The sequence below is a fragment of the Arcicella gelida genome (assembly GCF_034931025.1).
Classification (GTDB): Bacteria; Bacteroidota; Bacteroidia; order Cytophagales; family Spirosomataceae; genus Arcicella; species Arcicella gelida.
Genome location: NZ_JAYGIL010000010.1, coordinates 57,672 through 115,342 on the forward strand (window position 1 = coordinate 57,672; position 57,671 = coordinate 115,342).

The window sequence follows — 57,671 nt, forward strand, 5'->3', positions numbered from 1 at the left end:
ATTTACCTCATTTCCTATTTTATATATTAAAGTCATTTTATTTTGATAATTTCTTAAATCAACTTGTTGCAGGCTCAACTATTCAACATTTGTATCAAAAGGATTTTGTTACATTCAACTTTGTAATACCTCCTTTAGCCGAACAAACAGCCATAGCAACAGCCTTATCTGATGCAGATGCTTTGATAGGTAGCTTAGAAACGCTAATTGCTAAAAAGCGAAATATCAAACAAGGTGCTATGCAACAATTACTTCAACCTAAAGAGAGTTGGGAAGTGAAGACTTTGGGGGAGATTGCAAATGTTGTGGGCGGTGGAACACCAAGTACTTTTGTTTCAAGCTATTGGAATGGAACAATAAACTGGTTTACCCCAACAGAAATAGGGGATAAAAAATATATTTATGAAAGTTTAAGGAAAATCACAAAAGAAGGATTTATAAATTGTTCAGGCAAAATGTTACCTAAAGGAACTGTTTTGCTAACAGCAAGAGCAAGTATAGGAGACATAGGAATTTTAATGAATGAAGCGTGTACAAATCAAGGTTTTCAATCTTTAATTGCAAAAGATGGATATAACAATGAATTTATATATTATTTACTCACAACTTTAAAAAATGTTTTATTGCAAAATGCAAGTGGAAGTACATTTTTAGAGATAAGTCCTAATAAAATAAAACAAATTGAAGTTAGCGTGCCAAATATCAATGAGCAAATTTACATAGCTAAAATATTAGGTGATATGGATTCACAAATCCAATCATTGGAAACTAAATTAGAGAAATATAGGAATATCAAGCAAGGAATGATGCAGAATTTACTTACTGGAAAGATAAGATTGATTTAAGCCTTTTTGCATACCATTAATAGTGATACAAACCATTAAAAACCTTTTTAACAATGAAAGTCGGAAGCAATGAACGCAGTACCCAAAACAGAATCGTTCGCTTATTTCAAGAACAATTGGGCTATGCTTATTTAGGTAATTGGGAAGAGCGAGAAAACAATAGCAATATTGAAGAAAGCGAACTCAGGAAGTATCTACAAACACAGTATAGCGATGAATTGCTTAGTAAAGCCCTATTTGCTCTTAAAAAAGAAGCCAATATGAATTCTTCCGACGACCTCTATACTATCAATAAAGCTGTTTATTCAATGCTCAGGTATGGCACTGCCCAAAAAGTGGAAGCCCTGAGCAAGCCCGAAACAGTGCATTTTATTGATTGGGAAAACCCCGAGAAAAATCATTTTTCCATAGCCGAAGAAGTAACTATCAGAGGCGAAAAAACAAAAAGACCAGACATCGTACTCTATATCAATGGTATCGCCATTGGTGTATTAGAATTAAAAAGGGCAAGTATTCCTGTGAGTGATGCCATCCGTCAAAATTTAGCCAATCATAGCCATCTTTTTATCAAACCTTTTTTCTCTACCATTCAGTTAGTCTTAGCGGGTAATGATAGTAATGGTTTGTATTATGGCACCAGCCTTACCCAAGAAAAATACTTTTTGAAATGGAAAGAAGATAATGATGGTTATCGTTCGGATGAAATAATTTTAGACAAGCACATCCTTCAATTTTGTAATAAAAAGCGATTATTGGAAGTTGTAAACAATTTTATCATTTTTGATGGAGGCGTTAAAAAGTTGTGTCGCCCAAACCAATATTTTGGTATCAAGGAAGCACAGAAATATATCAACCGACAAGAAGGCGGTATTATTTGGCATACACAAGGCAGTGGCAAGAGTTTAACAATGGTTTGGTTAGCCAAATGGATATTAGAAAACAAACCAATGGGAACAGACCAAAGGTTGCTAATTGTAACCGACCGCACAGAATTAGACGAGCAGATTGAAGGTGTATTTGTGGGCGTAGGCGAAAGCATTGTACGAACTAAAAGCGGAGCCGATTTAATTAGTAAACTCAATGCCCCTTCTCCACGTCTATTGTGTAGTCTGGTTCATAAATTTGGAAATAAAGACGAAAGTACAGCCAATCAATTTGTAAAAGAGCTTCAATATGCTACTGATTGCCGACCAGTGGGTCAGTTTATTGTTTTTATTGATGAATGTCATCGTACACAAAGTGGCGACCTACACGATGCCATGAAAAAACTATTGCCAGAAAACACAATTTTCATCGGCTTTACAGGCACGCCACTTCTTAAAAGAGATAAAAAGAAAAGCTTAGAAATTTTTGGGCGATATATTCATACCTACAAATTTGATGAAGCTGTAAAAGATGGAGTTGTATTAGATTTATTATATGAAGCACGTGATGTTGACCAGCACGTATTAGACCAAAAAGGCATTGATGAGTGGTTTGAATTAGTTACTAAAGGCATGAACGACCTCCCCAAGGCTGAACTCAAACAGCAATGGGGAACTATGCAAAAAGTATTGAGTACAAAGAGCCGTTTAGAGCGAATAGTTTTTGATATTAAAAAAGACTTTCTCAGCAAACCACGCTTAAAAAATGGCAGAGGCAACGCTATTTTAGTAGCCAGAAGTATTTATGAAGCTTGTCGTTTCTATGAACTCTTTCAGAGTTTTGGCTTAAAAAAATGTGCCATCATTACCAGTTTTGTGCCTAATGAAAACAGCATTAAATTAGAAGAAACAGGAAACGGAGAAACACAGAAAAGAGAGCAGTTTGAGATTTATCAAAGGATGCTCAGAGATTATAATTTTAAAGAAGCAGATAGTTTTGAGGCATTTGCGAAAGAAAAATTCAAGAAAGAGCCAGCCAATATGCAACTTTTGATAGTAGTTGATAAGCTCTTAACAGGCTTTGATGCCGTACACTGTACGTATTTGTACATTGACAAAAAAATGCAAGACCACGGGCTTTTTCAAGCAATTTGTAGAACCAATCGTTTGGGTAAAGAAGAAGAAAGTGACCCCTATTTTAAAGAATTTGGCTATATCATTGACTATCAAGATTTATTTGACAGTCTAAATCAATCTATACACGATTATACTTCAGATGCCTTTGATGATTTTGAACCCGAAGACATTCAAGGATTATTAACTGACCGTTTGGTAAAAGCTAAAGAACGCCTAGAGGATGCACTGGAATCTTTGTATCAATTATGTTTAGAAGTTGACGTTCCTAAAGAAAATGAACAGTATTATCACTTTTTCTGTGGCGACCCATCAAACAAAGACGACTTAAAATCAAAAGAAGACAAACGACTAACTTTTTATAAATTGGTAGTAGCATTAATTAGAGCTTACAACAATATTGCTGCCGAAATTATTGAGGCTGGTTACTCTGAAAAAGAGGCTCAAGAAATCAAACAACAAGTAAATTATTATACAGAATTACGGAATAGTATCAAGCATTATAGTGGAGATTATATTGACTTAAAGCAATTTGAGCCAGATATGCGTCAGATGTTGGATATGTACCTAACAGCCGACCCCAGTAGAGTATTATCAAATTTAGGCGAGGCAACGCTCTTACAACTAATAGTAGAAAGTGGTATAGATGAGGCAGTTCAACAATTACCGCAAGGTATTCAAGGCAATAGGACATCTATGAGTGAGACCATTGAAAATAATATGCGTAGAACGATTATACAGGAAATGCCTGTCAATCCAGCCTATTATGAAAAGATGAGTCTTTTACTCTTAGAACTTGTTAGACTCCGAAAGGAAGGAGCAATTAATTACGAAGAGTTATTAAAACATTATGAAGATTTAGCTCAACAGTTTTATCCAAACGCAAAAAAGACATACCCTGAAAAGTTAGACACTAAACCTAAGCAAGCATTATATGACAACTTAGATAAGAATGAGGATTTAGCCATTTTACTTGATGATAAAATACGTAAAACAAAAGATGATGATTGGAGAGGTACACATATCAAAAAAAGGAAAGTAGAAATCATCATCAAACAAACATTGCATAGTGCTGGAATAACAGATGATACAGAGGTAAAAAGAATTTTTGAGTTAGTGTTAAATCAAAGAGAATACTAAAATGTACCAGATAAATTTAAGTGATTTCACAATTGATGTTGTTCGGAAAAACATTAAGAATATGCACCTGTCTGTTTATCCACCAACAGGTAGAGTAAGAATAGCCGCACCACTTAATATAGATGACGAAGCTGTAAGGCTTTTTGCTATCTCAAAATTGGGATGGATAAAACGTCACCAACGCAATTTCGCCAAGCAAGAAAGACAAAGTCCCAGAATATATAAAACTCGTGAAAGTCACTATTATCAAGGGAAAAGGTATTTATTGAAAGTAATAGAACATGAAGCCCCCAACAAAGTTCTTTTAAAGAATAGAACTTACTTAGAATTATATGTACGACCTGATACGAGTATTCAGCAACGTCAAGCCATATTGAATGAATGGTATAGAACAGAATTAAAAAAACTGGTTCAGCCCATTATTGACATCTGGGAAAAACGTATGGGCGTGCAAGTAGAAGATTGGCAAGTAAAGCAAATGAAAACAAAATGGGGAACTTGCAATATCGAGAAAAAACGGATATGGTTGAATCTTGAATTAGCCAAGAAACCCATCAATTGTTTAGAGTATATTATTGTTCATGAAATGGTACATTTATTAGAGAGACATCATAACGATAGGTTTCTTTATTATATGGATACCTTTTTACCTAATTGGAAACAACTGAAAAGCGAATTAAATACTTTACCCGTTAGCCACGCAGACTGGGAATATTAATAAATTACACTACTATGGATATTAAGAAAAAAGTAGTTCTCCCCTCTATACAAGGAACTTGTTTGTTCCTATGCTTTCCTCATCTTCCCTGAGTTTCACTCAGGGTTATTTATGTTGTAGGTCAGAATATAGCCAAACAAGTGCTACGTCATTTTGTATCATAAGTACAGACTTTTGTATAAGCCTTAGCGGAAAGGCGTCGCTTAACTTTGTCACATCAAAAAAAAACAAAAATATGACAAAGACGATTTTAATTACAGGTGCTTCTCGTGGATTCGGGAAAATATGGGCAAAAGCATTTTTACAAAATGGCGATAACGTAATTGCTACTGCCAGAAACCTACAAGATTTAGCAGATTTATCTGAAGAATTTGGAAGTCAAATCCTTCCGTTACAATTAGATGTTACCAATCGTGAACAAGTTTTTGAAGTCGTTTCAAAAGCACATGCACATTTCGGACAAATTGATGTATTGATTAATAATGCAGGTTATGGTTTGTTTGGAGCGGTAGAAGAGGCTTCAGAACAAGAAGCTAGACAACAAATGGAAGTAAATTTCTTCGGTTTACTTTGGGTAACGCAAGCCGTTTTACCGTATATGCGTACACAAAAAAGTGGGCATATCATCCAAGTAAGTAGCGTCTTGGGCATCTTTACCTTACCAACTTTAGGACTTTACAATGCTTCAAAATTTGCCGTTGAAGGTTTAACAGAAACTTTAGCGAGCGAAGTAAGTGGTTTCGGGATTAAGGTTACTTTGATTGAACCTAACGGTTACGAAACCGATTGGGCAGGTGCTTCATCAGCACAATCAGCAAGTATTGAGGCTTATGATGAGATGAAAACTGCTTTCCAAAGTACTTATAATCCTGATAATTATGGCGTTCCGAGTGCTACTGTTGATGCTGTTTTGGCATTAGTGAACAGTCCAACGCCTCCATTGCGTCTTTTCTTGGGTAAAATTGGTTATCCTGTTGCCAAAGCAGTTTATGAGCAACGTTTAGCTACATGGGATGCTTGGAAAGAAGTAAGTACTACAGCTCATGGCAAGTAGCTGAACATATCAGCATAAAAATTCGTTAGAATCTTAACATAAGTCTTCCCGAATTTTCTCACAAAATAGTGCGTTTAGTGGATGAATTGATAGGTTATTCTACTTATTATTATTGTATAGTCCTTACTTTTCTTGTCTTGATACAAGAAAAGTAACAAAAGAAAATCAAGAATTCCTAAACTCGCTATCGCTCAAACAGTAGGAATTCGTTGCCCATCAATCATAATAAAGCAATCAAAATTAGTTCTTTGACCGCTTTATTTGAAATTATTGAAAATTCGGAATAACTTATAAGCTATAAGCTCCAAAAAACAGATAACCATGAAAGCAGTTGGATTTAAAAGCTCTCTTCCTATCGTAGAAGAAAATAGTTTTATTGACTTTGAAACAGATAAACCCGTTCCAGTACAACATCAATTATTGGTAAAAATCAGGGCGATTTCGGTGAATCCTGTAGATTTTAAAATCAGACAGAGTGCAGCCAAAGATACGGTTTTAGAACAGCCAAAAATCATTGGTTGGGATGCCGTGGGTACGGTAGAAGCTATCGGTGAAAATGTTAGCTTATTCAAAGTGGGTGATGAAGTTTATTATGCGGGTGACCTCACTAAACAAGGTTCTAATGCTGAATATCAAGTAATTGATGAAAGAATTGTAGGCAAAAAACCAAGTACTTTGAGCGACGAAGCTTCGGCTGTGATTCCATTGACCGCCTTAACTGCATGGGAAATTTTATTTGATAGAATGCGATTGAGTCTTGAAAAAGATAAAGGCAAAAGCATTTTAATCATCGGTGGTGCTGGTGGTGTGGGTTCAATTGCGATACAATTAGCCAAAAAATTACTTGGCTTAACAGTGATTGCAACGGCTTCTCGTCCTGAAAGCATTGCTTGGTGTAAAGAAATGGGTGCAGACGTAGTAGTCAATCATCAAGATTTAGTCAATGAAGTACGCAATGAAGGCTTCCAATTTGTTGATTTTATCCTCGATTTTGTAGATACCAATTTTTATTGGGATAGCATGGCGGAACTCATTAAACCACAAGGACATATTGCTTCTATTACAGGAAGCGCTGTTCCTGTTTTGCTGAATAAACTCAAATCAAAAAGTGTTAGTTTCTCTTGGGAATTAATGTACACTCGTTCAATGTTCCAAACTGAAGATATGATTGAGCAACATCATGTTTTGAATAAAGTAGCTGATTTATTGGATGAAGGCGTATTGGTCGGTACTTTAAAAGAAACACTTCATGGATTATCAGCGGATGTCTTGAAAAAAGCACATACGCAATTAGAATCAGGAAAAACAATTGGTAAATTAGCCATCAAATTTTAACCCTCAAAAGGCATGAACCATTATAAAACGATTTCGGAATTACATCAAAAAAGTGGTTATCCTTTACCAGAACACCCAATGATGAGTCTGCTGACTTGTCAGGAACTCACTACTTGCTCTTGGGGAGGAAATAAATTCACAGGTGATTTTTACATGATTTCATTCAAAAAAATCAAATCTGGTACTTTTAGCTATGGTAAAACCCATTATGACCACGATAATGGTTCAATGTCTTTTGTAAAACCACGACAAGTTGTAGAAATCAATAATGTAGCATTGTCGGAGAAATCTTTTGTAATTTTTATTCATGAAGATTATCTGTTGGGTCATCGACTACACAACGAAATCAAGGAGTATCATTTTTTTGATTACGAAACTAACGAAGCCTTGCATTTATCGCCTTCAGAAGAACAAACGATATGGGAACTCTATCATAAAATAGATGCTGAATATAAAAACAATCAAGATGAATTTAGTAAAGAAATCATTCTGACACATTTTGATTCCATCTTAAAATATGCACAACGTTTTTATAAAAGACAGTTTATCACCCGCACGACATTATCGGGAACGATGGTTTCTAAATTTAATAAAGTATTGAATCATTATTTTGAAAGTGGGCAATTACAAATAACAGGCTTACCTACCGTTAGTTCCATGGCGGCAGAACTAAATACTTCTGCTCGTTATTTAAGTGATTTGTTAAAACAAGAAACTGGCAAAACTGCTTTAGACCATATCCATATTTACTTGATTGATGAAGCTAAAAATCTGCTTTTGAGTAGCGATAATACCATTGCAGAAACAGCCTATCAATTAGGTTTTGAAAACCCTCCCTACTTTACCCGACTATTTAAAAAAGTAGTAGGCGTTACTCCTGTTCAGTTTAAAGATTTAAGTATGAACTGATTTTCAGCTATGGCTCATTACTCTGGTAAATGTCCACGAAACAAATTTCCTTCCAAAACAGTTATTGGCATAACAAGAATAAAGTATTTGCTATAATTGACAGACAATTCTGGTTAATAAGCTGATTATAAATTCAATAGCCGTTAATTAAGAACAGTATCTGCTTAATTATTGAAAAAAAATGATTTTTATCATTCCTTTCTTGTGTAATTTTGTATCATGATTGAAAGACCAATAACTGACTGGTTGCCTCTGACCAAAAAAGAGGTAGAAAAACGTGGATGGGACGAATTGGATGTAATTCTGATTTCGGGAGATGCCTACGTAGATCATCCTGCCTTTGGAACGGCTGTAATTGGGCGTATCATCGAAAGTGAGGGTTTCAAAATTGCGATTGTGGCTCAACCTAACTGGAAAGATGATTTACGTGACTTTAAAAAATTAGGAAAACCAAAATATTTCTTTGGCGTAACGGCTGGCTGTATGGATTCGATGGTGAATCACTATACTGCCAATAAACGTTTGCGTTCAAACGATTCATATACGCCAGGTGGCGAAGCGGGCTATCGTCCTGATTATGCTACTACTGTTTATACCAAAATCTTAAAAGAGCTTTATCCCGATGTTCCAGTATTAATTGGCGGTATTGAGGCTTCACTTCGCCGTGTTACGCATTACGATTACTGGCAAGATAAATTGTTGCCTTCTATCCTATTCGATTCTGGAGCAGATATGTTGGTTTATGGGATGGGCGAACAACCACTCCGTGAGATTTTGCGTTTGGTAAAACAAGGTGTTCCATTAGATACTATTCGTAATGTCAACCAGATTTCTTACTTACAACCTGCTTCTGAACCGCTTGGAGAGTTCAATAATTGGGATACTGTTGAAATTTCAAGTCATGAAATTTGTTTGAAGGATAAACTCAAATACGCTGCCAATTTCAAAGTAGTAGAAGTAGAATCGAATAAATGGCAAGCGAATCGTATTATTCAGAAAGTAGCTGATAAAACATTGGTAATTAATCCTCCTTTCAAAACTATGGAGGAAAAAGAAATGGATATTTCTTTTGATTTACCTTATACTCGAATGCCACATCCGAAGTATAAAAAAAGAGGACCAATTCCATCTTACGAGATGATTAAGTTCTCGATTAATATGCACCGTGGATGTTTTGGTGGATGTAGTTTCTGTACAATTTCGGCACATCAGGGTAAATTTATTGCTTCTCGAAGTGAAAAATCAATCATGAAAGAGGTTGATCAAATTGTGAAACATCCTGAATTCAAAGGTTATATTTCAGATTTGGGCGGTCCTTCGGCAAATATGTACCAAATGAAAGGAAAAGATGAATCGATTTGTAACCGTTGCCAAAGTCCAAGTTGTATTCACCCTGTCATTTGCTCGAATTTAGATACTTCGCATACTCCTTTGACGGAAATCTATAAAAAAGTAGATGCTCACCCAAGTGTCAAAAAAGCGTTTGTAGGTTCAGGTGTTCGTTATGATTTATTGGTGGATGATTTCAATAAAAATAACCAAGATGGCAACCATGATGTTTACATGGAACAATTGGTTACTCGCCACGTTTCTGGTCGTTTGAAAGTTGCTCCAGAACATACTTCAGATGCTACTTTACGAGTAATGCGTAAGCCTTCGTTTAAGTATTTCAGAAAATTCAAGGAAAAATACGATAACATTCAGGCAAAACATAACTTAAAACAGCCTTTGATTCCATACTTTATTTCTTCTCACCCAGGTTGTGAAGAAGCAGATATGGCAAATCTTGCTGCTGAAACGAAGGATTTAGGTTTTCAACTAGAACAAGTACAAGACTTCACTCCTACCCCGATGACGGTTGCCGAAGTAATTTATTATTCTGGCGTGCATCCTTATACTTTATTGCCGATTAAAACAGCCAAAACGAAGGAAGAAAAGCAAAATCAGAACAATTACTTCTTCTGGTACAAACCTGAATTTAAAGATTGGATTCGTAAGCGTTTGCACAAACTCAATCGTCCAGATTTAGCTGACCGATTGTTAAAAAGTCAAAAACAAGCAGCCATCGACAAAATCATCGGTGAAAGCGAATCAGCAAAAGCGAAAAAGAGAAAGAATTATTTTAAGCGATAGACATTGGTAGATATGAATTTTGAGTTATGAATTATGAAATTTCATTACACAAAATTTATTTCTTATAAACCCAAAAGCGGTCGGAAATTCAGTTTCCGACCGCTTTTTGATTTTAAAAATTAGAGATGATTCATGTTTCAAGTATTCGTACAAAATTATTTTAAGAGTTTAAAATCGTTAGCCAATTGATATTCAAAGTTTTAAACTCGTAATTAACCTTGTAATTCTTTCATCAAATCTACCAAGGAAATAGTTTTGACTCCTTCAGCAGAAGGGTAGCTTTCTTTTCCGGGATACACTACGTAGCGTTTTGTAGCTTTTATGTCTTCACAGCCCAAATAAAAACCTTTAGAAACCGTAGGTGCTAAAGACCGTTTTATTTCAATGGCATATCTTTCTTGATTGTTGATTTCAATGACCAAATCTATTTCTGCCCCTGCTGAAGTACGGTAAAACCAGAATGATACGCCTTGAGGTAAGCAAGCAATGATATTTTCTATAACGAAACCTTCCCAACTTGCCCCAACAATTGGATGCCCCAACAAATCCTCTTGCGTAGTAAGATTTAGCAAAGCATGAGTCAGTCCACTATCACGAATATATACTTTGGGCGTTTTGACTAATCTTTTCCCAACATTTCCAGACCACGGCAGAATAGTTCTGACAAGAAATAAATCTTCTAATAATTCAATATATCTTTTTACAGTTGGAATGGTTATTCCCAAACTTGCTCCTAATTGTGCTGTATTTAATTGTCCTCCTTGATGATGTGCCAACATTGTCCATAACCTCCGTAATGTTACAGCAGGAATCCTTGTTCCCAATTGTGGAATATCTCTTTCCAAATAAGTACTGATAAAGTTTTGTCGCCATCTAAAACTGGCAGCGTCTGTTTTTGCAAGAAAACTATCTGGAAAGCCACCTTTAAGCCAAAGCATATCAATACTGGTTTGGCTTAGAGAATTAACTTCTAAAGCTGTCAGACCTGTCAATTCTTTGTAAGCAATCCTTCCAGCCAAAGATTCCGAAGACTGTTTTAAAAGGTCAAGTGATGCAGAACCTAAAATTAGGAATTGAGCAGTTCTGAAACCTTGCCTTCTTCGGCGGTCAATCACTCCTCTTAATATGGCAAATAGTTCTGGTACACGCTGAATTTCATCCAAAATAATAAGTTTCCCCTTGTGTAATTCAAAATAGGCTTCTGGGTCATTTAACTTTGCTTGGTCAATAGGGCTTTCCAAATCAAGATAAATCGGTTCAGGACTTAATGATGATGCTATTTCTTCGGCAAGGGTTGTTTTCCCAACCTGTCTGGGACCCAAAATACTTACTGCTGGAAATTCTTCGAGCAATTCAATGATTTCAACTTGGCTATTTCTCGCAATCATCCTTGTAATTATAATATTGTAATTTATATTTGCAAGGACAAATATATTAAAATAATTATAATCAGTAGCCGAATGAACGAAAAACTACCTAAATATTAAAAGATACAAAGTTTTCCCTAGGTGTTTTTAAAGATGCTGAAATTCAAGTGATTGAACATAAAATATTTGAATCTACGGCTAAAAAAGGAAATACTTTTTACGCTATTGAATGTTTGAAAAGAGGTTCGCCTATTATAAGGTATCGTTTCGCATCCGAGATAAAAAACGCTAATCATTAGGCTCAATTTTTGAAGCAAATTTGTTTCATAAAATTGAGCCTATTTTTTGAACAAGACAATCTTTTATTTAAATTATATATGATAATATATGAAAAATAAAAGAACTTTTGCAATTAATTGAAAATTTAAGATTAAAAGTTTTGTATGATTAGTCAACGTAGATTACCTTAGCCGTCGATGATAAAGGCAGTATTAAAATATCTCTTCTCAATCAGCATTCTCTTGTTGGCACTAAGTAATCAACTAAGTGCTAAAACAAACAGAGAAAGTGCCTTTATTGCCCCTCATAAACACATTATTTTTGGCAATCAACACCAAGGAATTGCCAATATCTTCACCAGTGTTTCATTTGATAATCGTGAAAATTTATTTTATGATTATGAAGAAGAACACGAAGAAGATGAAGAGAAAAGCAGTATTTCTCAGAAAAAAAATACTGTAAATCCTTACGTTGCTGCTGCCCCTTTTTATAATTGGTACGCAAAACTTTTTTTAGTCCTCAATACTTCTCAAGTCTTACATTTCGGTAAGCATTTTTCACATTATCCTCTTTACAAATTATTCATCGTATTCAGTGTATTCAGAATATGATACCAATACTTTAGTGACAATCTGATATTGCACTAACCATCTCCTCATTCAATTTTTGCTCACATTATCACATTAATAGGCTTTCAATTAGCGCTATGCGTTTTTATTGTACCCTATACATTCTAAAATTTCCGTAACTATATATTTTAAGAAAATGATCATGAAAAAAAATCTCATCATCATGAGCTTGGGTGCTTTGTTGTGCTATACAAGCTGTGAATCTAAAAAAGATGAAGAAAAAAAGGAAGAATCTAAGCTATTGGTTACCAGTCCTATCCTAAAAGATACTACTGTTACGAATGATTATGTTTGTCAGATTCATGCTATTCAGCACATCGAACTAAGAGCATTAGAAAAAGGCTATTTAAAACAAATTTTTGTAGATGAAGGTAAGTTTGTTAGAAAAGGTCAGCTTTTATTTCAAATTCTACCTGTACAATACCAAGCAGAAGTACAAAAAGCAGAAGCAGAAGCCAATTTTGTAGAAGTTGAATACAAAAACACAAAATTGTTGGCAGACAGTAACATCGTATCACGCAACGAGTTAGCCTTAGCAAAAGCCAAATTAGATAAAGCAAAAGCTGAGTTAGCTGTCGCTAAAGTACATCTTGGTTTCACCGAAATCAGAGCGCCTTTTGATGGTATCATCGACCATTTTCAAGTAAGATTAGGAAGCCTTTTGAATGAAGGCGATTTACTTACAACGCTTTCAGACAATAGTAAAATGTGGGTTTATTACAACGTTCAAGAAGCTGAATATTTGAATTATAAATCCACCACACAAGGCAATAAACTGATGACGGTAAACCTGTCGATGGCAAATCATCAATTATTCGACCATCAAGGCATAGTGGAAACCATTGAAGCTGATTTCAATAACGAAACAGGTAACATTGCTTTTAGAGCCACATTCCCGAATCCAAAAGGATTATTACGTCATGGTGAAACTGGTAATATACAAATGGTTGTGCCTTTCAAAAATGCTTTGATTATTCCTCAAAAAGCCACTTTTGAAGTATTGGAAAAGAAGTATGTTTTTGTGGTAGGAAAAGACAATATCGTGCATTCAAAAGAAATCACTATCAGTGCTGAAATGCCTGATTTATATGTAGTTGAAAGTGGTATTTCAGCAAATGACAAGATATTACTTGAGGGAATTCGTAAGGTAAAAGACAATACTAAAATAGTATATGACTACGAAGAACCACAAAAAGTTCTTGCCAATTTAAGAGTATATGCTGAGTAGTAATAACGATTCAAAAAACTAATAATATGTTTAATAAATTCATCAAGAGACCAGTATTAGCCATCATATTATCGCTCGTTATTATTTTTATGGGCGTACTGGCGATTAAGACACTGCCTACTTCGCAGTTTCCTTCAATTGCTCCTCCGATGGTCATGGTTTCTGCATCTTATCCAGGTGCAAGTGCCAAATCGCTGGCAGAATCAGTGATTATTCCTTTGGAACAATCCATTAATGGTGCTTGGGGCATGAAATACATGACTTCCGATGCTACCAGTGCGGGCGAAGCAAATATTCAAATTGTATTTAATTTGGGGACAGACCCCGACGAAGCCTTAGTGCAGGTTTCAAACCGTGTACAACAAGTCACAAACAAACTTCCAGCATTAGTACAAAGAGAAGGGGTAGTCATTACGCCTATCATGCCAAGTATGTTGATGTACGTTAACTTGTTCAGTAAGGACAAAAACGCCAACATGAAATTCCTTTTCAATTATGCAGGGATTAACATGATTCCTGAATTACAAAGGATTAATGGTGTGGGACAAGCAAAAATTTTGGGTAGCCGTCAATATGCTATGCGTGTTTGGTTAAACCCAGACCGTATGAGAGCCTACAATATTTCACCAGATGAAGTAATGGAAGCCCTTAACGACCAAAGTGTGATTGGAAAAGCAGGACGTATAGGTAGAGGCGATGGTAGTCGTTCGGAAGCTTTAGAGTACGTTTTAGCTTATTCCGACAGATTTAGCAAGCCCGAAGAATACGAAAATGTGATTATCAGAGCGAATCCAAACGGTGAAATTCTTCGCCTGAAAGATGTAGCAGAAGTAAAATTAGGCAGTGAATATTATGATATTTATTCTAACCTAAACGGAAATCCATCAGCGGCGATTGTCTTGAAACAAACTTATGGCAGTAATGCCAGTGAAGTAATCGGAAAAGTAAAAGCACAGTTGGAGCAACTCAAAAAGTCCTTCCCTCCTGGTATGGACTATGAAATCAGTTATGACGTTTCTAATTTCTTGGATGCTTCTACCGAAAACGTAATTCATACTTTACGAGATGCCTTTATTTTGGTGGCATTGGTGGTATTTATCTTTTTGGGTGACTGGCGTTCAACGTTAATTCCTACGATTGCTGTGCCTGTTTCCTTGATTGGGGCATTTATGTTTATGCAGCTTTTCGGGCTGACTATCAACATGATTACACTTTTTGCCCTTGTGTTAGCGATTGGTATTGTGGTCGATGATGCGATTGTCGTCGTCGAGGCGGTTCATGCCAAGATGGAAGAGGAACATCTCTCCCCTTATAATGCCGTCAGAAAAGTAATTGGAGAAATCAGCGGGGCGGTAATTGCCATTACTTTATTGATGACAGCCGTATTCGTTCCAGTAGCCTTTATGACAGGTCCGGTTGGGATTTTCTATCGACAATTTGCCATTACGATGGCGACTTCAATCGTTATTTCAGGTTTCGTTGCCCTGACGCTTACGCCAGTACTTTGTGCCATGATTTTGAAAAATAATCATGGAAAACCAAGAAAGAAAACGTGGATGAATAGGGCTTTGGATAGTTTCAACAATGGTTTTGAAAAACTGACGGGTAAATATGTTGGATTATTAAGATTAATTGTAAACCGAAGAGTACTTACTTTCGGAATATTATTAGCCTTTAGTGCAGGGATTTTTGGCATAACTACCATTCTTCCATCAGGCTTTATTCCTTCTGAAGACCAAGGGATGATTTACGCCATTATTCAAACACCTCCGGGTTCAACGTTAGAAAGAACAAATGATATTTCAGGAAAACTCCAAGAAATCATTCAGAAAGTAGAAGGTGTACAATCGGTTTCTTCAATCGCTGGTTATGAAGTATTGACAGAAGGTAGAGGCTCGAACGCTGGTACTTGTTTGATTAACCTAAAACCTTGGTCAGAACGCAAGCACTCGGTGAATGAAATTATTTATGAACTCGAAGAAAGAGCCAAAGAAATACCGGGAGCGACCATCGAATTTTTCGATCCGCCAGCAGTGCCTGGTTATGGTGCAGCAGGAGGTTTTGCCCTACAATTGTTAGATAAAACCAATTCTGGAGATTATAAACAGTTGGAAAACGTTAAAAATGATTTCATGAAAGAACTTGGGAAACGTAAAGAACTAACAGGTTTGTTTACTTTCTTTAGTGCTAATTACCCACAGTATGAAATCGAAATAGATAACCAATTGGCGATGCAAAAAGGTGTTTCTATCGGGAATGCCATGAATACTTTGTCGATTTTTATTGGTAGTACTTACGAACTTGGTTTTATCAAATTCCAACGTTTCTTTAAAGTATTCGTGCAATCTGCACCAGAATACAGAAGACTTCCGACGGATATTTTGAAATTGTACGTAAAAAATAATCGTGATGAAATGGTGCCGTTTTCAGCCTTTATGAGAATCAAAAAAGTACAAGGTGCAAACGAAATTAACCACTACAACATGTACAATACCGCCGCCATCAGAGGTGCTCCTGCTAAAGGATACAGTAGTGGTGAAGCAATTAAAGTAATTCAAGAAGTAGCCAAAGAAACATTACCACAAGGATTTGATATCGACTGGGCGGCACTTTCAAAAGACGAAACGCTGCGTGGAAATGAAGCCATTTACATTTTCCTTATCGTAGTAGTGTTTGTTTACTTTGTTTTGGCTGCACAGTATGAAAGTTTCTTGATTCCATTATCAGTAATTTTCTCATTGCCTGCGGGTATTTTTGGTTCGTTTTTGTTGCTCAAATTAATGGGCTTGGCAAATGATATTTATGCACAAGTAGGGCTTGTGATGCTGGTAGGTTTGCTGGGGAAAAATGCAGTTTTGATTGTAGAATTTGCCATGATGAAGCACAAACAAGGTTTTACAGTAATGGAAGCGGCTATCGAAGGAGCAAAAGTACGTTTCCGTCCAATTTTAATGACTTCTTTCGCCTTCATCGCAGGTTTGATTCCGCTGATACTTGCACATGGTGCTGGAGCAATTGGAAACCATACCATTGGTGCATCGGCACTTGGCGGTATGCTTTTCGGAACAATTTTCGGAGTAATTATTGTGCCGGGCTTGTATTATATTTTCGGAACTTTAGCCGAAGGTAGAAAGCTAATCAAAAACGAAGATGAAGATTCATTAACCGAAGATTTTGTCCACTCAATCGACAATTTCCCTCAACCCGAAGAAGAATAATGAAAACAATAAGCAATAAAATCACCCATCAATGCTTGGGATTCTTTGTCTTAGCATTATCGGTTTCGGCTTGTGTCGTACCCGTTAGCATCGTTGAAAAAAAGGAAAGTAAATTCACCCCTGAGCGTTTTAATAACGCTCAGGACTCTACCAATACAGCCAAAACTGCTTGGAAACAGTATTTTACCGATCCTTATTTATCCGCTTTGATTGATACTGCCTTGCACAACAATCAGGAATTAAACATTACGTTACAAGAAATTGAAATTTCTCAGAACGAAATCATGGCAAGAAAAGGAGAATACTTGCCTTTCGTGAAGCTTGGCGGTGGTACTGGCGTTGAAAAAACATCAAGATACACCAGTCAAGGTGCCAGCGATGAGATTTCTGAAATAAAACCTGGCAAGGCCACGCCAGCAATACTCCCAAATAGTTATGTAGGAGCTTTCGCTAGTTGGGAAGTAGATATTTGGCACAAACTTCGTAATGCTAGAAAAGTGGCTGTTTCCAATTACTTAGCTTCTGTTGAAGGAAAAAATTTCCTGGTTACTAATCTTGTTTCTGAAATTGCCAACTCTTATTATGAGTTGATGGCATTGGATAATCAATTGGACATCATCCAAAAAAACATTGATATTCTTAACAATGCTTTAACAATCATCAAATTAGAAAAAGAAGCTGCAAAAGTAAGCGAATTGGCAGTACGTAGGTTTGAAGCCGAAGTATTCAAAACGAAAAGTATGCAGTACAAAATTCAACAAAATATTGTTGAGACTGAAAACCGCATCAATTTCTTGGTAGGAAGATTTCCGCAACATGTACAAAGAAATTCAGAACGTTTTAATGAATTGGTTCCTACAAAAATATATGCGGGAATTCCTTCACAATTGTTAGAAAACCGACCAGATATTCGACAAGCGGAATTCAAATTAGGGGCAGCAAAATTGGATATAAGTGTTGCTAAAGCTAATTTTTATCCCTCTTTAGGACTTTCGGCTTCTTTGGGTTTACGTTCATTCAATCCTATTTATTTGGCAAGTATTCCTCAGACATTAATGTCTTCTTTGGCAGGCGATTTAGCAGGGCCATTGATTAATAAGAATGCCATTACGGCAACTTACAAGAATGCCAATGCCAAGCAAATACAAGCTGTTTACAATTTTGAACGTACCATTTTGAATGCTTATATCGAAGTAGCTAACCAGTTATCGAATATTGATAATTTGGAGAAAAACTATACGATGAAAAACAATCAGGTACAGGCACTTACGCAATCAACAGCCATATCGCTCAAGTTGTTTAAATCTGCCAGAGCTGATTATATGGAAGTATTACTAACTCAGCGTGATGTATTAGAATCAAGAATGGAATTAATTGAAACCAGAATGCAACAAATGAATGCCCTTGTGAATACTTATCGGGCATTGGGTGGCGGATGGAATTAATACTAAAATAACTTTCCATTTTCGTAAATTTTTTCAGTATATTAATTACAAAAGCGGTCGAAATGTTATTTCGACCGCTTTTTTCTTAGCCAAAATTAAGTTCACTCCTATTCTTCCATTATTTCATCAGATTCTTTTCCAAAAAAACACAAATCATTACACATTAAAAATAGTCTTATTTCATTATAATTTAGTACAATTATCATTTAAAAATATACACTTTTATATTTTACTTTTATTTATATATAAATTATTATATATTTGATTATTGTTATCTAAAAGTTAAAATTGAAATATCAAATCGAATGATTACGACTGAAACTGTCCGTAAATTTCTATTTTCACGCCCTTCTATCAATAGAACTCAGCTAGAAAAAGAAGCACAAATACCTGCCACTACCATTTACAAAGCTTTAGAAGGTATTCAGGCATTCTCGAACAAACACTTAGAAAAACTGGAAATTGCCATGAGAAATTATGGTTATAGTGATGCTACTTTCTCTAAAGCACGTAGTATAGCCATTATTAATCACAAAGGAGGTGTTGGGAAAACTACTTCAACTATAAACCTAGGTAAAGCACTTGCTTTGCTGAAATACCGAGTTTTATTGGTTGATATGGATTCTCAGGGGAATTTATCTCAGTGTTTTGGAATACACTCACCTGAAAAACAAGTAATTACTTCGTTAATTTCACGTGACCCTCTCCCACTCATTGAAATTGAACCCAATTTGTTTTTGTCGCCATCAGATATTGAAATGGCTACTTATGAAGTAAAACTGATTACTGAAGTAGGTTCTGAAATGCGTTTGGCTAAAAAGATTCAAGCTTTGAACGACCAATTCGATTTTATACTTTTCGACTGCCCTCCTTCTTTAAGCTTAATGACGATTTCAGCTTTAAATGCTTCTACTGAATGTATTATTCCTATTCAGCCAGAATCTTCTGCTTTTAATGGTGTAAAGAATTTGCTAGAAAAGATTTCGGCTGTTAGAGAATATACGAATGTTTCTTTGAAAGTACGAGGTTTTTTATTCACGATGGTTCATCCAAACCAAACCATTCATCAAGTAATGATGGAAAGTGTTCAAGAAACATATCCTTCTATCCCTGTTTTTAAGAGCGTTATCGAAAATACGACGGTTTTAAAACAAAGCCAGTACATGAATCAGGATATTTTCCAATACGATTCTAAATCAAAAGCAGCAACAGCCTATATGGAACTTGCTCACGAAGTAATTTCAAACGAATAAGCAGATGGGATCAAAAAAAGAAATATTTAAAAAACGTGCAGTAGAAGTAGCCACGATACACAACATTCCAAAGCCCGCTCCTATTGGTGGCTTTAATGACGTTGAACGCATTAAAAGTTCAATCGTCATTCTTGATGAATTAAGAGATTTAATCCGTCCGCTTAGTCAAGAGCAATTTACTCAGCTTGAGCAAAATTTGATTACGCATGGTTGCCAAGATGCGCTAATTCTTTGGGAAACTACTTCTACAGAGCTTCAACAAGATGACCTTGATAGAACGGTTTATGTGTTAGTTGATGGGCATAATCGTTATGCGATTTGCCAGAAAAACAAAATTGAGTTTAAAATCAATCTTAAAATCTTTGAATCAATCGAGAAAGTCAAAGAATTCATGATTGATTTACAATTAGGACGACGAAATATTACTCCTGAAGAAGAATCTTATTTGCGTGGTTTGAAATATAATACTCAAAAAGGCAGTAGAGGAGTCGCTTTGCAAGTACAAGGCGAAGACAGTAAGCCTGTAAATGTTGCCGAGAAATTGGCGGATGAATTTAACGTCAGTGTCCGAACTATTAAAAATGATGGCAAATTTGCGGAAGGTTTATCGAAATTAAGTAAAGTACTTCAAGAACAAGTATTGAGTGGCGGTTCTACTTTAAGCAAAAAACAAATTCAGCTTTTAGCAGACCGTAAAGACATAGACTTGGAATCAATTACTGATTTAAATGAAATCTTCAGCAAAACTGAAAAATCTAATCCAATAATTATTGCCAGTACTATTCCTAAAGAAACATTAAGAAGTCAGATTATTGAATTAGCCAATAACATCGCTAAAGAATCAGATTGCGATTTACTTATCAAAAAAATATATCAATTAAAATCTGTACTATAACAAAATTCCTAAAAGTGCAAGTGTTGCACTTTTAGGAAAGCACAGAAAATAAGAAAATTGCAGTTCAAATTCGAAGTATAACAAAAATACCAAAAGTGCAAGCGTTGCACTTTTCATTCAAAGTAAAAAGGCTTCACTTGTTGTAAATATAACAAAATTCCTAAAAGTGCAAGCGTTGCACTTTTAAAGGATGTTAAAAATCGCTAAAAAATAGCAACTATAACAAAAATACCAGAATTGATAGCCTGCATTTTAGTTATTATAACAGACCTTATCCATTAAACTCAGAAAGTATTTGAAATTGTTGAAAATTATTTTTAAAAACCTAAAAATCCTCTAAAAAATAAGTAGTAATCAAAAGATTTAGGTAAAATTGTTATAGTTGCTTATAAATTTCAACAATTTCAGAGTAAATAAAGGCTATAATTTAAAATAATAGCCATTTAAACAAAGAGAAAAAATAAAAATGGACAACATTCAAAAATAAAATTTTCCTCTTTGTTTGTTTTAATTCTTTTATATGTATTTTAATGTATTTTCGGGCTTCGTAACCAATTGATAAATAGATACTTATGAGCTTAAATATAACAAATTTACCGGTTAATATAACAAATTTACCGAGAAGTATAACAGAATTACCTAGTTACTATAACAGAATTACCTAAAAAAAGGCTATAATTGTTAGATAATATAACAGATTTACCAAAATCGTCCTGTAATATTTCTGTAGAGAATGAAAAAGCACAAAAACGATAAAAATAATAGCAATACAGAGAAAGAAACCAATGTTGTCAGGCTTATTCGCAAGGCAAATCGTTTGGTAGAAGGGAAATATAGATTTGACATTTGGGAAATGCGAGTTTTTACTAAAATGTTAATGAAAATTCATCGAGACGATGAAGATTTTAAAGTATATCGAATTTACCTACACGAAGTAATTCAGGATTTTGAATTACAAGAAGACGGACATTCCTATAAATACCTCAAACAAGGAGCAGAACGCCTTGGAAGACGAGAAATAAGAGTATTGATGGATACTCCAGATGGAAAAATGGAACTCTTCACACATATAGCCACAGGCGTTAAAAGCTTTGTAGAAGAAAAATCAGCCAAATATTTAGATATTTCTTTTCATCCAGACATGAAACCTTTCTTGCTTCAATTGCAAAGCCAGTTTTTGATGTATGATGTAAGAAATATTTTGAAGTTGCAAAGTTCGTTCTCCATCAGAATTTACGAATTGTTGAAACAATACGAAACGATAGGGAAGAGGCAAATTAAAATTCAGGAATTGAAAGAAATGCTGGATGTAGTAGATAAATATCCACTTTATGGCAATTTTAAACAAAGAGTCATAGTAAAAGCACAAGAAGACCTTGAAGAATTTACTGATATAAAATTTACTTTCGACGAAGTAAAGACAGGAAGAGCGGTTACAGCCTTAACTTTTTGGATAACGCCGAATAAAAACAAGCAAGACGTGGGAAAAATGTTATACTTCCCAGAAATTGCCGAAGAAATTAGTACAGATGGTGAATTGGATGATTTACTGAATGTGACCAAAAATTGGGAAGGAATGACCAAATCTTTATTGGAACAATGGATTAATATTTATGGGATGGAAGCTGTAAGACAGGAAATCAGTAAAACCAATAAATTGATTCTTGAAGGTAAGAATATTCATAACCCAATTGGCTTTGTTACTTGGGCTTTACAAAATCCAAATGTATTGAAAGGAACAAATACTGTTCAGATTTCACCAGTTGTTCCAAATACTGAATTGAAATTAAAGAGTAAAGAAATTGAAAAATATTGGAAAGGAGAGTTTAATCAATGGTTTTTAGATTATTTACAACAGCTTGCCATTGCGTCTAAGCATGAAGTATTTCATGGAGTTGTGGAAGAATTAAGAAGTTTATATTCTGAAAAACTATTTTCAAATCTATTTCTTCACAAAGACGGTTCTGTGAATGAAGAAGCATTAAACAGTTCGGTAGGAGTGAAGCTTTTAGAAAAAGAGAATAGAACGAAAGAATCAGTTTTTACAGATTGGTTTTTTGAAAGATTTCAGCAAAAAATTACTTTGCAAAGAAATGGAGCTTGGGAGGTTTTGGTCTGAGACTATAAATGATATTACAAAATGGATTTTAAAGGGACTTTTAAGTCCCTTTTTTATTGCATTATTACCGATGCTCTAACTAAATTATTGATTTAGTTATAATAATTCATGTTTTATTTTTATTTGATAAGATTTTGTACTACTTTCATTCTTTTATTGTATCATTTTGATTCTTTGTAAACATTAGCCCATTACATTGCTCTATTTCAAAATATCCATTAACAATTTCTCTATGAAAAAAATATTTATCACACTGCTACTCATTAGCTCGGTAGCTGTTGCGTTTTTTGCTTTCAAGCCCAAAAAACAGAAGAAACCAAATATTGTTTTTATCATGTCTGATGATCACGCTTATCAAGCTATCTCAGCTTATGATAAACGCCTGACACAAACGCCCAACATTGATAGAATCGCTAATGAGGGAATGCTTTTTACTAATGCTTGCGTTACCAATTCAATTTGTGCTCCTTCTCGTGCAGTAATTCTTACGGGAAAGCACAGCCATATCAATGGAAAAATTGATAATTATTTTCCTTTCGATAGCACCAATATTACTTTCCCGCAAATTCTTCAAGCAAATGGCTATCAGACAGCCATGTTTGGAAAATTACATTTCGGTAATAATCCAAAAGGCTTTGATGAATTTCAGATTTTACCAGACCAAGGCGACTATTACAATCCAGACATTATTACCAAAAAGGAAGGTAAAAAGAAACTATTGGGTTATGTAACCGATATTATTACAGATTTAACAATCAATTGGCTCAAAAATGAAAGAGATGAAGATAAGCCATTTTTTCTTGCGTATCTGCACAAAGCACCACACCGTGAATGGTTGCCTGCTGAACGCCATTTCAAAGAATATTTGAATAAAACTTTTCCTGAACCAGCTACTCTTTTTGATAATTATGAGGGTAGGGGTAGAGCTTCCAAAGAAGCAGAAATGAATTTGCTTACGCACATGAATTGGGCTGGAGATTCGAAAGTATTTCCAGAAAATATGCAAAAGTTGGGCATTAAAGAATCGCATCCTTATGATATTCGTTTTTATAACAGTACTGTTGGGCGTATGAACCCAGAGCAACGAAAAACTTGGGATGAAGCCTACGGGAAAATGAATGAGGAATTTGTTAAAAAGTTTCCTTCAATGAGCGAAAAAGAGAAAATGCAATGGCGCTATCAAAGATACATGCAAGATTATTTGGGATGTATAGCTTCGGTAGATGAAGGTGTAGGACAGGTGCTAGACTTTTTAAAACAAAATAACTTAGAAGAAAACACAATTGTGGTTTATACTTCAGATCAAGGTTTTTATTTGGGTGAACATGGTTGGTTTGATAAGCGTTTTATCTTCGATGAATCGTTCAAAACGCCACTTTTGGTGAAATGGCCAACAGCTATCAAACCAGGCACTAAAAATACACAAATGGTACAGAACCTCGACTTTGCACAAACGTTCCTTGAGGCGGCAGGAATTAAAGCCCCAAGCGATATGCAAGGCGAAAGCTTGATACCGATTTTTAAAGGAAATGGCAAAAACTTCAGAGATGCCGCCTACTATCATTATTACGAATACCCCAGTGTTCATATGGTGAAACGCCATTATGGTATCGTAACCGAAAAATATAAGCTTATTCACTTTTATTATGACATTGATGAATGGGAATTATATGACCGTACCAACGATAAAAACGAAATGAAAAATGTTTATAATGATCCTAAGTATGCAGCAGTAAAGAAAGAATTACATCAAAAATTGGCTCAATTACGTATAAAGTACAAAGATTCGGAAACACTTGATAAGAAGTATATTGAGAAGTATAAAGAGCTAGAAGCGAATGGAAAGATTTTTAGATAGAAATTGACTAAGTGAAATACGGCTAATTAAAATGATTAATTAGCCGTAAAACTATCATATTAGTTTATAAGTACTGAGCTTATTGCCGTTATTATACTTATTCCTTGTCCATGACAGTACATGAATGTTTACAGACAATGATTGTATTTTTTTTGTGTTAAAATAATATTATTTTAACAAGATTAGATTACTTATCTGATGTAAAGCATGGATTCCGAGCAAATAGAAACCAATATATGGGAAGCCTTTAAGAAAGGAGATGAAAAAGCGTACTCATTGATTTATAAGCAAAACGTGGGTGCGATGTATCGTTATGGAATGAGCCTTTCTTCACTTTCTTCGTACTTTGTGTTTGATTGTATTCATGATGTTTTTACTGAAATTTGGGATAAAAGAAACAGTATTGTTACACCCAATAGTATTCGTGCTTATTTGCTAAGAGCCTTAAAAAATAGAATGCAAAATCAACTTCTTCGAAAAGAAAGTAAGTATATGGCTTTGAATGAAGGAGATTTTGATGAATTGTGGGACGAAGCCATTTCTGAAGAAACCACTCTACTTAATAATGTTGATGGTTTTTCGAAAGAAGAATTAGTGAATAAATTAATTAGCGAATTGCCACCACGCCAACAAGAAGCACTTCGATTGAGATTTGTAGAAGATTTAGAATACAACGAAGTGGCTAATGTGATGAGTATCAACCGACAATCAGCACAAAATTTAGTGGTTCGTGCCGTAGAAAAGTTAAGAAAATCATTGCCGATGCTAAAATTATAATTTTTTTAATGTTTTTTTAGATTATAGTGAGTATATAATAATAAAGCCTGTGTCTATTTTGTAAAATAGTAACATAACAGATGGCTAATAATTATATACTATATTCGGTTTCAGATTTTTTAATTGATGATGTTTTCGTGACGCATCAATTAAATCCAAATCAGGAAAGTAAGCTATTTTGGCAAACTTGGCTGGAGAGTAATCCCACAAATAAAAGAGAGTACCTAGAAGCAACAAAAATTATTGGCACAATTCAAATGGGGCTTAAAACCTATGAATCGAATAATATTTCTGTTGAAGCCAAAAACTATATATTTTCTAGAATTCAGGAAACCAATAAGCAAAAAACTTCTTTTGCTAATATTCTGAAATTATCGTCTTCTGTTGTTTGGTCTGGAGCAGCCATCATCATCATGCTCATTGGCTTAGTCTATTTTTCCTTACAAAATACAGCTTATCATAAAAATTTGGCGACTTTACACAAAGCGCATATCGAGCAAGTAAATAAACTTGATAAACCTGTCTTAATTCATCTGCCCGACGGTTCGGCGGTTTTATTGGCACCCAAAAGTAAAATTACGTATCCCGAAAATTTTGAAAAAGATAGAAGGCTAGTCATTCTATCAGGCGAAGCAACCTTCGATATTTCAAAAGACCCTACTAAACCATTTTTAGTCATGGCAAATGAAGTAACGACTAAAGTATTGGGTACGAGATTCAATGTAAAAGCCTTCGACGATATGAAAGATGTGGTAGTTTCTGTTCAAGAAGGAAAAGTAAGTGTTTTTAAAAACCTAAACGAACGTAAAAAAGAAAATACCTTAAAAGGTGTGGTATTACTACCCAATCAGCAAGCCATTTTTGATAGAACTACAGATCAATATGATAAAAAATTAATCACTACGCCCATTATTGTTAATTCCAAAGGGGTTTCTTTTGAATTTAATGAAGCGCCGCTAAACGAAGTATTCAAAAGAATTGAGTTGGCTTATGGAATTGAGATTGTCTATAATGAAGCTCTTTTGGCAGAATGCCAAGTAACGGGAGCGTTTGAAAATGAGAGTCTTTTCCAAAAACTAGACATCATCACCAACATTATTGGAGGGTCGTATGAAGTATTGGAAGGAAAAATTTTAATTAATGCTAAAGGATGTAAGTAATTATGAGTTTTGAATTATGAAATAGTGTACGAGGGATTGTAAAAATTATTGATTTGTGATTTCGGAATTGTGATAAAATAAATTTCCAAAAGTATTTGATAATGTTGAAATCAGACATTCGAAATTACAAATCCAAAATAGCTTTTAAACTTTTGTACAGCACCGATTTTAAATAAAATGCTGATTATCAATGTGCAGATTAATAATTAGCCAATTATTAAAAAACAATTCAAGTAAATAAAGTATCAGTAAAAAGTAAGAGCCAGAAGGTGTGCAGACCTACTGGCTCAGAAAGTCCCCACTTTATACAACATCCTGAAAAGTGTTGATGGGGATTGTTGTGTTCAAAGTTTAGCAAAATCAAACAAAACAGTCAAATGTATGAAAAAAAATCATGATTTATTAATCCAATGTATGAAAATTTCGTTGGTTCAACTTTTTATTACACTATCTTTTATCGGCATTAGCATGGCAAAAGATGTAGAAGCGCAAGAAATACTGAACAAAAAAGTAAGTGTTCAATCCAGCGAAGAGAAGTTAAAGAATGTACTTGTCCAGATAGAGAAATCCGCTAATGTAAGATTCTTCTATAGTCCACAATCAATTAAGTCAGAACAAAGAGTATCTTTTAAAAGCCAAAATGAAATACTTTCATCAGCACTTGACAGGTTACTCAAACCTTTAAATATTGATTATCAACTAAGTGGTAATCAGATTATACTGAAACAAAAAGAGAATAATGCCATTCCCATCGAGTACAAAAAAATAGCAGAGGATATTAATCAAAATAATACTTTACCCGTTAAACAAGTTGTAGAAGGAACGATTGTTAACGAAAAAAACGAGCCACTAACAGGCGTAACCGTCCTGTTAAAAGGAACGCAACAAGGTACGGTCACTGATTCAAAAGGACAATATAGCATTGAAGTGCCCAACGGAAATGCGGTACTTGTTTTTTCGTTCATCGGTTTTTATTCGCAAGAAATAAAAGTTGGTACGCAAGCAAATATTAGCTTGACTTTAAAAGAAAACGTAGCGGCTTTGGAGGAAGTAATCGTAACGGGTGTTTTTGATAAACGTACTCGTATGGAATCTTCAGTAGCTATTTCTACTTTGAGTGCCAAACAATTTGATAAACTAGCCATCAGCAGTGCGGCAGATTTATTGAAAAATATTCCTGGGGTTTTTGTTAACACATCATTGGGAGAAATCCGAAATACTGTTTATTCTCGTGGCGTTTCAGTTGGGTCAAACGATGGGGCTTCTGGTTATTATTACGTTTCTATGCAAGAAGACGGTTTACCAGTAACTAACGCAACTTTTGGTAATTATGGGCCAGACTATTTTCTTCGTACCGATGCTACTTTAGGAAAATTAGAAGCTGTACGTGGTGGAACTGCCTCAATTTTAGGGAATAACGCTCCGGGTGGAATTTTCAATTATGTTTCAAAAACAGGAGGAACAGCATTTGCGGGCGAAGTACGTGCCAAATATGGTTTGGAAGGAAATGGTAAAAATCCTTTCTATCGTACAGATGTTAATTTTGGAGGTCCATTGAATTTTGATAAATCTTTGACGTACAACATCGGGGGTTTTTATCGCCAAGCGGATGGAGCAAGGTATCCGGGTTATCCAATGAACAATGGTGGTCAAGTAAAAGCGAATTTGGTGAAAATTTACAAAAGCGGTACGCTAAAATTTTATGCTAAATACCTAAACGACCACAACGCATGGTTTGAGTTTTTACCTACAATTGGTTTTACAAATCCTACTTTACCAGCAGGCGTAACGCAAACGAATACAGTATTAATTCCGTCGGTACAAGCTGATTTTACGATTAATGATACGGGTCAAAAAGTACATTTTGATTCAAGAGATAAAATTCACTCAACCGATAAATCTATCGGTTTGAACTGGGAGCAAAGTATTGGCGAAGGTTTAACCATTGAAAACAAAGCAAGATATTCTGATAAAAGTTCAGTTTGGAATACCACTGCTGTAGCATATCCATTTGCGGCAGATGGTTTGGTTTTCTATGCTATTCCGGGGCTTTTGGGTCAGTTTGGTACTTATTCTTATAAAGATTTGGCTTCTGGAACACAATTTGGTTCTATCACCCAAGCTCCCAATATTGTTAATGGCAATTTTGCAGGCTTCAATTTTATAGATAACGGTAGCAATTTCCCGGGGGCTTCTATCCAGAAAAACTCATTGTATTTCAATCCATTGTTTTATTCAGAAAATAAAATGAAGGAGTTTATCGACCAGTTTACGATTACTAAAAAATTGAAAGATATGAGTTTTACAGGAGGTTTGTTTTATGCTAATTCAAATTTGGATAGAATGAACTCAACAGATGCTGGTATTGCGTTTTCTCAAATGACTTCGCCACGCCCAACACTTACAGCCATTACTTTGGCGGGTTTTGATGGCAATACTTATCAAATCACTAATCCTAATGGTGTGATTGGTGGTTCAGGAAAAAGCGTTGCTGTAAACGTTATTACAGCAAGCCAGCAACAAACAGCTTTGTTTTTTGGACATAACTGGACGCTTAGTTCTGCTTTAAATTTTGACTGGGGCATTCGTTATGAAAAAGTTGCTTATTCTGGAACAAATCAAATTGCTACATCAACACCTTCAAGTACTGGAGGAACAGATGGAAACCCTTTAACTTTTTATGATAATTCGAGCGGAAAAATTACAGCAAAATATAGTTACGATAACCTAAGTGTGAACACTTTCTCTTTCTCTGGAGGCTTAAATTATAAATTTACTGATGAGCAAGCTGTCTATGGACGCTTTTCACAAGGCAGTAAAGCACCAGATTTAGATATGTTTGTTACGGTGAATACCGCTTTTGGAGCAGCCAATTTAAACCCAATTGCCCAAAAAATTCAGCAATTAGAAATTGGCTATAAAGTAAAATCTGGGAGTACTAATTTATTTGTAACGCCATTTTACAGTATCCTAAGTAATGTTCCTCAACAAGTACAAGGTCAAGAAACCGTAGATTTATCGTCAACATACAACACACCAGTATTGTATAATAAATTTACAACGATGGGAGTGGAGATTGAAGCAAATCATAGTTTCACTAAAAACCTAAGTCTTCGTGCGGTGGCTACTTTCCAATCTTCTAAAGCAACAGAATATAAAACTTGGATTTTGGGTGCAAATGGAAAAGCAGATGACAAAATACAGGATTTTTCTGGTAACGAAACCGATAATAATGCCAGCGTGATTATCAGAATTTCGCCAACTTATACGAAAGGAAACTTCTATTCATCACTTGATTTTTCTTACATGGGCAAACGTGCAGCCAACGTAGCCAATACTTTTTCTTTGCCAGCATTTAGCCAATCGAATTTGAATTTGGGCTATAACCTAAACGCAAAATGGCAATTACAGGCTAATATCAATAATATCTTTAACCAAAATGGCGTAATGGGCTGGTCGGCACCAGGTGGATTCCCTGCCGCTTTAGACAGACAAGGCTTTACAAAAGCACAGTTAGAGGCAAATCCAAATGTTGTTTACTCAACTTTAAGTTTACCTCCAAGAGCATATTTCTTGACGGCTACATTTAAGTTTTAGTTCAGCTTTTCTCTGTTATTGAAGTAAAAAAACATTAGCAGAGAAAAGACCAAAGATGTATTACATTTTTTTAATATATAATCTATGATACGACATTCAGTAATTCTCAAACTCAAAGACGGCATAAGTACTGCTGAAAAACAAGCATTTTTTAAAGCAGTGGACACATTAGTCAACATCGAAGGCGTTCAAAAATTTGAAGTACTCAAGCAAATCAGTCCCAAAAACCATTTTGAATATGGTATTTCAATGGAATTCGATACTACTGAACAGTATAATTTTTATTCAAATCATCCAAGCCATGTACACTTTGTAGAGAATTACTGGATGAAATCAGTTGCTGATTTTTTAGAAATAGATTATGAGATGAATGAATTGTAAATCAATAGTTTATTAATATTCAAAAATAATGAAAAAAAAGTATCAACTGCTCCAGACAGCCATTGCGGCACTGATGGTAGGAGTAATGAATGGTAATGCACAGCAAGCCAATCCTTTACATAAAAATTTCCAAACGCCACCTAATACTGCTAAACCAAGAGTTTGGTGGCATTGGATGAATGGAAACATTACAAAAGACGGAATCCAAAAAGATTTAGAATGGATGAGCCGTGTGGGAATTGGTGGTTTCCAAAACTTTGATGCCAATTTGATGACTCCCGTGGTTGTGCCTAAAAAATTGGTGTTTATGACACCCGAATGGAAGGATGCTTTCAAGTTTGCAACTGAATTTGCTACTAAAAAAGGACTTGAAATGGCGATTGCTGGTTCGCCCGGTTGGAGTGTTACGGGGGGGCCTTGGGTTGAGCCTCAAGATGCCATGAAAAAGTATATCTGGACAGAAGCTATTGTTGAAGGAGGGAAAAAGCAAAGTATTCAATTACCAAAATTGCCCGAAGCAGTAGGTAAATTTCAAGAAATTGGTACAGAATCAGGCGGATTAATGGGCGGTTTTATTGGTAAAATGCCACAATTTGCAGCGGATGCTCTTGTAATTGCCTATAAATTACCATCAAATGAAAAACATTTGATGGATTTGAATCCCAAAATGACCAAAAGTGGGGGCGATTTTGATACAAAATTAATGTTAGACCATGATTTGAGTAAAGTTTATGAGCTACCAGCGATGGAAGTTGGCAAAGATATGTGGGTACAGTACGAATTTGATGCTCCACAAACTTTCAAGGCTTTTGCCGTTGGCGTAGGTGCAGCAGGAGAATTGGCTGAATTTAACGGTGGCCCAACCAATCGTAGTTTAAAAGTAAGTGACGATGGCGTAAATTTCAGAACGATAGCAAAAGTACCTAACAGTACTTTACCATTTATTACGGTGGGTATTCCTGCAACTACGGCTAAATATTGGCGAATTTGTTTCGAAACACTTCCGGGGGTAGCAAATCCGTTTGCGGCTATGATTGGCATACCAACAGGTGAACCCAAACCAGATGGCACTAAAATCTCTGAATTTGTATTGTTTAATACTTCTCGTATCGACCAAACGGAGGAAAAAGCAGGTTTTGCTCCGTGGAAAGAAGATTCAAAAAGCCATTTACCCGAAAATGCTGATATAATTACTGCTGAAAATGTGGTTGATTTGACAAGTAAATTAAAAGCTGACGGCAGTTTAGAATGGGATGTTCCTGCTGGAAACTGGATGGTAGTACGTTTAGGTTATTCATTAACTGGTCGCCAAAATCACCCAGCTTCTCCAGAAGCTACTGGTTTAGAGGTTGATAAACTAGATAAAGATGCTGTAAGAAAATATATCAATACTTATTTGGATATGTACAAAGATGCCACAGGTGGCATGATGGGAGCGAAGGGACTTGAGTACATGATTTTGGATAGTTATGAGGCTGGTCACATGAACTGGACGAAAAATATGCCAGCAGAATTTAAGAAAAGACGTGGCTACGACTTAATCACTTGGATTCCTGTACTAACGGGCAGAGTTGTGAAAAGTGTAGAAGCCAGTGAAAAATTCTTGTGGGATTTCAGAAAAACCATTGGTGAAATGATTGCCGAAAACCATTATGATGTGATTGGTGAAGAATTGCACAAAAGAGGCATGAAACGCTATACAGAATCGCATGAAGGCGGTCGTATTTACTTAGCCGATGGGATGGATGTAAAACGAAATGCGGATATTCCAATGTCTGCGATGTGGACTCCAGGAAGTTTGGCTGGAGGAAGTAACGAAGAAGTACGTAGCGAAGCTGATATTCGTGAAGCAGCTTCAGTAGCTAATATTTACGGACAAAATATTGTAGCGGCAGAGTCGATGACTTCTATTCAAAATGCTTTTAGTTGGAATCCAGAAAAATTAAAACGTACTGCCGACTTAGAATTGGCTTCGGGCTTAAACCGTTTTGTGATTCATACTTCTGTTCACCAACCTTTAGACGATAAAAAGCCCGGTTTTTCACTTGGACCATTTGGTCAGTATTTTACTCGTCACGAAACTTGGTCTGAAACTGGCGGAAAAGCATGGATGGAGTATCTGGGAAGAAGTAGTTATATGCTTCAACAAGGTAAAAACGTAGCTGATATTTTGTATTACTATGGCGAAAACACCAATATTACATGGATTTGTCGTGAAAAATTACCGAATATTCCAGCAGGATTTGAGTTTGATTTTGTCAATTCAACCGCTCTCCAAAATGTGATTGAAGCCAAAGATGGAAAATTAGTAGCAAAAAGCGGAAATACTTATCGTGTTTTGATGTTGGACGAATCGGCTAAAGTAATGACATTATCAGTTTTGAAAAAAATCAAAGCTTTGGTAGAGGCTGGCGTAAAAGTAATTGGCGACAAACCTGTAAAATCGCCAAGTTTGTCGGATAATGATGAGGCTTTCCAAGCTTTGGCCAATGAAATTTGGAAAAATGCGAATGTAACAAGTTTCGATAAGCTTAATATTCAGCCTGATGTGATTATCAAAAATGCTAAAAACAAAATTCTTTTCCGTCATCGCCAAACCGCTGACCAAGATATTTATTGGTTAGATAGCAGAACTGAGGAAGAAAATGAGGCAGAAATCAGTTTCAGAGTAACAGGTAAAGTACCAGAGTTGTGGAATCCGGTTACAGGAAAATCTGAAAAAGTATCATTCCAAATCAAGGACGGAAGAACCATTATTCCTTTGAAATTTGATGCTTGGGGTGCTTTATTTCTTGTTTTCAAAGACAAAGCAACAGCTAATACTTATACCATTCCTTCGAAAAAAGAAATAGTATTAACCAAAATCGACAGTCCGTGGAAAGTAAGTTTTAACAACAAAAATGTGACTTTAGATAAACTTAGCTCTTGGTCTGAAAACACTGATGTTGACATTAAATATTTCTCAGGAACAGCTACTTATAGCAATACTTTCAAAATCAATACTTTAGATGATAAAAAATCTTTTGAAATTGATTTGGGCGAAGTAAAAAATATCGCAGAAGTATTTGTGAATGGTAAAAATATGGGTGTGGCTTGGAAAAAACCATTCAAAGTAGATATTTCAGAAGCGATTAAAACAGGCGAAAATACGATTGAAGTAAAAGTAACCAACCTTTGGGTAAACCGACTTATTGGTGATGCACAGCCGAATGTGAAAAACAAAACAACTTTTACGACGATGCCTTTTTATCAAGCTAATTCAACGGTATTGCCTTCAGGTTTATTGACCGAAGTGAAAGTTTTGCAGAAGTAAGTTGATACTTCATTGTAAATTTTAACCACTGTAAAACATTATTTACCAATGTTTTACAGTGGTTTTTTATTCCTTCAAAAAATAAAATTCAAAATGTTTTTGCACAATAGAAAATAGTTGTAACTTTGAATCGTTGATAATGTCAACTATGTTAAAAATCAACGATATTATGGAAATTACAAAGACTTCATTTCAATTCTTATTCGCCAATACAATAAGAGCACTCTTCAAACAATCGGCTAAAGAGTTTGAAAATCAAGGCATTAAGATAACTCCCGAACAAAATTATTTGCTCAGGATTTTAACTTCACAAGAAGAGTCGATACAGTCGGATTTAGCAGAAATCATGCAAAAAGATAAATCTGCCATTATGCGTCACATCGATCAGCTTGAAAAAATGGGTTATGTTGTCAGAGTAAATGATGCTGTTGACCGTCGTAAAAAACATATTGTCATCACAGAACTAGGTACAGATGTACTCAACAAATGCGAAGAAGTTATCAGTCGTCTTAGTGAAAGAAATATGCAAGATATTTCAGAAAATGAACTAGAAATATTCAAAAAAGTACTTATTAAATTAAAAGAGAACGCTGAAAAGTAGTTTTTTTGCTCAAATAGTTGATAAAATCAACTATCACTAAAGTCAATAATATTTTTATCAACTATCATTATGAAAAAGAATAAGATTTTCTTTTATCTGATATTATTCGTTTTGGGCTATGATGTTCATGCACAAAAGAATATATCCTTAAAAGAGTGTGTAGATTTTGCGTTAAAAAACCATGTGAGCAACAGCGTTTATGATAACGAAATTGCCATTGCCAAGCAAAAATCAACAGAAGCATTAGCAGGTTATTTACCACAAGTAAGTGCCAATGTTACTTTTGACGATAACCTTAAACGTCAGGTTTCTATCATTCCAGCAGGAGCATTTAGTCCGACAGAAATCAAGTTGCAATTTGGTACGCAATATAATACCACAGGTACAGCTCAATTAGACCAAGTATTATATGACAAATCGATGTTGGTAGGCATTAAAGCCGCCGAACCTAATAATCAATTGTCGATTTTGAAAAAAGAGCAAAACCAAGACAATATCATTTACAATACGGTCAGTGCTTATTTTCAAGTATTAGTTTATTTAGAACAAGAAAAAATCACGCTGGAAAATGAGAAAAAATACCGTGAATTATTGGACATTCTAAAATTGCGATTAGAAAAAGGAGTTATCAAAAAAACAGATTACGACCGTACTAAATCAAGCTTGAATAATATCGTTTCGCAGAAATCTATTTTAGAAATGAATAAGCAAGTGGCATTAAACAAGCTAAAACATGCCATGGGGATGTCGTTGGATGAAGAAATTAATGTGATAGAGTTTTCAAATTATGAATCTTTGGCATTGGTTGAAAAAGACAATGATTTTCAAGTAGGTAATTTGTTAGATTACAGAATTCAAAACAACAATGCTCTTTTACAAGAATTTGACGTAAAACGTAAACAAGCCGCTTTTTTGCCAACGGTTTCAATGTATGCACGTTACGGAGCGACCAGTTTGAATAATGAATTTGTAAAATCATTCTCTAATTGGTTCGATTTTTCAACGGTTGGCTTGAAAGTAAGTGTGCCAATTTTCAGTGGTTATCGCAAATTAAGTCAGTTGAAGCAAGCCGAAATTAGTTTATTGAATGCGAAAGCAAACATGCAAATTAGTGCTAATAATTTGCAATTATCTTTCAAAAATTCAAATGCACAATTGCAGAAATCACAATCAGATTTAGTTATCAATCGTGAAAATCTTTATTTCGCTAAACAGGTTTTTGAAAGTAGCGACTTGGAGTATCAAAAGGGAGTTTCAACGCTTTCTGATTTGCTCAATTCAGATTATTCATATAAAGAAGCACAAAGTAATTATATCACTTCTTTGATTAACGTAATGAGTTCAAGACTTGAATACGAAAAATCTAAAGGAAATTTAAAAAGCTATATCAATCAATTCTAATCTTCAGACACATGAAAAAGTCTTTCATCATAACATTATCATTACTTGTTTTGGCAGGAGCAATCGGATTCACGCTTGCTAAAAATAAGAAAAAAATTGAAGCGAATAAAGTCGTGGTTGACCGCACGATTATTCCTGTAGCGGTTTCAACCACTAAAGTAGATTTCCAGCCATTTGATGGAAAAGTAAGTTTACCAGCCAATTTAGAATTGAGCAACGAAGCAACGATTGCGATTGGCGTTCAAGGTAAAATCGAAAAACTTTCGGTTGAAGTTGGTTCAAGAGTTTCAAAAGGACAAGTAATTGGACAATTAGATTCAAAATTGAAAATTATCAATTTGAAAGCTAATGAATTAACGCTTAATAAATTAGAAAAAGAGTATCAACGCAATAACGATTTGTTCAAAGGAAATGCAGGAACGGAATTGAGCGTAATTAATTCTAAATACGATGTTGAAAATACTCGCATTCAAATCGAACAAGTAAAACAACAAATTGCGGATGGAAATATTATCGCACCGATTAGCGGAATTGTTACTTCACGAAAATTGATGGCTGGTGAATATGTAAGTCCGGGAACAGTTATCGCAACGATTGTTGACGATGTCCATTTGAAAGCCGTTGTGTTTGTGAATGAAAAAGATGTGTATCAATTAAAATTAGGACAATCCGCTACGATTTCTTCGGATGTTTTTCCTAATAAGAGCTTTGTTGGAACGGTGAAATTCATTTCGCCAAAAGGTGACGAAAACCATAATTACAGAGTAGAATTACAATTGAATACCAATCAGTTAAGAGCAGGTACTTATGTAATGGTTGGTTTTGATTTAGGTCGTAAAGCAAGTGTTTTGCAAATTCCGAAATTGGCTTTGGTAGAAGGAACGAAAAATCCTTATGTCTATGTGGTTGAAAACAATGTTGCTACGATTCAGAAAATTACTGTTGGACGTGAAATTGGAGAAAATATTGAAGTGATTTCTGGCTTACAAGCAGGACAAGAAGTAGTAACCAGCGGACAAATCAATTTGACTAGCGGAAGTAAAATTAGCAAAACTAAATAGTTAAACCTGCGAGGTTTTCAAAATCCTACAGGTCTAATTTTAAAAAAATACGACTAACAATATGTCAATTACCGAAATATCTATAAAACGACCATTACTGATTACAGTAATTTTCGTAACGCTTATTTTGTTTGGTTTTGTGAGTTATAAACAATTGAATTATAACTTATTACCAAAATTTGAGGCGAATATTATCATGGTTCAGACGACCTACCGTGGTGCGTCTTCCGATGAAATTCAGAACGTTGTAACCAAACCGATTGAAGAAGCCGTTTCGGCAATTGAAGGTATTGATAAAATTTCTTCTACTTCTTCAGAAGGACTTTCGTTAGTAACTGTACAATTAAAATCTGGGATTAATACACTTGATGCACAAAGAGATGCTGAAAGAAAAATTAATCAAATCAAATCTACTTTGCCAGACGATGCCGACGACCCAGTGGTAAACCGATTCAATACAGACGAAATTCCTGTATTAAGAATCAGTGCTTCGGCAAAAATGTCTGAACCTGAATTGTATGATTTAATCGACCAAAAAATCAAACCAATTTTATCAAACGTCGCTGGCGTTGGTACAGTACGTTTAATTGGTGGAAACGAGCGTGAAATTCAAGTAAACTTAGATAATGATAAGTTACAAGCTTACAATATTTCTTCGGCACAAGTAAATCAAATGATTTCGAACAGTAATAGTTCGTATCCTGCCGGAAGTATTTTGAGTAACAGCAGTCGTACTTCTATCCGTTTGGATGCCAAATTGGTAAAAGTAGAAGAATTAAGAAACTTGATTATTCGTCAAAATGCTGATGGAAGTAGAGTCTTATTAAAAGACCTTTCGGTTATTACAGACGGACAAACGGAAACAAAAACCTTGAACCGAAACAATGGTCAAGCAGGAATTGGTATTGAAATCGTAAAACAAGCCGATGCCAATGCGGTAAATGTGAGTAAATCGGTCAAGGAAAAATTGCAAGAGATTAAAACGAGTTATGCTTCTAAAAGCTTCTCTTATGATATTGCTGCCGACCAATCCATTTATACTTTGGCCTCTGCCGATGCCGTAATGCACGATTTATTCTTGGCGATTATCATCGTTGGAGCAGTAATGTTGTTCTTTTTACATAGTTTCAGAAGTTCATTGTTTGTATTAGTTGCCATTCCATCAGCAATGATTCCGACTTTTATATTGATGTATATATTTGGCTTTTCGCTCAATTTAATGACATTGATGGGACTTTCTTTAGTCGTAGGTATTTTGGTGGATGATAGTATCGTGGTTTTAGAAAACATCTATCGTTATCTTGAAATGGGTAAAAGTAGAGTAGAATCAGCGATTGAAGGACGAAAAGAAATTGGCTTTACAGCGATTGCCATTACTTTGGTGGACGTTGTGGTATTTTTACCTTTATCGATGAGTGGCGGTTTAATTGGAAATATCTTACGTGAATTTTCATTGGTAGTTGTTTTCTCTACTTTGATGAGTTTGTTCGTATCATTTACTTTAACGCCATTATTAGCGTCAAGATGGGGAAAGGTTGAAATATTGAGTGAATCAAGCCTTTGGGGAAAAATCAACTTAGCTTTTGAAAGATTTTTAGATGCTGTAAAAGACGAGTATGGAAAACTACTTACTTGGTCTTTAAACCATAAAAGATGGGTATTGATTAGCATTTTTGTAATGTTTGTGGGTTCAATTGCCTTGTTAGCAACAGGTTTTGTGGGTTCATCTTTTGCAGGTTCTGGCGACCGTGGCGAATTTGCCATTCAGCTTGAAATGGCACCGCAAACGCCTTTGGCACAAACCAATTTGGTCACCAAGCAAGTTGAACAATTATTATTGCAGAAACCAGAAGTATCAAAAGTTTTTGCAAACGTTGGAACACAAACGGGTGCGGCTGGTACTGGAAGTTCCAATTCAAATATTTCTGAAATATCGGTTACTTTGGTTGAAAAAGAACAAAGAACCGTTTCGACAGACGCTTTTAGTGCAGCGATAAGAGATGAGATAACGAAAATTGCGGGTGTAAAAGTAGTAATTCGTCCTGTGAGTCTTACGGGCGGTAGCGAAGCTCCGATACAAATTGCGATTAAAGGAGTAGATATGACTGTTATTCAGGATATTGCGAATCAAATTAAAGCGATTGTTCGTAAAACGCCAGGAACTGATTATGTAGAATTTAGTACAAAAAGTTTAAAAACAGAAATTGCGATTGAACTAGATCGTGATAAAATTGCCAATGCTGGTTTGACAGTTCCAGAAGTAGGAGGAGCGATTCAATTAGCATTCAGAGGAAATGACCAATCGAAGTTTAAACAAGCAGGGGAGGAGTATCCAATTAATATTTCCTTAGAAAAATCTGATAAACGTTCTATCGAAAATGTTCGAGAATTAACGCTTCGTAATAGTCGTAACACGATTGTAAAATTGAAAGATGTTGCTACGGTGTCAGAAGTAGTTGGTCAGGCAGTATTAGAACGTTCCGACCGTATGAATTCTATCAAAGTAACGGCTTCGGCAGTTGGTCGCCCAACGGGAACAATTGTAGCAGATTTACAGAAACAAATTGCTAAAATTAAAGTACCAGAAGGCGTAGTGATTGATTATCAAGGAGAAGCGCAACGCCAAAAAGATGCTTTTGGTAGTTTGGGAACAGCCATGTTATTAGGAATTTTGTTGGTATATTTAATCATGGTTGCTCTTTACGAAAGTGTAGTTTATCCATTTGTCGTACTCTTTTCTATTCCAGTGGCATTAATTGGAGCATTATTAGCCTTGGCTTTAACAATGGAATCTTTAACGATTTTCGCCATTGTAGGTTTGATTATGTTATTAGGTTTGGTGGCAAAAAATGGTATTTTGATTGTCGATTTCACCAATCACTTAAAAGAACAAGGCTTATCGGTAAAAGAAGCTCTGATAGAAGCAGGGAAAGAGCGTTTACGTCCGATTTTAATGACAACCATTGCTATGATTACGGGTATGTTGCCGATTGCCTTGGCTTCAGGTTCTGGAGCAGAAGTGAAAAATGGCATGGCTTGGGTAATTATCGGAGGCTTAACAAGTTCGATGTTCTTGACATTATTGCTAGTACCTTGTATGTATTACATTATTGAAGGAATGAAGAATAGAATATTGAAATTTTCTAATCGAAATAAAGCGTAGGTAATTACAAAATAAACATAAAGCCCAACCAGATTTAAAACTTGGTTGGGCTTTATGTTTTAATTGAGTTTTTATATCAAAAAATCATTTTTGAATGTTCTTTTCCAAAAGTATTGAACCCTAAAAAGTTCTTTGGATGTCAGTGTTCTTCAATTTATTGTACTCCTTTAGTTCAAACCCTGTTCATGTGACAAGAACTCTAACTGGCGAAATATAGGAATAAGTGATTTGCCTTTTTCAGACAAATTATATTCTATATGCAATGGTTTTTGCTTGATAATTACTTTTTCTAATAATTCTTGTTCTTCCAATTCTCTTAAAGCTACCGAAATAGATTGTTTGTTAGAACCTTCAATTTGTCGTAATAATAAATTAAAACGAATAGGACCTTCTTGGGCTATGCGAAAAATTTGAGGCTTCCATTTCCCAGAAAGTGTTTTTAAAAGATGTTCTGCTGGGCATCCATCAGTATTTGCTGTCTTAAATTCCATAAATTTTAATGTGCTGATATTCAGATATAGTAAGGCGGCTTTCTGAAAAATGTTCAATTGTATATTAACTCTTTCTTATTTGAGAAAGTTCAAAAAGATACTAATAGAGCAATTTACTTGATTTATTCTTTTGTTCAAGCTGATTTTAACTTCAAAGATTATTTTTTACAAAAAAAATGAAAACAAGGCATTATTTAATAGTCATGTTTTTCTGACTAATTGACACCCATCAAAAATATGCAGAGTTTTGTATCAGAAATATAAATGACTATTAAATCAAACCTACACGGTATTATTCTAAATGAAATATACCTTAATACTAAGCTTGATGTTATTGCCGATACTGGCTACAGCTCAGGTGAAATCAAAAAATATGAATAACTCAACAAATAATCCTCTTTTGTGTGACCTAGAAACTGGCATTTGCGAAATAGCTGATTCGGATGTCAACGAAAATTCAACAACTTTAAAAGAAGAAGTCTCTAAAAAGATAAAAATTATTTATTATACCGATCCTATTTGTTCCTCATGTTGGGGAATAGAGCCACAATTAAGAAAACTAAAGCTTGAATACGGTAAAAATATTGAAGTAGAGTACAGAATGGGAGGTTTGTTACCCGACTGGTCGTATAATCGTGGGGGAATTAGTAAGCCATCAGATGTAGCGCATCATTGGGATGAAGTAAGTGCATATTATGATATGCCCATTGATGGAGATGTTTGGTTCGAAGACCCGCTAAATTCTTCTTACCCGCCTTCTATTGCTTTTAAAGCAGCAGAATTACAGAGTAAAGAAAAAGCATTGTTGTTTCTTCGTGAAATAAGAGAAATGGTTTTTCTGCAAAAAAAGAACATTGCTAAATGGGAGAATATATCGTTTGCGGCACAAAAAGTGGGTTTAGATGTTCATCGCCTGCAAGAAGATTATGATGGTAAAGCCAAAACACTTTTTTCAGAAGATTTACAGTTAGGTCGTAAGTTAGGAGTGAGGGGTTTTCCGACGATGTATTTTGTAGATAGCGAAGGAAAATACGAAACTATTTATGGAAGTAAGCCTTTTGGCATTTACGAGCAAACGTTAAAAAAGCTTCAGCCCAAAGCTGAGAAAAATCAAATCAATAAAAATTGGAATAATTTATTTGCACAATATCAAACACTTACCTCGAGAGAATTTGCAGAACTGTCGGGAATGCCTAGAAAAGAAACAGATACTTACCTTCAAAAACTTGTAGAAAATGGAGAATTGACTCAAATTGCAAGTAAGAATGGTTTTCTGTGGAAGAAAAAGTAGCAATCCGACAAAATGCAAGCCTATTTTTGAGCATCATTTTAGCAATAGAATGATGCTCACTATGTTTATTTCCCTTTTCTCTCTGCTAAATCAGCCAATTCTTTCTTCTTAGAAACAGCACCATACTTCTCCATCGCCAAGCATTGCCACTTAACAGGTGATTACATAAAGGTTAGTTTATAAAATATCTATATATTGTAATATCTATTAAACAATCTTAATAAATATTAAATATGATGCTTAAACAAAAAGCTTATTGGCTTATCTTTTTCTTCTTTACTTTATTCTTTGGAAACGCATTTGCGAATACTTCTATCGGGAATTTAACGGTTGATTATCAATCAAATCCTTTAGGAATTGATATTTCAAACCCTCATTTTGCTTGGCAAATGCAGGTTTCGGAAGTCAAAAAAGGACAATCTCCTAAAAGAGGATACTTTCAAAAGGCTTATCAAATCATCGTTTCAGATGCCCAAAACCAAATCGTTTGGGATTCTAAAAAAGTAAATTCCGACCTTTCACACGGTATCGAATACGCAGGCTCTCCATTAAAAGCTACTACTCGCTACACTTGGAAAGTAAACGTTTGGGATAATTTCAACCAAATGAGTAGCAATGCTGCTTGGTTTGAAACGGGTTTGATGAATCCAAATCCAGATTTATCGGCTTGGTCTGGTGCAAAATGGATTGGCGGTGGTGACGAAGACTTGGTTTTGTATGCACATTATCTTTCTGTCTATAAATTTCAATATGCAGTTCAGCTTGATAAAACTTCTAATTCAACAAAAGCGGCTTTCACTTTCGGAGGAAATGACCCTCGTTTGATGGATAAAAACTTGAATTTAATGGCAATGCAAAATAGCCTAAACCAAAGTTATATCGCTTTAGAATTAGATATTTCAAACGTTTCTGAAGCGACTGATGGATTAGCCAAATTGAATATTTACAGAGTTGGCTATGATAAAAGTGATTCTAAAGAAAAAGTTTTTAAATCTTTTGACATACCTCAAACACTTATCAATCAAGCTAATAAATACGAAAAACATAAAATTTATGCAGAATGTAATTTTGGCGTTTTTGAGTTTTTTGTGGATGGAACAAAAGCTGAAAATTTATTGAAAGATAAAAGTGCTGGTCCTAATTCGCCTTTTGGTCCAAGAGGTTTCAACTTGAATCCTGTAGGAAGTGGCAATAATTTTATCAGTTTCCCGATGTTGTCGGATATTGGTTTTCAGACGAACGACAATCAAAAAGCTTATTTTTCTGAGCTTGAAATCAAGAATTTTCGTTTCCCTTCTAATACTCTTTTTACAGAAAAATTGACGAATAGCAATTATTCTGGCATTTTTAAATCTGAAAAATTAAGCATTGAAAATGATACTTACGCTGTTTCTGGCGGAGCGTTGATTTTAGCAAACCCAAGTAAAAATGCTGCTCCGATGCTAAGAAGTACTTTTGCAACACAGGCGAAAGCGATTAAAAACGCTCGTTTGTACGTAACCGCAAGAGGGATTTATGAAATGTATTTAAACGGGAAAAGAGTAAGTAACGATTATTTTAATCCCGGATTGACCCAATACAACAAACACCATTTGTACCAAACTTACGATGTTACTTCGGCATTGAAACAGGGCGAAAAAAATGCTATCGGTGCTTGGATGAGTGAAGGTTGGTGGAGTGGAAACATTACTTACAGTGGCGAAAGTTGGAATTTCTTTGGCGACCGACAATCACTTCTGAGTAAATTAGTCATTACATATTCAGATGGGTCTGAGCAAGTTATTACTTCAAATCCTAAAGAATGGAAGTTTTTCAACGACGGGCCAGTTCGTTACGGAAGTTATTTTCAAGGCGAAGTCTATGACGCTAATAAAGAGGAGCTTATAAAAGATTGGACAACCGCCAATTATAACGATAATGCTTGGAAATCTTCGGTTGAAGTACCATTGGAAGGAACTGCTTACCAAGGAATTTTCACGGATTTTAATGGTAGAAAAACTACTTTTGATTATCAAGATTGTAAAATCGTTGGTCAAATGGGCGATAATGCCAGCATTGTAAAAACGATGATTGCCCAAAGTGTAGAAGAAGTTCGTCCGAAAGTATTTGTCTATGACATGGGGCAAAATATGGTAGGTTTTCCGCAAATCTTGGTTAAAAACGGAAAAAAAGGACAAGCAATAACGCTACGTTATGCAGAAGTAAAATATCCGAACCTTCCCGACTACAAAGGAAACGAAGGAATGGTAATGATGGAAAACATCAGAGCAGCCTTGACACAAGATATGTATATCTTAAAAGGAGGTGATGAAATCATTCAACCAAGATTTACTTTCCACGGCTATCGTTATGTAGAAATTACTGGTATAGACGAAGCCATTCCAGTATCCGATGTAAAAGGATTGGTCATCAGTTCTGTGAAAGAATTGAGTTCAATTTATGAAACTTCCAACGATTTGGTCAACAAACTTTGGAGAAATATCACTTGGTCGTTGAGAAGTAATTTCCTTTCTATACCAACTGATACGCCAGCTCGTAACGAACGCATGGGCTGGAGCGGCGATATTTCGGTATTCTCGAAAAGTGCTACTTATTTAACGAATTCTGATTTATTTTTAAGAAGACACCTTTTGGCAATGCGTGATGTACAAGCTGAAAGTGGCAGATTCACCGACGTTGCTCCGATGGGTGGCGGTTTTGGTGGTACACTTTGGGGAAGTGCTGGAATCGTGGTTGCTTGGGAAACCTATCAGCAATACGGCGATGTACAATTATTGAAAGAACATTACGATGCCATGAAACGTTATATTCAATTCTTAGAAAGTAAAGTAGATAAAAAAACTGGAATTTTGAACGAAGGTCCATTGGGCGACTGGTTAAGTCCAGAAGGAAATAAAAATGATAATACTTTATTCTGGATGGCGTATTTTGCTTATGATTTAGAAATTATGAATAAAGTAGCGACGATTCTTCAAAAAACAGAAGAAGCTACCGCTTTCAAGAAACGTTATGAGGAAATAAAGAAAATTTTCAATGAAGTATATGTCGATAAAAACACATACAAAACCGTAAAGTCAGGCGTTAAAACGGGTTTTATTCCTGCTCCAAATGAAGCGGATACTCGTGGAAAATCTGATAAAGGCACTTTAATTGATACGCAGGCATCGTATGCTATTCCTTTAGATTTGGGTGTTTTCGATGAAACAAACAAAGCTTATGCCGTTCAAAGTTTGAACGAAAGTATTCAAAGAAAAAACAAAGACGACCTTGGTGTAGAACGTCCTGAATATTCATTGATGACAGGTTTTATCGGAACGGCTTCTATTTCTGAAGCACTTTCTGAAAATGGAAATTCAGCCAATGCTTACCGACTTTTACAACAAACGAAATATCCATCTTGGTTGTATTCGGTTGTAAACGGAGCTACTTCTATTTGGGAAAGACTTAATTCTTATACCGTAGAAAACGGTTTTGGAGGCAATAATAGCATGAACTCTTTCAATCATTACTCTTTCGGAGCAGTAGCGGCTTGGATGAATAATTATTCTTTGGGCATTCAGAGAAGTCCAGAAAAAGCTGCATTCAAAGCCATTATCCTAAAACCAACACCAGACCCCGACAAAGTAATGACTTGGGCAAAAGGATATTACGATTCAGTATATGGAAAAATCAGTAGCGAATGGCGATATGAAGACAATACCTTTGTTTATAAAACTACCATTCCAGCCAATACAACGGCAACGCTATATTTACCCGCCAAAAGTGTTTTAGCTGTAAAAGAAGGTGGAAAATCACTGAGCCAAAGCAAAGGAATTAGTCAAATAACACTTGAAAACAATCAAGTAAAATTGACATTGGTTTCTGGAACTTATGAATTTGAAGTGAAGTAAGAATAAGTGTTGATGTGAAAGGTCTGGATTGTTGTATAATCCAGACCTTTTTGTTTGGATAAATAAAGTAGTAGCATAAAACTTTATTGGACTGTCTAATTTTTATCTATCTGAAAATCAGTATATTTAGTTCTGTTTTAAATATAAATCCAAAAAATGAAACCTAATAAAATCTTCAAAACCACTTTAATTTGGTTGCCTTCATTATTAGTTGCCTCTTTCTTTATCCAAAATTCATTCGAAAAAATATTCCATTCAAATGAAATATCCAAACTTAGTTTAAATAGTACTTCAATTATGTTGGTGGGTATATTTCTTTTAATATCAACCGCTTTATTTTTGATAGAAAAGACTTTAATCATCGGTACAGTCATATTGGCTTCTTATATGACATTCGTGGTTTTTGTACATATTTCTAAAGGAAAACCCTTTTTGCTGACGGTTTTAATTGTGGTAGGGATAATTTTTGCCGCCTATTTAAGAAAAGCACAATTTTTCTCTAAAGAATAATTCATACGCTCAATTTTAAAAAAGTCACCAAAGTAACAGATTGTTTGAAGCCAATTAAATAATAAATATTTATTGTTTATCAATAAATATTTATTATTATTGTGACATAATTTAAACTTTTAAAATAATGTCGAAAACAGATAACTTTGTATTTTGGAGCCTATATATTGTGGCTTGGCTCATTTTTGTAGGCTTGTCGATTGAAGCTGGAGGCTTGATCGTCAATTTTATTTTCAGTTTGTATAAACCTGAATTTGTTCAAAATCTATATCAAAAGCTCGACTTAACTCAAATGTATAATGACAGTAAATTGGCTTTCTTCGGTGTCTATAGCTTTATTCTAATCATTTCAATTTTAAAAGCTTGCCTATTTTACATAGTTATTAACCTAATGCACAAAATGGATTTGACAAAACCGTTTAATACTTTTGTAGCGAGGCAAATATCACAAATTAGTTATTATACCCTCTCAATTGGACTGTTAAGTCACATTGCCAGACAGTTGGTTGGGAATTTAACACATCATGGTTTTGTTCCAGACAACTTAAACCAATTTTGGGCTGACAGTCAAGCATTTATTTTAATGGGAGCTGTAATCTATATAATTGCGGTTATTTTTAAAAAAGGAGTAGCAATTCAAAATGAAAACGATTTAACAGTTTAAACTATGCCAATTATTGTAAACTTAGATGTAATGATGGCGAAACGAAAAATTTCGTTGAATGAACTTTCCGAAAAAGTTGAACTAACTTTATCTAACCTTTCAATCTTAAAAACTGGGAAGGCAAAAGCCATCAGATTTAGTACTTTAGAAGCCATCTGTAAATCATTAGATTGTCAACCAAGTGATATTCTGGAGTACGTAAGCGATGATAAGCTGGATGAGTGAGGTTGTTTTTAGAATGTTCTGTGAAAATAATACCATAGTCTCTGGAACATTCACACAAAAAAGAGGTCATAATTAGCTTTATGACCTCTTTTTGTGCGAATTATACAAGGCCATATTCCCCACCAAACCTAATCTACCCACAATTTTGGTTACCCCAAATTTCTAGGTAATCTGTACAATGTCCTCTCGTTTTTGTGATGATTTAACGGCTAAATTTAATTATTACCTGTATTTTAAACAAACGGTATATAGAATTGAGAATATGTGCTACGCTCTTCTTTACTTATCTACTTACTTTACAAAGTCAAAAATATCTCGAAAATAAGGAAGATTAAATTATTTATTAAAACAATCATATTCATAAATCTTAATAACTTAACACTCCCAACTTTCAATGGTTATTACCAACCACTTCAGGTGATTTAGTGTGCTGTAGGTTGACTTTGCAATAATTTCAACCTATAAACATAGTTGACAGAAATACTCTAAAACGTTAACAATTGAAATGAAACAAATCTTAAAAACAAGCTTTTACTTAACCATCTTCCTTTTTGCTAGCTTTTCTTGTAAAAAATCTGACGAAGACAAAATACCAGTGCAGGTTCAGCCTAATCCATTTAAAGTAAACATCCTTCCACTTACTACTTATCAAACTATTTCTGGTTTTGGAGGTGCAAACAGAATGTGGGGAACGCAATCTTTAAAACCAAGTGAAGCCACAAAAGCCTTTGGCTTGAATGATAACGAATTAGGACTTAGTATTTTTAGAGTAAGGATTTCGTCTAATAAAAATGAATGGCCCATTATTATTGAAGCCGTCAAAGAAGCAAATAAGTATGGAGTAAAAGTATTGGCCTGTCCGTGGTCGCCACCCGCAGCTTTGAAGAGTAATAATAGTGATGTTCGAGGATATTTATTACCAGAAAATTATAAAGCATTCAAAGACTATATCAATGAATTTATTGCCTACATGGCTCAAAATGGAGCAAAAATAGATGTAGTATCAATTCAAAATGAACCAGATTGGAAGCCAAATTATGAATCATGTGATTATACGGCTGATGATTTTATCAATTTTTTAAAAGCACCTGGACAAATTGTTGGGGCTAAACTTGCTGCACCAGAATCATTAAACTTTAATCAAAACTTGACCAATGCAGTACTTTCTGATGATGAAGCTGCACAAAAAATTGACATCGTAGCAGGACATATCTACGGAGGCGGCTTGGCAAAATTTCCTTTGGCAGAACAAAAGAAAAAGGAAATCTGGATGACAGAGTATTTACTGAATTTGAACACAGGAAACACGGGTGCAGCCGAGTGGAAAACCTATTCTGAAACAGCTAAATGGGCAGAATCTATCACAATGCTAAAAACTATTCATGATGCGATGACTAATAACTGGAATGCTTACATTTGGTGGTATTTACAACGTTATTATTCTTTTATTGGTGATGGCGAGCAAAATACAGCTAATGGCGAAGTACTCAAGCGTGGTTATGCTTTTTCTCATTTTTCAAAATTTATACGTCCTGGTTTTGTGAGAATTGGTGTTGATGTTCCTGCTAATAATTATCTAAAAATTACAGCTTATAAAAGTGGCTCACAAACGGTTGTGGTAATGATTAATCCAGAAACATTTACAATCAAAAGAGTTCAATTAAATGGTTTGTTGCCAAGTGCTGCGATTGCCTATACTACTTCAGAAACAACCTCATTAACCAAGAAAAACCTGACAATTACTGATAAAACAGTTGAAATGGATATTCCACCAAGTAGTGTTACGACCATCGTATTGACAAATTAATGACAAGTACAATGTCATTGACAATTAGTATTTGCAAATTTATCAGGACTTGAATCGACAAAACGTAGCTCAAAAACAAAAAACAATGAAACATATTATTAGCGTATTTTTATTACTATTTCCACTATTTGGTTTTTGCATAAATCCGAATTCTTATGTAGCCTTTCAATCAAAAGAAAAAAGCTTTTGTGTAGCCACAAAAAGTAAAATGGCTTCCATTTTGGTTTCCAAAGAAGATGAGCAAGCCGTTATTCGTGCTACAAATGATTTGCAAAGTGACGTTGAACGAGTAACAGGTAGAAAACCTAATATCCTCAACGAACTCAGCAAACAAAATGAACTTATCATTGTAGGTACTTTAGGAAAAAATCAATGGATTGATGCCTTGGTGGCTCAAAAGAAAATAGATGTAAAAAACCTTCAAGGAAAATGGGAAACCTTTGTGATTCAAACGATTGAAAATCCTTTTCCGAATGTCAAAAAAGCCTTGGTAATTGTTGGTTCAGATAGGAGAGGAGCGATTTATGGCATTTATGATTTATCTAAGCAAATAGGCGTTTCGCCTTGGTATTTTTGGGCTGATGTGCCTGTGCCAAAACATGATGAAATTTATGTTTTAAATGGTCGCTATTCGGAAGGAAGTCCAAAAGTAAAGTACCGTGGCATTTTTATCAACGACGAAGCTCCCGCTTTATCAGGTTGGAGTAAAGAAAAATTTGGAGGATTTAACCACAAATTTTATGGAAATGTGTTTGAATTATTACTCCGTTTAAAAGCCAATTATATTTGGCCAGCCATGTGGGGAAGTGCCTTTTATGCCGACGATGCAGAGAATATCAAAACAGCGGATGAGTATGGTATTGTGATTGGAACATCACATCATGAACCTTTGATGCGTGCCCATGATGAATGGAGAAGAGAAAAAGGTGGCGTATGGAATTATGAAACCAATCCGACAAAACTGCAAGCCTTTTGGCGAGAAGGCATGAAGCGTGCCACCAATGAAAAAATTGTAAGTGTTGGTATGAGAGGCGATGGCGATGAACCCATGTCAAGAGAAACTGCAACGGCTTTATTAGAAAAAATCGTAAAAGACCAAAGAAATATCATCAGCGAAGTAACAGGAAAACCTGCCAGCGAAACCCCACAATTATGGGCATTGTACAAAGAAGTTCAAGATTATTATGATAAAGGAATGACCGTTCCTGAGGATGTAACGCTTTTACTTTGTGATGACAACTGGGGAAATCTTCGTAAACTTCCTAAGCCCGATGCCAAAGCTCGAAAAGGTGGATATGGCATTTATTATCACTTCGATTATGTGGGCGGTCCACGTAATTATAAATGGCTAAATACCAATCCGCTTCCACGAATTTGGGAGCAAATGCACTTAGCGTGGGAACACAATGTGAAAGATATTTGGATTGTAAACGTGGGCGATATTAAACCGATGGAGTTTCCAATTTCTTTCTTTTTAGACTATGCTTGGAATCCAGAAAAGATTCAGGAAAACGATTTACAGCAGTATAGCGAACAGTGGACAAGTAAGCAATTTGGTAATCAATACGCTAAAGAAATAGCCTTCTTGCTGAATCAATACAGTAAATTCAACGGAAGACGAAAACCTGAATTATTAGATGCGAATACTTACAACCTGAAAACTGGAGAATGGAAAACAGTAGTTGCAGACTATAATAATTTGTTGCAAAAAGCCGAAGGCATCAAAAAATATTTATCTCCAGTCTATCAAGATGCCTACTTTCAACTGGTTTTACATCCTATCAAAGCTTGTGCAAACCTTAATGAAATGTATTACAATGTGGCATTGAATAAGGAAGCTTTTGAGAATAAATGGAAAGAAACCAATACGTATGCCGATAAAGTAAAAGAGCTTTTTGCAAAGGATTCTGTTATTACAAGAGAGTATCATCAATTGAATAATGGCAAATGGAATCATCTGATGAGCCAAACACATATTGGCTATACCTATTGGCAACAGCCCGAAAAGCAGAAAATGCCAGTAGTGAAATATCTTGATGAAGCCGCTATTATTGAGAAAAAAGAAATAGCCATCCAACCAGTAAAAAGAGCCGAGATTCCAAACAATACAAAAGGAAATGCCTTTTATCAAGACGAACAAAATGGGCTGGGTATTGAGGCAAACCATTTTACAAAAGCGATTAATTCTAATGGGATACAATGGAAAATCTTACCCGACCACGGTAGAACGGGTTCGGCAATTACTACTTTTCCTGTTACTGCTAAAGAGCAAAAACCCGAAGGAAATGCTCCTCATCTGGAATATGAAATTTATACTTTTAGTGAAGGTGATGTTACGATTCAAGCTTACTTTTCACCAAGTTTGAATTTCTACGGAACAGAAAATGGTTTGCAATATGCCATTTCTATTGATGATGAACAGCCTCAAATTATTAGTTTGAACAAAGAAGATAAAACAAGTGATAAAGGTATTTGGAACAAATGGGCTGCCGAAAATATCATTATTAAAACAAGTAAACACACACTTGCAGGAAAAGGCAAACATACTGTAAAATATTGGATGGTAACTACTGGCGTTGTTTTACAGAAATTAGACTTGAATTTTGGTAGGCAAGAGCAAAACTATCTTGGTTCAGCAGAAACGCTCAATACGAGTAAATAAAGCCCAATTTGATAATAAAGTCAAAAAATAGCATACAGTAACAAGATGAAAAAAATACTATTTAGTTGCTTACTTTTTACAATAAGTATCATTGTACAAGCACAATTACGTTTACCAAAACTTATTAGTGATGGAATGGTACTTCAACGAAATACGAATCTGAAAATTTGGGGATGGGCAAAACCGAAGGAAAAAATCACAATAAAATTTAAGGGTAAAATTCACAAAACTATCACAGATGCAAAAGGAGATTGGCAAGTAAATTTACCTGCTATGGAATCTGGCGGCCCATTTACGATGGAAATTTTGGGTGATACTCGAATGGAAGTAAAAGATATTTTGATTGGTGAAGTATGGTTTTGTAGCGGACAAAGTAATATGGTTCATCAGTTAAATATTCATGATGTTACTTATGCTAAAGAAATTGCAGAAGCTAATTTTCCTCAAATCAGACAATTTTGGATTCCTACGCTTACCAATTTGCAGTCGCCTCAAAATGATTTTCCAAATGGGGAATGGAAGTCTGCTGTGGGTGAAGATGTGCGTCCATTTTCGGCGGTAGCTTATTTTTTCGCCAAGAAAATCCATGAAAAATATCAAGTTCCTGTCGGGATTATCAACGCAAGTGTGGGCGGTACTCCCATCGAAGCATGGATAAGTGAAAATGGATTCAAGGATTTTTCAGCACAAAAAAGTATAATTGGAAAAAATAAAGATACCGTTTATGTGAACAGTCTGAACCGAAGAACGATTCCCAAAACTACACCACAAGCAATTGACGAAGGACTAAAAAACACGAAGTGGTTTGAAACAGCTTACACACCTAAAAACTGGCGAAATATTAATATACCGGGATATTGGGAAGACCAAGGAATAAAAGACCTCAATGGTGTAGTTTGGTACAGAAAAGAAATCGAGATTCCTGCTACGATGGTCGGTAAATCGGCAAAGGTGTTTTTAGGTAGAATTGTAGATGCCGACGAGCTGTATATTAATGGAAAAAAGATTGGAAATACTACTTATTTGTATCCTCAAAGGCGATATAAAGTCCCTGCTGATATACTAAAAGCTGGGAAAAATACTTTTGTGATACGAGTGACAAATACTGCTGGCAAAGGAGGTTTTGTACCTGATAAACCTTATTGTATTTTTTCAGAAACTGATACTGTTGACTTGAAAGGTACTTGGCAATATAAAGTTGGTCTTGTGTTTAGACCAAACATGATGGCTGGCGGCGGTATGGGTATTAATGCCCAAAATCAACCAACGGCTTTGTTTAATGCGATGGTTTCACCTGTTATTAATTTTGCTGTTAAAGGTTTTTGTTGGTACCAAGGTGAAAGTAATACTGGGCGTCCGCATGAATATACCAAACTCCTTCCTGCTTTAATTAACGATTGGAGAAATCAATGGAAACAAGATTTATCGCCATTTCTGTATGTTCAACTCCCAGGTTTTATGGAATATAACTATTTGCCTTCTGAAAGCAATATGGCAATTGTTAGAGAAGCCCAACTGAATACTTTGTCGGTTCCCAACACAGCAATGACCGTTGCTATTGACTTAGGAGAATGGAACGATATTCATCCAGATAATAAAAAAGACGTTGGCGAACGCCTTTCATTATCAGCGATGAAGCTTGCTTATCAGGAGAATGTTACTTCATCTGGCCCAATTTTTCAGTCTTCAAGTATCGAAGGAAGTAAAATAACGCTTCTTTTTTCTAATATTGGTTCAGGCTTGATAAGTAACGATGGCGAAGCTTTGAGTGATTTTGCGATAGCTGGAGAAGATAAAAAATTCGTTTGGGCTAAAGCCAAAATAGAAGGAGATAAAGTAGTAATTGTCTGGAGTGATGAAGTAGCCAAACCACGCTATGTAAGATACGCTTGGGCTGATAATCCTGTCAATCCTAACCTTTATAATAAAGAAGGATTACCAGCTTCTCCGTTTAGAACGGATAAGTAATCATTGATACTAAACTAAAAAACTATGTTTTTCATGAAAAAATACTTCATCACGATTATGTCTTTGGGGCTTTGTCATTGGACTTTGGCACAGCAACCTGTGGTTGTTGATAGTAATAAATATCCGCCACTCACCACATTTACGGCTCAACAAGACCAAGCCAATATGATGCAACAGTTGGGGATTAAAAAACTAAGGTCTGGACCAAGTGGCAATGAAGCTGACCCAAACCATGCAAATTATGATGAAAATCTGGCGAACCCTTGTCCAGAATTGCCTGATGCACTGACAACTAGAAACGGCAAAAAAGTAAGTACTCCTGAACAGTGGTGGAATTTACGTCGCCCAGAAATCATTGCAGATTTTGAAAAAGAAATGTATGGGAAAGTTCCTACGAATGCACCTAAAGTAACTTGGAGGATAAAAGTTACTGACAATGAAGTAGTTGGACGTATTCCTGTGGTTGCGAAACAAATCATCGGTTATGTAGATAATAGTGATTATCCATTGATAAACGTCAATATCAATATGGTATTGGTTTTGCCTGCTAATGTAAAAGGGCCTGTTCCAGTACTGATGATGTTTGGATTTCCAGCTTTGCCATCGCCCGCACAGCCCAATCCTGCTGATATGGAGAAAATCAATATCGCATTTAAGGAGATGATGATAAAGAGTAATCCTGAAATGAAAGAGATTTTTGAGCGTTATCCAGCTTATGCACCTATTACAAGATTGCCAAGTGCTGGTTTTTTTGCACCACCTGTTACGGGCGATTCTCCACCAACAGAACAATTACTCGCTGCGGGTTGGGGTTATTGTACTTTAGAACCTAATAGTATCCAAGCAGATAATGGAGCGGGGCTGACAAGAGGAGTAATTGGTTTGGTGAACAAAGGTCAAGCTAGAAAACCAGATGATTGGGGTGCATTAAGAGCATGGGCTTGGGGAGCATCGAAAGCATTAGATTATTTGGCAACCGAGCCATTGGTCAACACCAAACAAGTAGGTATTGAAGGCGTTTCAAGGTATGGGAAGGCAGCTTTAGTAACAATGGCTTTTGACCAACGTTTTGCCTTTGGATTGATTGGCTCTTCTGGAAAAGGTGGAACAACCTTACAAAGACGTGTTTTTGGTGAAGCCGTTGAAAGTCTTGCCAGTAGTGGTGAATTTCATTGGATGGCAGGGAATTATTTAAAATATGCTGCCTCAGAATCGTCTTTTGGGAGTAAAACGGGTTGCGACCTTCCTGTAGATTCACATGAATTATTGGCACTTTGTGCACCCCGTCCTACATTTGTTAGTTATGGAATTCCAGAAAAAGGTGATGCTAAATGGCTTGACCAAGTGGGTAGTTATAAAGCTACCATTGCCGCAGGTACAGTATTTAAATTATTAGGGGCTAAAGATTTGGGTTTGAGTAACGATTATCATAATGAAAAAATGCCGCCAGTACTTGCTGGATTACTGGATGGTGAATTAGCTTGGCGACAACACAACGGAGGTCATACAGATGCACCTAATTTTCAATTTTTCATTCCATGGGCAAGTAAGTTACTCAAATATGAACGAGTATCTAAATGATAGACTATCAGGTTTTCCCAATGTGATATTTTAAAAAAGATGTTTAATATTAGGTTATTATTTTAAAGTGAACATTTAAAATAATAACCACAATATTAAATTTTACTGCTTTGATTCATATAATACATCAAAGGATTTTAAAATATTTAAACAATTATATTTCAGTGGAATTTAAGGTAATAAATTCAGATTTAATGGAGTGCAATTGCTGAGAAATACTGTAGATAGATTTATCGATACTTTCGGCACTTTCGTAAAGCGAATTAGCAAGCCATTGTAGGTCTTCAATTTCAATCAGCTCTTTATTCTCTTTCGAAAGCTGAAGAATACCTAATATTTTACTATGCTCATGCCGAAGTTCGTGAGATAATGTAAAGGAGACTTTTTCAATATTTTTGATTTGTTCAAAAAGCTTTTGTCTGGCTTCAACCTGAAACGTTACTTCAATGCCAATACCCAAAACAAGTTTTGGAACGCCAGAAGGCTCTCTTTCAAAAACAGTAATATAATTTTTAAACCATTTGTAGCTTCCATCTTTGCAGACACACCTATGTACTAGAATATGAGAATCGTCGTTCGGAGAGTTGGTTAATTCATCTAAGAATCTGTAGAGATTTTCAAAATCATCTGGAGGAATCATTGCTTCCAAGAAATTATTTCCAAGTGATTCAAATTCCTGAGCAGTATATCCAATAGCTTTATAATACCGCTCATTCATAAAGACATTTACTCTTTGTTCTATGTCAATTAGGTAAATAGATAGAGGAGTGTCGTAGAGTAAATGCCTAGTAATTTTACTACGAATGTCGGTTTCTAGCTTGGAAAATGCTGTGTGAGTCATGGGCTTTTTTGTATTAAAATAACTGGAAAGACTAATTAATAACATTTTATTGGGTGTTATCACTGCGACCTGCGACGGCTACAGTTTTTTAAATGCTATTAACGCTAAAGCTACAAATGTATCACTTTTGATAAAAAGGGGAGTGCATAAAAAAATTAGCAACCATTACAAATAAATGTACTGATTGCTAAAATAACACAATAAGCATTCTCTGAAAGAGAAGAATTATTATTTTCTAATGTTCTTAAATACTAATGTTTTTTCTGCTGAATAGCCTCAAATTCTAATGCTAACATAATAAATGGACCAACAGATTTTGGGTCATTATCACGTTTTACTTCTTTGCAATAATACTCATAAGTGCCATCACGATAAGGATTTCCGCCTAATCCTGCACCGGCACAAGCATCTGTAATTGAAATGTTCTTGTCAGCTTCTACTTTGATAAAATGTTTTAAAATACCATCATATCCCTTTTGAGCTACTTGGATATATTTTTTATCAATTAATCCTCGTCGAGCAGCTTTAATCAGAAAGTACACAAACATTGTTGAACCCGAAGACTCTAAATAATTTCCCTCTTTTTTACCCTCATCCATTACTTGATACCACAGTCCAGTTGGTTCGTCTTGGTACTTTTGTAAGGTTTCCGCCATTGCTTGAGTAATCTTCAAAATGGCTTGATATTGAGGATGATCTTTCGGAAAATAATCAAGTACATCAACCAATGTCATGGCGTACCAGCCCATGCCACGCCCCCAAACATGAGGCGATTTACCTGTTTCTTTATTCGCCCAACGTTGTTCTTTACTTTCATCCCAACCATGATGATATAGTCCAGTTTGGGTGTTTTTATTATGTTTGTCTATCAAGATAATTTGATTGGCTACATCTGAAAAAAGTGCAGGTTCATTAAGGGTTTTCGCATATTGAGCCAAAAATGGTGAAGCCATATACAAACCATCAAGCCACATTTGGTGTGGATAATGTTTTTTATGCCAGAAACCGCCTTCCGATGTACGTGGATGCGTATTCATTTGGCTTCGTAAAAGTTGAATAGCCTTTTTGTATTTTTCATCATGCGTTTTTTCGTACAAAGTGAATAGGAATTTTCCTGCATTCAAGGCATCAATATTATAGGCATCTAACTTATAGCTTTTGATACTCCCGTCTGAGTTAATCAAATCGTCAGCGTATTTTTTAATATAAAGAAAGTACTTTTCATCGCCCTTTTGTTTCCATAATTGTTCAAGAGCGCTACAAACTAAGCCATTGCAATAACCCCAACGAGGTTCTTTGGAAAAATCTAACATCCAACCTTCTGGATTTCTGAGTATATCGGCATTCGCCATACGAACCGACCAAGGTTCTATATTTTTTGTAACCAGTGTTCCTTGTGCAAAAGTATGCTGACGAAAAAATGAAGTCAGTCCTAAAGTAAGAGCTGTTTTAATGAGCGTTCTTCTTTTGATAGTGGGCATAATGTTTTTCATTTTAATATTTTGTATCAGCAATTGGGCTTACTCTAAACCAGTCGAAATTGGCATAGCCAGCATCATTACTTTGGTTGTTTCTTGTACAATAAATTCCCATTTTTGCACCAATCCAATGACCAACTTCAGCTTTAAATTCACTGCCAACATTGATAAATATTTGTCCGTCAAGGCTATAACTAAATTGACAAATAGCACCTTTGCTTACTTTTACTCGCAAATAAATGGCTTTATTCTGGTCAATACGAGTAATCACTTTCTCCGTTTCCGGTGCTTTATCTATGGCTTTGATACATTCTCCTAACACTAAATTGATGCCTTCTTTGCTACTTCTCAATCCTAAATTTGCGTAGTTTTTGCCTAAAATAATCA

Annotated in this window: 38 protein-coding genes (2 of these 38 cut by a window edge); 33 read left to right on the forward strand and 5 right to left on the reverse strand. The window is 35.3% G+C overall.

Annotated elements, in window-relative coordinates; all coding sequences use genetic code 11:
• The 7 genes from VB776_RS09985 to VB776_RS10015 form a co-directional block, all read left to right on the forward strand.
• Positions 1 to 845, forward strand: partial view of a restriction endonuclease subunit S gene (locus VB776_RS09985; protein WP_323328562.1) — the 3' portion only. It extends 382 nt beyond the left edge of the window; the window shows 845 of its 1,227 coding nt (coding positions 383–1,227); its start codon lies off the left edge, out of view; it ends in the stop codon at positions 843 to 845.
• A gap of 53 nt (positions 846 to 898) precedes the next feature.
• Positions 899 to 3,982 (forward strand): type I restriction endonuclease subunit R, encoded by a 3,084-nt coding sequence (locus VB776_RS09990; protein WP_323328564.1) that lies wholly within the window; start codon positions 899 to 901, stop codon positions 3,980 to 3,982.
• A gap of 1 nt (position 3,983) precedes the next feature.
• The gene (locus VB776_RS09995) at positions 3,984 to 4,700 is read left to right on the forward strand and encodes a M48 family metallopeptidase (RefSeq protein WP_323328566.1); all 717 of its coding nucleotides are present in this window, start codon (positions 3,984 to 3,986) and stop codon (positions 4,698 to 4,700) included.
• A 235-nt stretch (positions 4,701 to 4,935) separates the two neighbouring features.
• A complete protein-coding gene (locus VB776_RS10000) occupies positions 4,936 to 5,754 on the forward strand; it encodes an SDR family NAD(P)-dependent oxidoreductase (RefSeq protein WP_323328568.1) in 819 nt (272 codons plus the stop codon).
• 321 nt (positions 5,755 to 6,075) lie between these two features.
• Complete coding sequence (locus tag VB776_RS10005) at positions 6,076 to 7,089, forward strand: zinc-binding alcohol dehydrogenase family protein (RefSeq protein WP_323328570.1); 1,014 nt, start codon at positions 6,076 to 6,078, stop codon at positions 7,087 to 7,089.
• Positions 7,090 to 7,101: 12 nt separating this feature from the next.
• Positions 7,102 to 7,998 carry a helix-turn-helix domain-containing protein gene (locus VB776_RS10010; protein ID WP_323328572.1) on the forward strand — a complete coding sequence of 299 codons (897 nt, stop codon included), beginning with the start codon at positions 7,102 to 7,104 and terminating at the stop codon, positions 7,996 to 7,998.
• Between the two features lie 219 nt (positions 7,999 to 8,217).
• The gene (locus tag VB776_RS10015; RefSeq protein ID WP_323328574.1) at positions 8,218 to 10,131 is read left to right on the forward strand and encodes a YgiQ family radical SAM protein; all 1,914 of its coding nucleotides are present in this window, start codon (positions 8,218 to 8,220) and stop codon (positions 10,129 to 10,131) included.
• Between the two features lie 212 nt (positions 10,132 to 10,343).
• Here VB776_RS10015 and VB776_RS10020 read toward each other — a convergent pair whose 3' ends face one another.
• The gene (locus VB776_RS10020; RefSeq protein WP_323328576.1) at positions 10,344 to 11,519 is read right to left on the reverse strand and encodes an ATP-binding protein; all 1,176 of its coding nucleotides are present in this window, start codon (positions 11,517 to 11,519) and stop codon (positions 10,344 to 10,346) included.
• 455 nt (positions 11,520 to 11,974) lie between these two features.
• On the opposite strand from VB776_RS10020, the gene VB776_RS10025 reads away from it, so the two are divergent.
• The 17 genes from VB776_RS10025 to VB776_RS10105 all read left to right on the forward strand — a co-directional run bounded on the left by VB776_RS10025 (position 11,975) and on the right by VB776_RS10105 (position 39,876).
• Entirely contained in the window at positions 11,975 to 12,388 is a 414-nt protein-coding gene (locus VB776_RS10025; RefSeq protein WP_323328578.1) for a hypothetical protein, read from the forward strand.
• A 160-nt stretch (positions 12,389 to 12,548) separates the two neighbouring features.
• Entirely contained in the window at positions 12,549 to 13,634 is a 1,086-nt protein-coding gene (locus tag VB776_RS10030; RefSeq protein WP_323328580.1) for an efflux RND transporter periplasmic adaptor subunit, read from the forward strand.
• Between the two features lie 26 nt (positions 13,635 to 13,660).
• On the forward strand, positions 13,661 to 16,852 hold the full coding sequence (locus VB776_RS10035; protein WP_323328582.1) for an efflux RND transporter permease subunit: 3,192 nt from the start codon (positions 13,661 to 13,663) through the stop codon (positions 16,850 to 16,852).
• Positions 16,852 to 18,297: a TolC family protein gene (locus VB776_RS10040; protein ID WP_323328584.1), complete on the forward strand. Its 1,446-nt coding sequence runs from the start codon at positions 16,852 to 16,854 to the stop codon at positions 18,295 to 18,297. Before VB776_RS10035 ends, VB776_RS10040 begins: the two co-directional genes overlap by 1 nt.
• 305 nt (positions 18,298 to 18,602) lie before the next feature.
• Positions 18,603 to 19,550, forward strand: coding sequence for a ParA family protein (locus VB776_RS10045; protein WP_323328586.1), 948 nt, complete (start codon positions 18,603 to 18,605; stop codon positions 19,548 to 19,550).
• Positions 19,551 to 19,554: 4 nt separating this feature from the next.
• Positions 19,555 to 20,445: a hypothetical protein gene (locus VB776_RS10050; protein WP_323328588.1), complete on the forward strand. Its 891-nt coding sequence runs from the start codon at positions 19,555 to 19,557 to the stop codon at positions 20,443 to 20,445.
• A 733-nt stretch (positions 20,446 to 21,178) separates the two neighbouring features.
• Complete coding sequence (locus VB776_RS10055) at positions 21,179 to 22,564, forward strand: replication initiation protein (protein ID WP_323328590.1); 1,386 nt, start codon at positions 21,179 to 21,181, stop codon at positions 22,562 to 22,564.
• Between the two features lie 232 nt (positions 22,565 to 22,796).
• Positions 22,797 to 24,422, forward strand: coding sequence for a sulfatase family protein (locus VB776_RS10060; RefSeq protein WP_323328592.1), 1,626 nt, complete (start codon positions 22,797 to 22,799; stop codon positions 24,420 to 24,422).
• Between the two features lie 207 nt (positions 24,423 to 24,629).
• Positions 24,630 to 25,199: an RNA polymerase sigma factor gene (locus tag VB776_RS10065; RefSeq protein ID WP_323328595.1), complete on the forward strand. Its 570-nt coding sequence runs from the start codon at positions 24,630 to 24,632 to the stop codon at positions 25,197 to 25,199.
• 80 nt (positions 25,200 to 25,279) lie between these two features.
• Positions 25,280 to 26,359, forward strand: a complete 1,080-nt coding sequence (locus VB776_RS10070) for a FecR family protein (protein ID WP_323328597.1) — start codon at positions 25,280 to 25,282, stop codon at positions 26,357 to 26,359.
• 381 nt (positions 26,360 to 26,740) lie between these two features.
• The gene (locus VB776_RS10075; protein ID WP_323328599.1) at positions 26,741 to 29,956 is read left to right on the forward strand and encodes a TonB-dependent receptor domain-containing protein; all 3,216 of its coding nucleotides are present in this window, start codon (positions 26,741 to 26,743) and stop codon (positions 29,954 to 29,956) included.
• Between the two features lie 84 nt (positions 29,957 to 30,040).
• Complete coding sequence (locus tag VB776_RS10080) at positions 30,041 to 30,337, forward strand: Dabb family protein (RefSeq protein ID WP_323328601.1); 297 nt, start codon at positions 30,041 to 30,043, stop codon at positions 30,335 to 30,337.
• Positions 30,338 to 30,365: 28 nt separating this feature from the next.
• Positions 30,366 to 33,650: a glycosyl hydrolase gene (locus VB776_RS10085; protein WP_407653812.1), complete on the forward strand. Its 3,285-nt coding sequence runs from the start codon at positions 30,366 to 30,368 to the stop codon at positions 33,648 to 33,650.
• 169 nt (positions 33,651 to 33,819) lie between these two features.
• On the forward strand, positions 33,820 to 34,251 hold the full coding sequence (locus tag VB776_RS10090; protein ID WP_323328603.1) for a MarR family winged helix-turn-helix transcriptional regulator: 432 nt from the start codon (positions 33,820 to 33,822) through the stop codon (positions 34,249 to 34,251).
• Between the two features lie 69 nt (positions 34,252 to 34,320).
• Positions 34,321 to 35,652: a TolC family protein gene (locus tag VB776_RS10095; RefSeq protein WP_323328605.1), complete on the forward strand. Its 1,332-nt coding sequence runs from the start codon at positions 34,321 to 34,323 to the stop codon at positions 35,650 to 35,652.
• An 11-nt stretch (positions 35,653 to 35,663) separates the two neighbouring features.
• Positions 35,664 to 36,713 carry an efflux RND transporter periplasmic adaptor subunit gene (locus tag VB776_RS10100; protein ID WP_323328607.1) on the forward strand — a complete coding sequence of 350 codons (1,050 nt, stop codon included), beginning with the start codon at positions 35,664 to 35,666 and terminating at the stop codon, positions 36,711 to 36,713.
• Positions 36,714 to 36,774: 61 nt separating this feature from the next.
• On the forward strand, positions 36,775 to 39,876 hold the full coding sequence (locus tag VB776_RS10105) for an efflux RND transporter permease subunit (protein WP_323328609.1): 3,102 nt from the start codon (positions 36,775 to 36,777) through the stop codon (positions 39,874 to 39,876).
• Between the two features lie 167 nt (positions 39,877 to 40,043).
• Here the strand turns inward: VB776_RS10105 and VB776_RS10110 are convergent, their stop codons facing one another.
• Positions 40,044 to 40,367: a winged helix-turn-helix transcriptional regulator gene (locus VB776_RS10110; protein ID WP_323328611.1), complete on the reverse strand. Its 324-nt coding sequence runs from the start codon at positions 40,365 to 40,367 to the stop codon at positions 40,044 to 40,046.
• A gap of 373 nt (positions 40,368 to 40,740) precedes the next feature.
• On the opposite strand from VB776_RS10110, the gene VB776_RS10115 reads away from it, so the two are divergent.
• From VB776_RS10115 to VB776_RS10155, 9 genes are all read left to right on the forward strand, one after another.
• Complete coding sequence (locus VB776_RS10115; protein WP_323328613.1) at positions 40,741 to 41,658, forward strand: DsbA family protein; 918 nt, start codon at positions 40,741 to 40,743, stop codon at positions 41,656 to 41,658.
• 233 nt (positions 41,659 to 41,891) lie between these two features.
• Positions 41,892 to 45,548 carry a family 78 glycoside hydrolase catalytic domain gene (locus VB776_RS10120; RefSeq protein ID WP_323328615.1) on the forward strand — a complete coding sequence of 1,219 codons (3,657 nt, stop codon included), beginning with the start codon at positions 41,892 to 41,894 and terminating at the stop codon, positions 45,546 to 45,548.
• Positions 45,549 to 45,704: 156 nt separating this feature from the next.
• Positions 45,705 to 46,058 carry a hypothetical protein gene (locus tag VB776_RS10125; RefSeq protein WP_323328617.1) on the forward strand — a complete coding sequence of 118 codons (354 nt, stop codon included), beginning with the start codon at positions 45,705 to 45,707 and terminating at the stop codon, positions 46,056 to 46,058.
• A gap of 127 nt (positions 46,059 to 46,185) precedes the next feature.
• A complete protein-coding gene (locus VB776_RS10130; protein ID WP_323328619.1) occupies positions 46,186 to 46,722 on the forward strand; it encodes a DUF2975 domain-containing protein in 537 nt (178 codons plus the stop codon).
• Positions 46,723 to 46,725: 3 nt separating this feature from the next.
• The gene (locus tag VB776_RS10135; RefSeq protein ID WP_323328621.1) at positions 46,726 to 46,947 is read left to right on the forward strand and encodes a helix-turn-helix domain-containing protein; all 222 of its coding nucleotides are present in this window, start codon (positions 46,726 to 46,728) and stop codon (positions 46,945 to 46,947) included.
• A 505-nt stretch (positions 46,948 to 47,452) separates the two neighbouring features.
• Entirely contained in the window at positions 47,453 to 48,754 is a 1,302-nt protein-coding gene (locus tag VB776_RS10140; RefSeq protein WP_323328623.1) for a glycoside hydrolase, read from the forward strand.
• Between the two features lie 85 nt (positions 48,755 to 48,839).
• A complete protein-coding gene (locus VB776_RS10145; protein ID WP_323328625.1) occupies positions 48,840 to 51,416 on the forward strand; it encodes a glycosyl hydrolase 115 family protein in 2,577 nt (858 codons plus the stop codon).
• Between the two features lie 45 nt (positions 51,417 to 51,461).
• Positions 51,462 to 53,384, forward strand: coding sequence for a sialate O-acetylesterase (locus VB776_RS10150; RefSeq protein WP_323328627.1), 1,923 nt, complete (start codon positions 51,462 to 51,464; stop codon positions 53,382 to 53,384).
• A 33-nt stretch (positions 53,385 to 53,417) separates the two neighbouring features.
• Complete coding sequence (locus VB776_RS10155) at positions 53,418 to 54,965, forward strand: glucuronyl esterase domain-containing protein (RefSeq protein ID WP_323328629.1); 1,548 nt, start codon at positions 53,418 to 53,420, stop codon at positions 54,963 to 54,965.
• 154 nt (positions 54,966 to 55,119) lie between these two features.
• Here VB776_RS10155 and VB776_RS10160 read toward each other — a convergent pair whose 3' ends face one another.
• From VB776_RS10160 to VB776_RS10170, 3 genes are all read right to left on the reverse strand, one after another.
• A complete protein-coding gene (locus VB776_RS10160; RefSeq protein ID WP_323328631.1) occupies positions 55,120 to 55,806 on the reverse strand; it encodes a PAS domain-containing protein in 687 nt (228 codons plus the stop codon).
• A 251-nt stretch (positions 55,807 to 56,057) separates the two neighbouring features.
• The gene (locus VB776_RS10165) at positions 56,058 to 57,287 is read right to left on the reverse strand and encodes a glycoside hydrolase family 88/105 protein (RefSeq protein WP_323328632.1); all 1,230 of its coding nucleotides are present in this window, start codon (positions 57,285 to 57,287) and stop codon (positions 56,058 to 56,060) included.
• Between the two features lie 13 nt (positions 57,288 to 57,300).
• Positions 57,301 to 57,671: the 3' portion of a glycoside hydrolase family 43 protein gene (locus tag VB776_RS10170; protein WP_323328745.1), read on the reverse strand. Its footprint extends 1,240 nt past the window's final position; the window shows 371 of its 1,611 coding nt (coding positions 1,241–1,611); its start codon lies beyond the right edge, outside the window — the gene reads right to left on this strand; its stop codon occupies positions 57,301 to 57,303.

Bases quoted from the DNA above. Each gene is read 5' to 3' on its own strand.
- VB776_RS10160 (WP_323328631.1), bottom strand. From the start codon at position 55,806: ATGACTCACACAGCATTTTCCAAGCTAGAAACCGACATTCGTAGTAAA.
- VB776_RS10020 (WP_323328576.1), bottom strand. From the start codon at position 11,519: ATGATTGCGAGAAATAGCCAAGTTGAAATCATTGAATTGCTCGAAGAA.
- VB776_RS10045 (WP_323328586.1), top strand. From the start codon at position 18,603: ATGATTACGACTGAAACTGTCCGTAAATTTCTATTTTCACGCCCTTCT.
- VB776_RS10100 (WP_323328607.1), top strand. From the start codon at position 35,664: ATGAAAAAGTCTTTCATCATAACATTATCATTACTTGTTTTGGCAGGA.
- VB776_RS10065 (WP_323328595.1), top strand. From the start codon at position 24,630: ATGGATTCCGAGCAAATAGAAACCAATATATGGGAAGCCTTTAAGAAA.
- VB776_RS10135 (WP_323328621.1), top strand. From the start codon at position 46,726: ATGCCAATTATTGTAAACTTAGATGTAATGATGGCGAAACGAAAAATT.
- VB776_RS10150 (WP_323328627.1), top strand. From the start codon at position 51,462: ATGAAAAAAATACTATTTAGTTGCTTACTTTTTACAATAAGTATCATT.
- VB776_RS10040 (WP_323328584.1), top strand. From the start codon at position 16,852: ATGAAAACAATAAGCAATAAAATCACCCATCAATGCTTGGGATTCTTT.
- VB776_RS10115 (WP_323328613.1), top strand. From the start codon at position 40,741: ATGAATAACTCAACAAATAATCCTCTTTTGTGTGACCTAGAAACTGGC.
- VB776_RS10120 (WP_323328615.1), top strand. From the start codon at position 41,892: ATGATGCTTAAACAAAAAGCTTATTGGCTTATCTTTTTCTTCTTTACT.
- VB776_RS10090 (WP_323328603.1), top strand. From the start codon at position 33,820: ATGGAAATTACAAAGACTTCATTTCAATTCTTATTCGCCAATACAATA.
- VB776_RS10030 (WP_323328580.1), top strand. From the start codon at position 12,549: ATGAAAAAAAATCTCATCATCATGAGCTTGGGTGCTTTGTTGTGCTAT.
- VB776_RS10010 (WP_323328572.1), top strand. From the start codon at position 7,102: ATGAACCATTATAAAACGATTTCGGAATTACATCAAAAAAGTGGTTAT.
- VB776_RS09990 (WP_323328564.1), top strand. From the start codon at position 899: ATGAAAGTCGGAAGCAATGAACGCAGTACCCAAAACAGAATCGTTCGC.
- VB776_RS10050 (WP_323328588.1), top strand. From the start codon at position 19,555: ATGGGATCAAAAAAAGAAATATTTAAAAAACGTGCAGTAGAAGTAGCC.
- VB776_RS10165 (WP_323328632.1), bottom strand. From the start codon at position 57,287: ATGCCCACTATCAAAAGAAGAACGCTCATTAAAACAGCTCTTACTTTA.
- VB776_RS10080 (WP_323328601.1), top strand. From the start codon at position 30,041: ATGATACGACATTCAGTAATTCTCAAACTCAAAGACGGCATAAGTACT.
- VB776_RS10085 (WP_407653812.1), top strand. From the start codon at position 30,366: ATGAAAAAAAAGTATCAACTGCTCCAGACAGCCATTGCGGCACTGATG.
- VB776_RS10140 (WP_323328623.1), top strand. From the start codon at position 47,453: ATGAAACAAATCTTAAAAACAAGCTTTTACTTAACCATCTTCCTTTTT.
- VB776_RS10015 (WP_323328574.1), top strand. From the start codon at position 8,218: ATGATTGAAAGACCAATAACTGACTGGTTGCCTCTGACCAAAAAAGAG.
- VB776_RS10075 (WP_323328599.1), top strand. From the start codon at position 26,741: ATGAAAAAAAATCATGATTTATTAATCCAATGTATGAAAATTTCGTTG.
- VB776_RS10125 (WP_323328617.1), top strand. From the start codon at position 45,705: ATGAAACCTAATAAAATCTTCAAAACCACTTTAATTTGGTTGCCTTCA.
- VB776_RS10145 (WP_323328625.1), top strand. From the start codon at position 48,840: ATGAAACATATTATTAGCGTATTTTTATTACTATTTCCACTATTTGGT.
- VB776_RS09995 (WP_323328566.1), top strand. From the start codon at position 3,984: ATGTACCAGATAAATTTAAGTGATTTCACAATTGATGTTGTTCGGAAA.
- VB776_RS10070 (WP_323328597.1), top strand. From the start codon at position 25,280: ATGGCTAATAATTATATACTATATTCGGTTTCAGATTTTTTAATTGAT.
- VB776_RS10095 (WP_323328605.1), top strand. From the start codon at position 34,321: ATGAAAAAGAATAAGATTTTCTTTTATCTGATATTATTCGTTTTGGGC.
- VB776_RS10055 (WP_323328590.1), top strand. From the start codon at position 21,179: ATGAAAAAGCACAAAAACGATAAAAATAATAGCAATACAGAGAAAGAA.
- VB776_RS10000 (WP_323328568.1), top strand. From the start codon at position 4,936: ATGACAAAGACGATTTTAATTACAGGTGCTTCTCGTGGATTCGGGAAA.
- VB776_RS10105 (WP_323328609.1), top strand. From the start codon at position 36,775: ATGTCAATTACCGAAATATCTATAAAACGACCATTACTGATTACAGTA.
- VB776_RS10005 (WP_323328570.1), top strand. From the start codon at position 6,076: ATGAAAGCAGTTGGATTTAAAAGCTCTCTTCCTATCGTAGAAGAAAAT.
- VB776_RS10025 (WP_323328578.1), top strand. From the start codon at position 11,975: ATGATAAAGGCAGTATTAAAATATCTCTTCTCAATCAGCATTCTCTTG.
- VB776_RS10155 (WP_323328629.1), top strand. From the start codon at position 53,418: ATGAAAAAATACTTCATCACGATTATGTCTTTGGGGCTTTGTCATTGG.
- VB776_RS10130 (WP_323328619.1), top strand. From the start codon at position 46,186: ATGTCGAAAACAGATAACTTTGTATTTTGGAGCCTATATATTGTGGCT.
- VB776_RS10060 (WP_323328592.1), top strand. From the start codon at position 22,797: ATGAAAAAAATATTTATCACACTGCTACTCATTAGCTCGGTAGCTGTT.
- VB776_RS10110 (WP_323328611.1), bottom strand. From the start codon at position 40,367: ATGGAATTTAAGACAGCAAATACTGATGGATGCCCAGCAGAACATCTT.
- VB776_RS10035 (WP_323328582.1), top strand. From the start codon at position 13,661: ATGTTTAATAAATTCATCAAGAGACCAGTATTAGCCATCATATTATCG.